This is a genomic window from Brachyspira alvinipulli ATCC 51933, assembly GCF_000518245.1.
Taxonomy (GTDB): domain Bacteria; phylum Spirochaetota; class Brachyspiria; order Brachyspirales; family Brachyspiraceae; genus Brachyspira; species Brachyspira alvinipulli.
The window spans coordinates 489285-546955 of sequence record NZ_KI912403.1; the positions used below are offsets into that span (position 1 = coordinate 489285).

60 protein-coding genes (1 of these 60 only partly in view) are annotated in these 57671 nt (G+C 26.5%); 34 read left to right on the top strand and 26 right to left on the bottom strand.

The genetic code is table 11. The features are described from left to right. The 3 genes from T324_RS0109720 to T324_RS0109730 form a co-directional block, all read left to right on the top strand. Positions 1–51 carry the 3' portion of a FecR domain-containing protein gene (locus T324_RS0109720; protein WP_028330072.1) on the top strand. Its footprint begins 705 nt before the window's first position, so the window shows 51 of its 756 coding nt (coding positions 706–756); the start codon falls outside the window, past its left edge; the stop codon is at positions 49–51. A gap of 101 nt (positions 52–152) precedes the next feature. Then, entirely contained in the window at positions 153–722 is a 570-nt protein-coding gene (locus T324_RS0109725; protein ID WP_028330073.1) for a TetR/AcrR family transcriptional regulator, read from the top strand. A gap of 10 nt (positions 723–732) precedes the next feature. Beyond that, complete coding sequence (locus T324_RS0109730) at positions 733–2340, top strand: ComEC/Rec2 family competence protein (protein WP_028330074.1); 1608 nt, start codon at positions 733–735, stop codon at positions 2338–2340. A gap of 27 nt (positions 2341–2367) precedes the next feature. Here the strand turns inward: T324_RS0109730 and T324_RS0109735 are convergent, their stop codons facing one another. Together T324_RS0109735 and T324_RS0109740 are read right to left on the bottom strand one after the other, a co-directional pair. Beyond that, on the bottom strand, positions 2368–2724 hold the full coding sequence (locus T324_RS0109735) for an FMN-binding protein (RefSeq protein WP_028330075.1): 357 nt from the start codon (positions 2722–2724) through the stop codon (positions 2368–2370). 72 nt (positions 2725–2796) lie between these two features. After that, entirely contained in the window at positions 2797–3216 is a 420-nt protein-coding gene (locus T324_RS0109740; protein WP_028330076.1) for an adenine nucleotide alpha hydrolase family protein, read from the bottom strand. A 141-nt stretch (positions 3217–3357) separates the two neighbouring features. Here T324_RS0109740 and T324_RS0109745 point away from each other — a divergent pair, with 141 nt between their 5' ends. Further along, positions 3358–4983, top strand: coding sequence for a hypothetical protein (locus T324_RS0109745; protein WP_028330077.1), 1626 nt, complete (start codon positions 3358–3360; stop codon positions 4981–4983). 104 nt (positions 4984–5087) lie between these two features. Here T324_RS0109745 and T324_RS0109750 read toward each other — a convergent pair whose 3' ends face one another. The 6 genes from T324_RS0109750 to T324_RS0109775 all read right to left on the bottom strand — a co-directional run bounded on the left by T324_RS0109750 (position 5088) and on the right by T324_RS0109775 (position 10720). Next, positions 5088–5519 (bottom strand): PepSY-like domain-containing protein, encoded by a 432-nt coding sequence (locus tag T324_RS0109750; protein ID WP_038375178.1) that lies wholly within the window; start codon positions 5517–5519, stop codon positions 5088–5090. A gap of 167 nt (positions 5520–5686) precedes the next feature. Further along, complete coding sequence (locus T324_RS0109755; protein WP_028330079.1) at positions 5687–6718, bottom strand: RluA family pseudouridine synthase; 1032 nt, start codon at positions 6716–6718, stop codon at positions 5687–5689. A gap of 100 nt (positions 6719–6818) precedes the next feature. After that, entirely contained in the window at positions 6819–8105 is a 1287-nt protein-coding gene (locus T324_RS0109760; RefSeq protein WP_028330080.1) for a glucose-1-phosphate adenylyltransferase, read from the bottom strand. A 96-nt stretch (positions 8106–8201) separates the two neighbouring features. Next, on the bottom strand, positions 8202–8987 hold the full coding sequence (locus tag T324_RS0109765) for a Cof-type HAD-IIB family hydrolase (RefSeq protein WP_028330081.1): 786 nt from the start codon (positions 8985–8987) through the stop codon (positions 8202–8204). Positions 8988–9005: 18 nt separating this feature from the next. Next, complete coding sequence (locus T324_RS0109770) at positions 9006–9809, bottom strand: Cof-type HAD-IIB family hydrolase (RefSeq protein ID WP_028330082.1); 804 nt, start codon at positions 9807–9809, stop codon at positions 9006–9008. A 152-nt stretch (positions 9810–9961) separates the two neighbouring features. Next, positions 9962–10720 carry an outer membrane beta-barrel protein gene (locus T324_RS0109775; protein WP_028330083.1) on the bottom strand — a complete coding sequence of 253 codons (759 nt, stop codon included), beginning with the start codon at positions 10718–10720 and terminating at the stop codon, positions 9962–9964. A 687-nt stretch (positions 10721–11407) separates the two neighbouring features. Between T324_RS0109775 and T324_RS0109780 the strand changes: the two genes are divergently transcribed. After that, a complete protein-coding gene (locus T324_RS0109780; protein ID WP_028330084.1) occupies positions 11408–12241 on the top strand; it encodes a class I SAM-dependent methyltransferase in 834 nt (277 codons plus the stop codon). 29 nt (positions 12242–12270) lie between these two features. Here T324_RS0109780 and T324_RS0109785 read toward each other — a convergent pair whose 3' ends face one another. From T324_RS0109785 to T324_RS0109795, 3 genes are read right to left on the bottom strand one after another with little or no spacing between them, the layout of a single operon-like run. After that, complete coding sequence (locus T324_RS0109785; protein WP_028330085.1) at positions 12271–13080, bottom strand: metal ABC transporter permease; 810 nt, start codon at positions 13078–13080, stop codon at positions 12271–12273. Positions 13081–13089: 9 nt separating this feature from the next. Continuing rightward, positions 13090–13851 carry a metal ABC transporter ATP-binding protein gene (locus T324_RS0109790; protein WP_028330086.1) on the bottom strand — a complete coding sequence of 254 codons (762 nt, stop codon included), beginning with the start codon at positions 13849–13851 and terminating at the stop codon, positions 13090–13092. 5 nt (positions 13852–13856) lie between these two features. Then, positions 13857–14723, bottom strand: a complete 867-nt coding sequence (locus tag T324_RS0109795; RefSeq protein ID WP_028330087.1) for a metal ABC transporter substrate-binding protein — start codon at positions 14721–14723, stop codon at positions 13857–13859. 171 nt (positions 14724–14894) lie between these two features. Here T324_RS0109795 and T324_RS0109800 point away from each other — a divergent pair, with 171 nt between their 5' ends. The 4 genes from T324_RS0109800 to T324_RS0109815 are packed head-to-tail and all read left to right on the top strand — an operon-like array spanning position 14895 to position 17123. Next, on the top strand, positions 14895–15290 hold the full coding sequence (locus tag T324_RS0109800; protein ID WP_028330088.1) for an META domain-containing protein: 396 nt from the start codon (positions 14895–14897) through the stop codon (positions 15288–15290). 9 nt (positions 15291–15299) lie between these two features. After that, entirely contained in the window at positions 15300–15710 is a 411-nt protein-coding gene (locus T324_RS0109805; RefSeq protein WP_028330089.1) for an META domain-containing protein, read from the top strand. An 8-nt stretch (positions 15711–15718) separates the two neighbouring features. Beyond that, complete coding sequence (locus T324_RS0109810) at positions 15719–16447, top strand: ABC transporter permease (RefSeq protein ID WP_028330090.1); 729 nt, start codon at positions 15719–15721, stop codon at positions 16445–16447. Then, entirely contained in the window at positions 16437–17123 is a 687-nt protein-coding gene (locus T324_RS0109815; RefSeq protein WP_028330091.1) for an ATP-binding cassette domain-containing protein, read from the top strand. Before T324_RS0109810 ends, T324_RS0109815 begins: the two co-directional genes overlap by 11 nt. A gap of 21 nt (positions 17124–17144) precedes the next feature. Here T324_RS0109815 and T324_RS0109820 read toward each other — a convergent pair whose 3' ends face one another. Continuing rightward, complete coding sequence (locus T324_RS0109820) at positions 17145–18539, bottom strand: sodium-dependent transporter (RefSeq protein WP_028330092.1); 1395 nt, start codon at positions 18537–18539, stop codon at positions 17145–17147. A gap of 73 nt (positions 18540–18612) precedes the next feature. Continuing rightward, positions 18613–19260: a hypothetical protein gene (locus tag T324_RS0109825; RefSeq protein ID WP_028330093.1), complete on the bottom strand. Its 648-nt coding sequence runs from the start codon at positions 19258–19260 to the stop codon at positions 18613–18615. 211 nt (positions 19261–19471) lie between these two features. Here T324_RS0109825 and ppdK point away from each other — a divergent pair, with 211 nt between their 5' ends. Both ppdK and T324_RS0109835 read left to right on the top strand, forming a co-directional pair. Continuing rightward, positions 19472–22450 (top strand): pyruvate, phosphate dikinase, encoded by a 2979-nt coding sequence (gene ppdK / locus T324_RS0109830; protein ID WP_028330094.1) that lies wholly within the window; start codon positions 19472–19474, stop codon positions 22448–22450. A 106-nt stretch (positions 22451–22556) separates the two neighbouring features. Then, entirely contained in the window at positions 22557–23384 is an 828-nt protein-coding gene (locus T324_RS0109835) for a histidinol-phosphatase (protein WP_028330095.1), read from the top strand. Positions 23385–23443: 59 nt separating this feature from the next. On the opposite strand, the gene T324_RS0109840 is transcribed toward T324_RS0109835, so the two are convergent. Further along, the gene (locus T324_RS0109840) at positions 23444–24199 is read right to left on the bottom strand and encodes a hypothetical protein (RefSeq protein WP_028330096.1); all 756 of its coding nucleotides are present in this window, start codon (positions 24197–24199) and stop codon (positions 23444–23446) included. Between the two features lie 166 nt (positions 24200–24365). On the opposite strand from T324_RS0109840, the gene T324_RS0109845 reads away from it, so the two are divergent. The 20 genes from T324_RS0109845 (at position 24366) to T324_RS0109940 (ending at position 43114) form a co-directional block, all read left to right on the top strand. Continuing rightward, positions 24366–25403 carry a mechanosensitive ion channel family protein gene (locus tag T324_RS0109845; RefSeq protein ID WP_028330097.1) on the top strand — a complete coding sequence of 346 codons (1038 nt, stop codon included), beginning with the start codon at positions 24366–24368 and terminating at the stop codon, positions 25401–25403. Positions 25404–25433: 30 nt separating this feature from the next. Next, entirely contained in the window at positions 25434–26294 is an 861-nt protein-coding gene (locus T324_RS0109850) for an aldo/keto reductase (protein ID WP_038375179.1), read from the top strand. A gap of 44 nt (positions 26295–26338) precedes the next feature. After that, complete coding sequence (locus tag T324_RS0109855) at positions 26339–27331, top strand: alpha-1,2-fucosyltransferase (protein WP_028330099.1); 993 nt, start codon at positions 26339–26341, stop codon at positions 27329–27331. 80 nt (positions 27332–27411) lie between these two features. Then, complete coding sequence (locus T324_RS0109860; RefSeq protein ID WP_028330100.1) at positions 27412–28461, top strand: hypothetical protein; 1050 nt, start codon at positions 27412–27414, stop codon at positions 28459–28461. Between the two features lie 117 nt (positions 28462–28578). Continuing rightward, complete coding sequence (gene galT / locus T324_RS0109865; protein ID WP_028330101.1) at positions 28579–29553, top strand: galactose-1-phosphate uridylyltransferase; 975 nt, start codon at positions 28579–28581, stop codon at positions 29551–29553. Then, complete coding sequence (locus T324_RS0109870) at positions 29554–30549, top strand: glycosyltransferase (RefSeq protein WP_028330102.1); 996 nt, start codon at positions 29554–29556, stop codon at positions 30547–30549. It begins immediately after the preceding gene. Positions 30550–30650: 101 nt separating this feature from the next. Further along, on the top strand, positions 30651–31139 hold the full coding sequence (locus T324_RS0109875) for a hypothetical protein (RefSeq protein WP_028330103.1): 489 nt from the start codon (positions 30651–30653) through the stop codon (positions 31137–31139). A 133-nt stretch (positions 31140–31272) separates the two neighbouring features. Further along, complete coding sequence (gene cmk, locus T324_RS0109880) at positions 31273–31950, top strand: (d)CMP kinase (protein WP_028330104.1); 678 nt, start codon at positions 31273–31275, stop codon at positions 31948–31950. Positions 31951–31996: 46 nt separating this feature from the next. Continuing rightward, entirely contained in the window at positions 31997–33667 is a 1671-nt protein-coding gene (locus T324_RS0109885) for a S1 RNA-binding domain-containing protein (protein ID WP_028330105.1), read from the top strand. A gap of 121 nt (positions 33668–33788) precedes the next feature. Continuing rightward, on the top strand, positions 33789–34910 hold the full coding sequence (locus T324_RS0109890; RefSeq protein WP_028330106.1) for an MGDG synthase family glycosyltransferase: 1122 nt from the start codon (positions 33789–33791) through the stop codon (positions 34908–34910). Between the two features lie 9 nt (positions 34911–34919). Continuing rightward, positions 34920–35387, top strand: a complete 468-nt coding sequence (locus tag T324_RS0109895; RefSeq protein WP_028330107.1) for a hypothetical protein — start codon at positions 34920–34922, stop codon at positions 35385–35387. Continuing rightward, positions 35380–36399 (top strand): FecCD family ABC transporter permease, encoded by a 1020-nt coding sequence (locus tag T324_RS0109900; protein WP_245580678.1) that lies wholly within the window; start codon positions 35380–35382, stop codon positions 36397–36399. The genes T324_RS0109895 and T324_RS0109900 overlap by 8 nt, the downstream gene beginning before the upstream one ends. Positions 36400–36410: 11 nt before the next feature. Then, positions 36411–37172 (top strand): ABC transporter ATP-binding protein, encoded by a 762-nt coding sequence (locus tag T324_RS0109905; protein WP_028330109.1) that lies wholly within the window; start codon positions 36411–36413, stop codon positions 37170–37172. Between the two features lie 123 nt (positions 37173–37295). Continuing rightward, positions 37296–37475 (top strand): (2Fe-2S)-binding protein, encoded by a 180-nt coding sequence (locus T324_RS0109910; protein WP_028330110.1) that lies wholly within the window; start codon positions 37296–37298, stop codon positions 37473–37475. Between the two features lie 96 nt (positions 37476–37571). Beyond that, complete coding sequence (gene nifU / locus T324_RS0109915; RefSeq protein ID WP_028330111.1) at positions 37572–38405, top strand: Fe-S cluster assembly protein NifU; 834 nt, start codon at positions 37572–37574, stop codon at positions 38403–38405. Position 38406: 1 nt separating this feature from the next. Further along, positions 38407–39576 carry a cysteine desulfurase NifS gene (gene nifS / locus T324_RS0109920; RefSeq protein WP_028330112.1) on the top strand — a complete coding sequence of 390 codons (1170 nt, stop codon included), beginning with the start codon at positions 38407–38409 and terminating at the stop codon, positions 39574–39576. Between the two features lie 168 nt (positions 39577–39744). Then, entirely contained in the window at positions 39745–40896 is a 1152-nt protein-coding gene (locus T324_RS0109925) for a M20 metallopeptidase family protein (RefSeq protein WP_028330113.1), read from the top strand. Further along, positions 40896–41621, top strand: coding sequence for a DUF5058 family protein (locus T324_RS0109930; protein WP_038375183.1), 726 nt, complete (start codon positions 40896–40898; stop codon positions 41619–41621). The genes T324_RS0109925 and T324_RS0109930 overlap by 1 nt, the downstream gene beginning before the upstream one ends. A 2-nt stretch (positions 41622–41623) precedes the next feature. Next, complete coding sequence (locus T324_RS0109935; protein ID WP_028330115.1) at positions 41624–42286, top strand: hypothetical protein; 663 nt, start codon at positions 41624–41626, stop codon at positions 42284–42286. Positions 42287–42517: 231 nt separating this feature from the next. Next, positions 42518–43114: a DNA/RNA non-specific endonuclease gene (locus T324_RS0109940; RefSeq protein ID WP_028330116.1), complete on the top strand. Its 597-nt coding sequence runs from the start codon at positions 42518–42520 to the stop codon at positions 43112–43114. Between the two features lie 37 nt (positions 43115–43151). Here the strand turns inward: T324_RS0109940 and T324_RS0109945 are convergent, their stop codons facing one another. From T324_RS0109945 to T324_RS0109985, 9 genes are all read right to left on the bottom strand, one after another. Further along, the gene (locus tag T324_RS0109945; RefSeq protein ID WP_028330117.1) at positions 43152–45641 is read right to left on the bottom strand and encodes an ATP-dependent Clp protease ATP-binding subunit; all 2490 of its coding nucleotides are present in this window, start codon (positions 45639–45641) and stop codon (positions 43152–43154) included. A gap of 141 nt (positions 45642–45782) precedes the next feature. Beyond that, the gene (locus T324_RS0109950; RefSeq protein WP_028330118.1) at positions 45783–46118 is read right to left on the bottom strand and encodes a hypothetical protein; all 336 of its coding nucleotides are present in this window, start codon (positions 46116–46118) and stop codon (positions 45783–45785) included. Beyond that, positions 46115–46687 (bottom strand): RNA polymerase sigma factor, encoded by a 573-nt coding sequence (locus T324_RS0109955; RefSeq protein WP_028330119.1) that lies wholly within the window; start codon positions 46685–46687, stop codon positions 46115–46117. Before T324_RS0109955 ends, T324_RS0109950 begins: the two co-directional genes overlap by 4 nt. Before the next feature lie 78 nt (positions 46688–46765). Then, a complete protein-coding gene (clpX, locus tag T324_RS0109960) occupies positions 46766–48580 on the bottom strand; it encodes an ATP-dependent Clp protease ATP-binding subunit ClpX (RefSeq protein ID WP_028330120.1) in 1815 nt (604 codons plus the stop codon). Then, entirely contained in the window at positions 48580–49908 is a 1329-nt protein-coding gene (gene rimO, locus T324_RS0109965; RefSeq protein WP_028330121.1) for a 30S ribosomal protein S12 methylthiotransferase RimO, read from the bottom strand. Before rimO ends, clpX begins: the two co-directional genes overlap by 1 nt. Before the next feature lie 177 nt (positions 49909–50085). After that, positions 50086–50391 (bottom strand): hypothetical protein, encoded by a 306-nt coding sequence (locus T324_RS0109970; protein ID WP_028330122.1) that lies wholly within the window; start codon positions 50389–50391, stop codon positions 50086–50088. After that, on the bottom strand, positions 50388–51158 hold the full coding sequence (locus T324_RS0109975; RefSeq protein ID WP_028330123.1) for a PD-(D/E)XK nuclease family protein: 771 nt from the start codon (positions 51156–51158) through the stop codon (positions 50388–50390). The genes T324_RS0109970 and T324_RS0109975 overlap by 4 nt, the downstream gene beginning before the upstream one ends. Before the next feature lie 22 nt (positions 51159–51180). Further along, complete coding sequence (locus T324_RS0109980; protein ID WP_028330124.1) at positions 51181–52497, bottom strand: helix-turn-helix domain-containing protein; 1317 nt, start codon at positions 52495–52497, stop codon at positions 51181–51183. A 22-nt stretch (positions 52498–52519) separates the two neighbouring features. Then, a complete protein-coding gene (locus tag T324_RS0109985) occupies positions 52520–53251 on the bottom strand; it encodes a LolA family protein (RefSeq protein ID WP_028330125.1) in 732 nt (243 codons plus the stop codon). 329 nt (positions 53252–53580) lie between these two features. Here T324_RS0109985 and T324_RS0109990 point away from each other — a divergent pair, with 329 nt between their 5' ends. Together T324_RS0109990 and T324_RS0109995 are read left to right on the top strand one after the other, a co-directional pair. Then, on the top strand, positions 53581–53826 hold the full coding sequence (locus T324_RS0109990) for a hypothetical protein (protein WP_028330126.1): 246 nt from the start codon (positions 53581–53583) through the stop codon (positions 53824–53826). A gap of 30 nt (positions 53827–53856) precedes the next feature. Next, positions 53857–54219 carry an STAS domain-containing protein gene (locus tag T324_RS0109995; protein ID WP_028330127.1) on the top strand — a complete coding sequence of 121 codons (363 nt, stop codon included), beginning with the start codon at positions 53857–53859 and terminating at the stop codon, positions 54217–54219. A gap of 77 nt (positions 54220–54296) precedes the next feature. Here the strand turns inward: T324_RS0109995 and T324_RS0110000 are convergent, their stop codons facing one another. Further along, a complete protein-coding gene (locus tag T324_RS0110000; RefSeq protein ID WP_028330128.1) occupies positions 54297–54692 on the bottom strand; it encodes a rhodanese-like domain-containing protein in 396 nt (131 codons plus the stop codon). Between the two features lie 320 nt (positions 54693–55012). On the opposite strand from T324_RS0110000, the gene T324_RS0110010 reads away from it, so the two are divergent. Then, the gene (locus tag T324_RS0110010; RefSeq protein ID WP_245580679.1) at positions 55013–55909 is read left to right on the top strand and encodes a DMT family transporter; all 897 of its coding nucleotides are present in this window, start codon (positions 55013–55015) and stop codon (positions 55907–55909) included. Here T324_RS0110010 and T324_RS0110015 read toward each other — a convergent pair. Both T324_RS0110015 and T324_RS0110020 read right to left on the bottom strand, forming a co-directional pair. Beyond that, positions 55899–56597 (bottom strand): endonuclease III domain-containing protein, encoded by a 699-nt coding sequence (locus tag T324_RS0110015; protein WP_028330130.1) that lies wholly within the window; start codon positions 56595–56597, stop codon positions 55899–55901. The two genes, T324_RS0110010 and T324_RS0110015, sit on opposite strands and share 11 nt — an antisense overlap. 21 nt (positions 56598–56618) lie before the next feature. Next, positions 56619–57671 carry a DUF3298 domain-containing protein gene (locus tag T324_RS0110020; protein WP_028330131.1) on the bottom strand — a complete coding sequence of 351 codons (1053 nt, stop codon included), beginning with the start codon at positions 57669–57671 and terminating at the stop codon, positions 56619–56621.

Below are 57671 nucleotides of genomic sequence, written 5' to 3' on the forward strand. Positions count from 1 at the left end.
AACACTAATGAAAACAGAACTACTTTTATTATAACTAATCAAACAAAATAATAAAATACCTACATTTAATATGTCATTTATAAAAACTTTGACAAATAAAAAATAGAGTATATAATATAATTAAATATTTCTTTGTTAAAGGTAAATAATAAATGACTGCACGAGAACAAATAGTAAATGCTGGTAAGAAATTGTTTAAGAAATATGGTTTTAAAAAAGCATCAATGAGCGATATTGCTTTAATGGTTCATAAATCTAAAAGCAGCATATATCATTATTTCAAAAGCAAAGAGGAGATATTTTTTGCAATAGCTGAAAATGAGGCAAATGATTTAAAAAGAGAACTATATGAAGCTATCAAAAAAGAAGATACAGCAGAAGCAAAATTAAGAGCATATATATTAACAAGACAAAAAGGATATATAAAACTTGCAAATCTATATGAAGCATTACATAGTGAAATATTTGAAGACTTTACTCTTATAGAACATATGAGAGCACAGTATCATAAAGAAGAATATGACACTATAAAAATGATACTTAGAAACGGAATGAAAAAAGGTTTATTCAATATAGATTTAAGACTGGCTACAGAATCTATTTTAGCTATAATAAAAGGCTTTGAAGTGGAATGGGCTAAAAATAAAAATCCAGAAAATTATGAAAAAGATTTATATACTATGATAAACATTATATTCTATGGTATAGTTAAAAGAGATTAATAATTTTATAATGAAAAAACTTTTTATATACCCTCTTACATATATAGTTTATATAACAATATTATTTGCTATTGGAATATCATTAGCATTTATAATAAAAAACTTCACATTTATTTATATTTCATCAATAATATCATTCATACTTATTATAATTTCTATAATACTAGCACTAAACAATAAAAATAACATATCAATAATAATATTAATATTATCATGCATATTTATAGGCTATAGCTATACTATGATACGATATTATGATATATTAAAAAATCCTCTTAATAAATTTGATAAAGAAATAAAAGCATACAATGCAAAAATATTACAATATGAAGGTGTTATAGGGTTTAGAGATAGATATATTGCTTATGTAGATAAAGTTTATGATGGTACTAATTGGTACAATTATTCTGGTAATATAAGACTTTATAACAGCTCATTAAAGCCATTATACATAAATGATGAAATAACAGTATCTTCAAAATTAAATCTATATAAAAACATATTAACTAATGATGATATTTACGATTCTAAACTAATAACAGAAATTCTTGCTGATAGAATGCTTTACGGAGTTGCAAGTATATACCAATACAATAATTTTGTAATTCAAAAAGAAGGTTTCTCAGTAATTAACTATATAAATAATTATGCTCTAAAAGTTAGAAATACTGCCAAAAAATCATTAGGTGCTAATATAAAAGCTATACCTTATACTGTGGCACAAGGAATAGTTATAGGTGATAAAAATATAATACCATATCATATAAGAAAGTATTTTATAGATTCTGGTATATCTCATATATTATCAATATCAGGACTTCATATTTCTATGGTGCTTTCTATATTATTTTTATTATTATCATTTTTCCCTATAAATTTTTATAATAGAATATTAATATCAACAATAATAACCGTTATAATATATCCACCTATTACACTATTTTCTGTTTCTATAGTAAGGTCAAGCATTATGGCTATATGCTTACTTATATCATATTATTTTGATAGAAATAGAAATTCTATTAATGCATTATTTTTATCAGGACTCATAATTTTAATAATGAATCCAAATTCAATAAAAGATATTAGTTTTCAATTTTCATTTTTAGCTACACTTGGAATCATACTCTATTATCCGATATTTAATTCATGCATTATAAAAAATATAATGAACATAAAAACAAATAATGAAATTACTAATATAATAAAAAATTTAATAATTAAAATACTAGCATTTTTATCTATAAATATATTTGCACTTATAACGGTAATTCCTCTTAGCATACATCACTTTTCAATATTAAATATTACTTCTGTAATAGCAAATATATTCGCCGTGCCGTTATCATTTATAATATTATCATCATCATTGATAACAATAATAACATATCAAATATATACCCCATTATCTGTTTATCCGTCAGCATCAACAGAATTTTTTACCAATATATTAATAGAATTATCACAAAAATTCAGTAATATAAGTTTTCTTAAATATGAATTATCATTAAATTTGCATACTGCAATATTAATTACTTTTGTCTTAATATTAATAGGTATAATTATAAGAATTAAAATAAATAATGATAAAAATAAAAAAGCGTACCTAAAAAATTAGATACGCTCATAACTTACCTAAATCTAATTACTTAGCAGGAGTTAATTTAGTTAATGCATCTTCAACTAATGCAACCCAAGTAGCACCGCTAACACCATCAACATAAATATTGTTAGCTTTAATCATTTTGTCATAAGCAGCTTTTCCTCTAGCAGGTCCAGTGCTATGTGCACATTTTGTTAATACAACTTTTGTTAATTTACCGCCAGCAACAGTAACTTTAGCTTGATAGTCACCTTGTTTTGTTTTGTAAGTAGCTTTGTAATTGCCTAAATATGTGCCATCAGGTACTTTAGCTAAATTAACTTTACCTTGAGCAAATAGGAACATACTAGCTGAGAAAACAACAACAGCAACCAAAACCATGATTTTTTTAAGGCTCATATGATTTCCCCTTTTTTAATATAGTTGTATAATAAAACTTAAATACTATAAAAAAGTAAAATAAGTGTAAAATTAATTGAGAATTTTTTTAATATTACCTTCTCTAAGTAAAGAAAGTAAATTATCATATTCTATAGCTGTTTTAATTTGATAATATCTGTCATCTATAAAATTTGAATATTCTATTTTTATATACTTTTCTACTACATCTTTCAAATCGTTAATATCATTATTTTTATTTGGTAATTCTTTAGCAAAAGCATTTTCTATCTTAACTTTAGATAAAGCTAAAGCTGCATTAAAAGCACTGTCTTTTGCATCTTCTTTATTAATAGAAAAACCATTTGGATATCCTATGGATGTTGTTACAAATTTATCTTCATTAATCCATCCCTCATTAAAATTAATATTTAATGCTGTTTGTGAATTTTTTTCTACAGATTTACAAGACATAATAAAGAAAAGCATCATAACAACATAAAAATATTTCATATTTACTCCTATATGATTATACTGTTAAAATATTCGTCAAATTTTAATTTTTTTTAACTATATAATTTTACATAATTATTAATTTTAGAGTATAATTGTTCCGATTATATAAAAAATATATCAATTTTACCAGGAACTATTATGAAAAGATTATACATTATATCTATTATCTTTCTTTCATTATATGTAAGAGCATTTAGCCAAATATATACATTACAAAATGGAGAGAAGTTAACAAACTCATATATATTATCAGAAACAAACTACGCTATAGTTTTAGAAAAAAATACTGCTAATGAAGGCAGAACATATGATATTTTATATAAAAATACAAGATTAACAGGATATAAAGATGCAGGTATAATAAGAATTCTACCTAATGGTACATTAGTTGCAACAATGCTTAAAAATTCGCTTGCTAAAGATATGTGGGTTATAATATATGGAAATATAGAACAGGAATTCGATTCCATAGAAAGAGAGATATTTTCAAGCAATAATTCAATAATATTTGCAAGATTAATGGATTATGGTGTCGCTGTTATAAATGGAGAAGCAAAGATACAATACTCTGAATTATTTGACAGTGTTATAAATGATAATAATTATGCCTTTTCATATTCAAGAGACGGACAATATTTCGTAAATATTAACGGAGAAGAAAAACAGGTAATTGCTAAAGTAGATAAATTAAAATTTTCTAGTGATGGAAAAAATATAGTATATGTTATAGATGCAGAAGAAAATGCTGTTATATTTAATGGAGTTAATGACAGTGAAAGTTTTAAATTAGTTGATGATTTAGCATCATATAATGACAATAGTATGGCTTATGCTGTAAAAATGATGCCTCAGGCAGATACAAATATGATAGATACTAATAATATGACTAATACTAATATTATTAATACAAATAACACCACTAATACTAATGAAATTCAAACTGATGTTGTAACAAATGTTTCTACAATAACAAATTACAATTTATCAAATGTAAGTATTTATACAAATGAAGAGGGTATCACTGTTAAAGGACAATCAAATACAATAGCATTAATGATGGTAACAAATGTGATAACAAATATAAGATATAATGAGCTTCCATCTTTACCTCCTGCTGCTAATGCAACAAATATAATAATTACTAATGAATTTATAATGACAAGTGTTATTGCAAATGGCAGAAATTATGGAGAATTTAATATGGTTACTAATATGTCTTTTTCTCCAAATGGAAAAACTTTAGTATTTATAAATGTAAATACAAATAATACCATGCAGTTGTATGTAGGCGGAAATATGACTACCAATTATGATGTAATACATAATTATAAATATTCTGATGACAGTAAATTATTAGCATATGGCGCTCAAACTAATGGAGTATCTTTTGTTGTTCTTAATGGAAGAAGACTACCTAGAAATTATGAAAAAATAAATGATTTCTATTTCTCAACAAATAACAGCTTGATTTATAATGCCACTAAAAATAATAGAGAATTTATAATAGGAGATGACTTTGAAAGTCCTTCATACAATAGAATTACATCTTTCAAATTTTTAGGTGAATCATTTGCATTTACTGCTGAGAGACTTGGAAAATATTATTATTTCATATTAAATAAAAATGCCTCATTAAGAAAAGAATTAGGCGGATATGATTATATTTCAGCTATGGATAATAATCAGGAATCAGCAATATCAATAGTATCCGATAGTAAAAATATATATATTATTAAAGACGGCGTAATAATGACTAACCAATAAAACTCCATTCTATATGATGCGTAAATCTTTTGGTTTACGCATTTTTTATATATAAAAAAACGACAGGTTCATAACTGACCTGCCGTTTTTCATAATTCTAAAAATTAATCGTCAAATTTTTGTCCCATTAATTGTCCGCTTCCGGATACAACAAGTTCCATCATATTATTCAATTTTAGTTTATAGTTTCCCCATTCTTTTTCAGCATCTATTATAGCTGCTTGAGGATGTGCACTTTTTACTGCTCTAATTACAGCAGCTGGAAAAGCACTTTCAGGTATAGGTGTATATTCACTGTCTATATTAACCCACTCTCCATTAGGTAAAAAGTCTACTGATACACCATTAGACAATTTAACATCAAATTTTCTTCCGTCTCTTTCAACTTTCCATATATCAACACCTGGAAATGTTTTTTGTATGAAACTTTTAGCATTTGCTGGTAATGATGATACTGGAACTACAAAATCATCAGCAAATAAATTTGAAATGGATAATACCATTAATGATATAAATAAAACAAATAATTTTCTCATGATTACTCTCCTTAATTTTTATTATTTGTTATATGTAAATTATCTTTACAATAATAAGTATAATATATTTTTTATAAATGTCAAGTTTTTTTACAAAAAATTTACTATTTATTTACAAATTAATATATACACTTAGATATTATACAAATAAGTATATAAAAATAACATTAATTATCAAGATTTGATTGTATTATTTTTGCAATAAGTTTTTTTAAGTCTTTAGAAATAGGAGCTTTTACTTTAACATATTCATTTGTAATAGGATGAGGAAATTCCAGCTTGTATGCATGCAAAGCCTGTCTATTAAAAAAACCCTCTGGAATAATATTCTTTTCTATAAAATCATCAAAAACTTTAGGCCCATATTTTCCATATATTTTATCACCGACCATAAAAAGTCCTTTAGAATACAGATGAACTCTAATCTGATGCATTCTTCCTGTATAAAGCCTAGCCATAACAATAGCATAATCCCCTATTCTTTTTACTGTTTTAAATGCTGTTTTTGAATATTTAGCACCTTCTAATTTTTCTTTGTGTAATGTTTGAAATCTCCTATAATATTTATGTCCGCTTTCAAGCATATATCCTTCTACAGTAAATTTATCTTCAATATTTTCTGCATTTTCTACTATGGCAATATAAGTTTTTTTAATATGTCTTTTTTTATTATCATTAAATATTTTTCTTCCAGCAATCATAGCACAAAATTTAGAAGCTACATTAGAACTTCTTGAAAGCACAACACATCCGCTAGTTTCCCTATCAATTCTATTAAGCATATTTATATCGCATCCAAGCATTTGCTTTACAATAGTGTGCAATGTATTATGATAATATTTTCCAGAAGGTATAACAGGTAAATTGGCAGGTTTATTAGCTATTATCAAATCTCCATCATCGTATATTATAGTTACATCTCTATCAACTTCAGGCTCTTTCATCCCTATAATGTGATAGGTTATTTCATCACCCTTTTTAACGGTTCTAGTATACTTTATTCTTTGTCCATTAAGTAATACGAGACCTTGTCCTATTAAATCCTGCCACTTGTTTCTAGAATAATAAGAAAATCTATCTCCCATATATTTATCAAGTCTAATATTATCAATATCTTCTTCTATACGGCATTTCCTTATAACAGATTTTTGATACATCTCTTCAATATTTGAATGCAATTTATTCTTAGCTTTTTTCATAGATGATTATTATACTAATATAATAAAAATTGTCAAAAAATAATCATGGGCAGAAGAATTAATCCCCTGCCCACAACAAACAAACTTACCAACAAACTAATTAGATTACAGTCCCACTTTTAATTACTGTATTTTTAGGAAGTATTACTATACCATCCCTAATACAATAAAATTCACTATCCTGATGTTGTATTTTTTTCTTATTTGTGATAATAACATCATTACCTATTCTTACATTCTTATCTATTATAACGTTTTTTAGTGTACATTTCTTACCGATTCCTATTTTAGGAAGATGCTTAACATTTAGTCTTTCAATATCATCACTGTCTTCATAATAGTCGCTACCCATCATAATAACCCTTTCTAAAGTAGATCCGGTTTGAACAACAGAACGTACACCTATAACACATTCTTTTATAGTAGCATTTTCAATCCTACATCCGTCAGCTATTATACTTGAAGTTACTGTAGCTTTTTCAACTTTAGAAGGAGACAAATAACGTACATGTGTATATATAGGAGCATTTTCATCATAAAAATCAAAAGGAGGATTCTTACTTCCAAAAGATATATTAGCTTCAAAATATGCTTTAATAGTTCCTACATCTTCCCAATATCCCTGAAAAGCATAACTGAACACTTTATATTTCTTTATTGCTTCTGGTATAATATCTTTACCAAAATCTATCATAGAACCATCAGATAAAATTTCTTTAAGTACATTACGTCTAAATACATATATACCCATAGAAGCAAGATATTCTTTTTTTGGATCTTCTATGTTGAACATTTTCTTTTGATCCTCTGTTAATTTCAAAGAATTAAGTACTTCATCTTCCTTAGGCTTTTCATGGAAGTTAGTAATTTGTCCTCTTTTATTAACAAGCATTACTCCGAAACCCTTAGCATCTTCTCTAACAACAGGAACAGTTCCAACAATTATATCTGCTCCCGTCTCAAGCATATGCTGAAGCATTACATTATAATTCATACGGTAAACTTGGTCTCCTGAAAGTATCACAACATTGTTAACAAATTCACTATCAAAATGTTCCCAATTTTTTCTAACCGCATCAGCAGTACCTTGATACCAATCTATATTAGTATCTGTCTGTTCTGCAGCAAGTATACTTACATGCCCGCCTGAAAAGTTATCAAATCTATAAGCATTATATATATGATTATTTAAAGAAGCACTATTAAATTGTGTAATAACATATATGTTTCTGAACCCACTATTAATACAATTAGATACTGGTATATCTATCATTCTATATTGACCACCTAAAGATACAGCAGGTTTGGAACGTGCTTTTACTAATGGATAAAGCCTTGTTCCTCTTCCTCCTCCGAGTATCAAAGCAACAGTATTAAATGATCTCATAAAAAACTCCAATAAATTTTTCTAAAAACTAAATGATTATATTATTAAGTATAGTAAAAAAATAAGGGTTTTTCAAGAATCAATAATTATAGTATTTTATATTATATTGAAATGTTTTAAAGCCTTGTATACGCCATCATTATCAACATCATCTGTTACATAATCAGATATATTCTTCACACTTTCATTAGCATTACCCATAGCAACACCTATAGCAGCATGCTTAATCATACTTATATCATTACCGCCATCTCCAAAAGCCATTGTTTCTGATATATTTATATTATAATATTCTATAATCTTATCTATACCTATATGTTTGCCGCCGCCTTTTGTATTAACATCTGTAAATAATGGGTGCCATCTATTTGATTCACAATTTTTAAATATTTTTGCCATTAATTCTTTTTCTTTTTCTTCGCATACAAATAAATTGATTTGAAGAATATTATCAATATTCTCTTCCAAAAAGTTATAATAATTATCTACAACCGGTATTGGAAGATTTATAGATTTAGAAACTTTTTCAACTTCATCCGTCTTATAATTTATAAATATACCGCTGTTCATCATAACAGAACATGGAAACTGCTCTTCATTTTTAAGATAATTAATTAATGAATATATTTCTTCTCTTTGTATTCCATTTTTATATATTTCTTTATCTCCTATAAAGCAGTTGCATCCATTAGCTGTTATATATCCATCAAACTCCAAATTATCCAAATTATTTATATGTGTCTTTATTCTACCTGTAGCTATAAAAAGTTTAATTCCTTTTTCTCTTAATAATTTCATAGCTTCTTTTGAAGAATCTGAAACTTTATGTGTATTAAAACTAACTAAAGTACCGTCTATATCAAAAAATACTGCCTTTATCATACTAAATATCCTAAAAAATTAATCTATTAAATTAAAATGTTTCAATGCTTTATAAATACCGTCCTCATCAACACTATCTGTTACATAGTCTGCAACTTCTTTTACATCATCATTAGAATTATCCATAGCAACACCTATAGCAGCATGCTTAATCATACTTATGTCATTACCGCCATCTCCAAAAGCTATTGTTTCTGATATATCTATATTATAATACTCTATAATCTTATCTATACCTACATTTTTACCGCTGCATTTAGGATTTACATCAGCAAATGAAAAATGCCATCTGCTTGCTACAGAATTTTTTAAAACATTATTCATTATATCCTTTTCTCTTTTATCATCTACAAAAATATTTAACTGTAATATATCCTTATAATTATTAGTTATATAAGAATCAAAATCTACAGCTTTAGGAGGTTTTACATTTGCCATACCATAAAGCATATTAATTATATCATCTATGTAATTAATATATACAGAATTGCTTGTTACTACAGAGCATGGAAATTTATTTTTCTCATCTTTAACATAATTCATTAGAGAAAATAAGTCTTCTTTATCGAAAGATACCCTAAAAATTTCTTTTAAATCTTCACCCTCTTTAACAAAACAGCATCCGCCATTAACTGTTATGTATCCATCTAATTCAATATCTTCTAAATTATCTATTTGAAATAATGCCCTTCCGCTTGCAACAAATACTTTTACACCTTTTTCACGAAGCTTCTTTATAGCCTCTTTAGAAAATTCAGAAATTTTATGGGTATTAAAGCTTACTAAAGTGCCATCTATATCAAAAAATGCTGCTTTTATCATTATTTAACTCTCAATATATTTTTTTATTTTTATAATGTATAGATTATATATCTAAAAATATTATTTTCAATTATTCTAATTATGAATAAAAAAAAGATACCCTAAATTAATTAAGGTATCTTTTCTATTTACATCATTTTATACTTTTATATTTACTTTGTACTAGGTCCGAATTTAAATCCTAACTGCAAACCTATATCAAAACTTGAATAAGAAACTTCATCAACTATTAATCTAGTACCAGTCATTACTGCATTATTAATAGTATATAAATTAGGTTCTACACCAAAATCATATCCTAAATATAGACCTATATTAAATGCCAATTTTTCAGTAAAGAAAATAGAATAATCAAAAGTAAATTTCAAATATGGTATTATTGTAGATCTAAAATTTCTTTTCATATAATCAGAATCCATCTTTGTATCAGTTGTAATAGAACCTGCTTTGTAATGTAAATTTCCAGATACAGGAATTTTAACACCTCCGCCAATACCTACAGCAAAATTATAAAAATTAAATTTAGGAAGCAATCCTAGCTGTATACTGTCAAAGGAATATGTTTCAGATATATTTTTACTAAGTTTATTAATATAAGAATAAGTATCATGGCTGTAACCTATTTCACCGAGAACACTCAATCCAAGATTACCTGTAAACTTAAACATATAACCAAGTTGTGCAGTTACTCCTATATCAAAACCTATTCCGCTATTTCTTCCAACTACATTACGTATACCACCATTCAAAATTATATCCTGATTCTCACCATAATCAGTTAAATCATAATCATAAATACCAACACTCATTCCAATAGGAACATTTAATATAAATTCAAATCCTCCGTCAATAGCAAAAGATGTTGCACTTATAGCTACAAAGGCAAAAATATAAAGTATTATTTTTCTCATAATATTTTCAACTCCAATATGATATTTTTTATATAATAATACTTTAACACTAAAAATATAATTAACAATAGTAAAATTATAATTATTGTAAAATAATACTTAAAAAAACCAAAAAAATTTACAAAAAATGCAATAAAAATGAACCTTGTTCAATTTTAGCGTTAAAAAATAAATATTTCAGTTTTAAATTTAATAGAGTTTTCAAATTTAAATAATCCCAATTTACTAAAAGATTATAAACTAATTATGTATTTAATAATGTCTTTCATAATATTATTTTTTAATAAATTGCATGTTAAGTAGTAATTAAAATTAAAGCGTGCTGCAAATATAAAAAACAATACCCGCAGCACAAAAAGAAACACTGATTTTATCAAAAGACATAGTAAGGTTCTATATTTAATTAATAATATAGATATAGAAAAATTATAGACTGATAAATAATTAACAGCATAACTCCTATACTATTATAACTATAATTATGATTACTATATAATAAATTTTAAAAATGTCAATAAAATATATTATAAAAAATAAATTTATATAATTATATTTGTACTTATTTATATAGATTAATTAAATTATGTAAAAAATATATTATAAATATGATACTTGACAATTTATTATTTTATAGTATAAAGATTTCCATAATACAAAATCCATATAATATGTCCTAAAGGAAGCTGAATGAAAAAAGGTAAAAAATCAGAAATAAAAAAACTGAGAGTCAAAACACATAAAAACCTTTTATTAGTTAAAGGAAACACTGAAGAAGATAACAAAAAATTAGAAATAATAAGAGATATATTAATAAATGATGAAAATAAAGATAAAGCAGATTTACATAATTATTTTTTAGAAAATAAAGGAGAAGCTATTTTTAAACATCTGCCATTCTTTGATATATATGAAAGGCATTTTTCTAAATATAGAGGAAAAGATATTAATATGATGGAAATTGGTGTAGGAAGCGGCGGTGCTGTAAAGATGTGGCGAGAATATTTTAGAAACAACAACAGCAAAGCTAATGTCAATATATATGCTATAGATAAGAATCCTAAATGTAAGCAATTTGAACAAGATAATATAAAAATATTTATAGGCTCTCAAGATGACAGAGATTTTTTAAAAGAAGTAAAAAACCAAATTCCAAAATTAGATATATTAATAGATGACGGCGGACATAGAATGAATCAGCAGATAATTACATTTGAAGAGATGTATGAGCATATAAAAGATGACGGTATTTATTTATGCGAAGATGTTTATACTTCATATTGGCCTAATTTCGGAGGAGGATATAAAAATCCTAATTCATATATAGAATACACAAAAAATTTAATAGATTATCTTAATGCATATTGGTCTACAGTAGAAGATGATCTGTATCCTAATAGTTTTACTGACAGCACCTACTCTATTCACTATTATGACGGAATTGTAGTTATAGAAAAAAGAAAAAGAGATACAAGGTACAATGATATATGTCAGCAGGCTATTATAGGTAAAACTAAAGAATAAAAATAATTCTTTTAACAAAGCAAATATATTTACTTTTTAAAATGTAAGAATAAAGACTTAAATAATATTATTATTACAAAAGCTATTATACTTATTAAAACTATAGTTGCACCTGGTTTAAGTCCTTCATAATAAGAAATAAATATTCCAAGTATAGTAAAAAATAAATTAAACAACACAGCATATATAATAGTCTTTTTATAACTTCCTGCTATCTGCATAGAACAAGCAACAGGAACAACCATCATTGAAGATACAATTAAAGCACCTACAGCCCTTGCTGATATTGATACTGTAACAGCTGTAAGTATAGTAAAAATAAAGTTTATTCTATTGACAGGAACTCCAGAAAGTTTTGCAAGTCTTTCATTAAATATGATATAAAAAATCTCTTTATATAAAAATATAAAAACAAGTATAGATATCAAACTTATAAGTATAACTAATCTAAGTTCAAAATCGCTTACAGCAACTATGCTTCCAAATAAAAAACTATTAAAATTTGAATTATTTGACACAAAACCAGAAAGTATACCAGCTAAACCAATGGACAATGACATTATAATAGATATAGACATCTCTCCATATTTAGCAATTTTTTTTCTTATAAACTCAATAGAAAGAGCAGCCAATATACAAAATATAATAGAAGCTAATATTGGATTTATATTAAATACAAGACCGAATGTAACTCCTGCAAGAGAAGTATGCGATATAGCATCCCCTATCATAGAAAGCCTTTTTAATACAACGACAACTCCAATGCAAGGTATAATTACAGCAAGCATAATACCTACTATAAAAGCCTTACGCATAAAATCATATTGAAATATTTCCATTTATAAATATTACTCCATATTATTAAAAAAACAGCAAGAACAGACATCATTATTATGAGGATGTTTATGCTTATGAGAAAGTTCTATATCTATTTGTTTTTTGGCAAGCTCAACTAAAGTTCCATCTTCAAAACAAAATATTCTATTTGATATTTTTGATACTCTTTCCACATCATGCGTAACCATTACTATAGATACTTTTTCATTTTTATTTAAGTCCTGCAGTATATTATATATTAAATCTATAGTTTCCGCATCCACTCCGTTTGTAGGCTCATCAAGAACAAGTAAATTAGGATTAGATATTAAAGTTCTGGCTAAAAAAACTCTCTGTATTTGTCCGCCGGAAAGTTTAGATATCATTCTGTCTTTATATTTATCCATACCCAAAAGCTGTAATACATTCATAACTTTATCTTTATGCTTCTTATTTGGAAATTTAAATAAACCAATATCAGCAAAATTATTCGACATTACTATTTCATAAACTGTAGCTGGAAAATTTGCAATTTTAGAATATGCATTCTGCTCTAAATATCCTACCTTTCTCCAATCTTTAAATTTACTTATATCCTCTTCATATAGTTTTATACTTCCTCTATATTGATGAAGCTCTCCTAAAATAAGTTTTAATATAGTACTTTTTCCAGCTCCGTTTGAACCTATTATGGATACAAAATCTCCGCTGTTAATATCAAAACTTACACATCTTAGTATATCAACTGATGTATATCCAAAATGCACATTTTTAAATTCTACAACTTTACTCATATATTTTAATTAAGTCCATTAGTTAAAGATAAAAAGTTTTTTTCCATTATAGAAAAATAATCCTCTCCCGCATTAATATATTCTTCACTTAAAGACTCTATAGGATTTAATGTATATATTTTAGCTCCTGACTCTTTAGCTATAGAATCTACTAATCTGGAACTTGAAAAATCTTCATAGAATATAGCTTTTATATTATTATTTTTTATGAAAGATATTGTTTCAGACATGGCTTTAGGATCTGCCTCATCTCTTGCAATGGCAACCTGATTTAAAGAATATTCTTTGCAAAAATGACCGAATGCAGGATGAGTTACAACCAAATTAGTATTTTTAACATTGGATAAATAATTTCTAAAAGTATTATCCAATTCATCTAAACGTATTGCATATATATTGTAATTAGAATTATAATAATCAGCATTGGCAGAATCTGCTTCTATAAAGGCATTTTTTATATTTTCCATTTGTTTTTTTGCTTTAATTGGAGAAAGCCAAAAATGAGGGTCAGATTCTTCATTAATAATTCCAGAAGAAGCTTCAACATATTTGATATCTTTTATACTATTTTTAACAGTATCAACCCAATGCTCCATACCTCCGCCATTATATATAAAAAGATTAGCCTTAGTTAAATTCGCCATATCTTTAGAAGTTATTTCAAAATCATGAGGCTCTGCACCAGCAGAAGTCATATTATAAATATCTGCTTTTTCTCCGCCTATCTTTTTAGCAAAATCATAAATAGGATATATACTTGCATATACTTGAATTTTATTATCTGCTTTATTAGCTATATTATTATTTGTAGTATTACTATTACAACTAATAATTAAAAATGCACTAATTATGATTGTTAGAATTTTTTTCATATTGTATAAAATCCTTTATTAAAGTATTATAATTTTAATATTATAATACTTTAATAATCAAATTTCAATCTGTTTTATTATACTAACATTTTAATAATATATGAAAATACATTATTAAATATAAGAACTTTTTACCGAAAATATTAATAGTATTATATTATTAGGATAATTATGAAATATATTGTAGGATTTTTAGCTGCTGCGGTATTCATAGTTTCATGTGCTACAGCACCAATAGCTCAATCACATGAAAATAATCTTCATGGCAAGAAATACAAACTTGTAAGCATGTACCCAGAGATGAATATTACTATAGAATTCACATCAGATACAATTTCTGGATTTTCTGCTGTAAATAATTATTCATCTTCATATATGATTGACGGAGATATTTTCAATGTACTGTCTATAGTAACAACAAGAAAGTTAGGCTCTGACGAAGAAAATAGTGCTGAAAAAAAATACCTTGAAATGCTTAAATCAGCCACTTCATATAAGATTAGCGGTAAAAATCTAATAATATATACATTGTTATCAAGTGAAAATTTAATTTTTGAAGAGATTTAGAGTATTGTAATGATAAGAAAAGTTATAGCATCAGCATTATTTATTATTATATTCCTTATAATTTCATGTACTTCAACCAGCAAATCAATAGCTATATCTACAAGTACGCTTAATGGAAAAACATTCCAGCTTACTAATATGTTTGAAGGAAGAGGCATAACAATATCCTTTTATAATGAAGAGTTTTATGGATACAGCGGATTCAATACGTATCTAGGCGAATATGAAATGAGAAGAGGAAACATAATAATATTAAAAAATATGGCTGTAACAAAAATGGGTGGAACATCTGAAGCAGTTGAAATAGAAAAGCAATATATAGAATTATTAAGCAAAGCCTCATCAATAGAACTTACAAGCAATACCCTAACAATAATAACATTAGATGATGAAAGACTAGAGTTTAAAAGAATAAAATAATATAAAAAATGAAAAATAAAAAAATCATATATTTTATAATAGGTATAATTATATTTATTGCATTATGGTCTTTTATTTCTATAAAAATTAATTCAGAAATAATATTCCCAAATATACAAAGCATATTAAAAAAATTATTAGAAATAGTATCAGAAAAATCATTTTATAAAGATTTAATCTCCAGTATGGCAAGAGTATTAATAACATTTGCATTGTCATTTTTATTAGCATTAGTTTTTGGAATAATATCAGGCATATTCAAAAATATTAGATATATATTAATGCCTATAATAAATTTTATACGTACAATACCAACTATACCATTAATATTAGTTGCTGTAATATGGTTTGATAATAATACAGTTCCTATATTTGTATCTATGCTTGTAATATTTCCAATAATGTATGATTCGGTATGCAATGGAATAATCAATGTCGATAAAAATTTAATAGATATGTCTTTATCTTACAATGTATCTTTAAAAACTCAAATAATCAATCTATATATACCATTTATAAAACCATACATATTAACTGGGATATCTCAATCTATGGGTATAACTTGGAAAAGCATATTAGCTGCAGAAATACTTGCAATTCCAACTCTAGGTATAGGAACAAAATTATATGAATCTCATTTATATTTAGATACTATTTCATTGTTTGCATATTGTCTTATAGCTGTTATATTTAATGGAATATTTGAAATTGTTATAAGGATTAACAATGACAGATAATAATATATTTAAATTAGAAAATATAAATCTATCATATAATGATTTAATAATATTTCAAAATTTCAGTATAGAATTTCATTTAAATAAAATAAATATAATATTAGGTTCATCAGGATGCGGTAAAACTTCTCTTTTAAATATAATATCATCAAAAATAGACAAAAAAGATCAGGCATTCGTATATCAGGAACCTAGATTATTAAATTTTTTCAATTCCTATAAAAATATAGAATACATTTTAAAAGATAAAATAAAAGATAAAAAAGAAAGAGAGAAAAAAATAATATCATCATTAGAGATAGTCGGACTTGAAAAAAATATATACTCGAAACCAGAAGAACTCAGCGGCGGAATGAAGCAAAGATTATCATTGGCAAGAGCTTTAGCTTATGATTCAAGTTTTATACTAATGGATGAGCCACTTCAAGGACAAGATATAAAAAGAAAAAAAGAACTTCTTGATATAATCAAGCAAATACAATTAAAAACAAATAAAACATTTTTTTATGTTACGCATGATGTATCAGAAGCTGTTATACTAGGAGATTATATATACATATTATCAAACCAAAATAACAGCACTAAATTAATATTTAATACCCATATAGAAGAGAATGAGTTAAATAATAAATTGGAATTACAATCATCACTTACAAATATATTAATTAATAATTAAATATATTAAGCAATATTATTACTATTTATTAATAAAAAATCTATTAATATAGTCTATAACAAATATAGCCAACACTATAAAAGGCAAAATATAAGTTACATAAAATCTAGCCCATTTAGGAAACTTGATACCCTTTCCTATATCTGCTTCTTTAATAAAATTATCCCATCCCCAGCCGAATTCTCTTGTACAGAATATAAGTATAATTATACCTCCGATTGGAAGAAAATTATTACTTACTAAAAAATCAAGTCCGTCAGCTATTGTGCTGCCCTCTCCAAGAGGTTTTATAAATGATAGTATATTGAATCCTAAAGCTGTAGGCAAACTTAATATAAATATGCTTACAGCAACTATTATAGTAGTTTTTTTACGGGGCATTTTAGTTTCAGACATAGTAAATGCAATAATATTTTCAAATACTGCTATTATAGTTGTTAATGCCGCCATTGATAAGAATAAAAAGAATAATGCTCCCCATAATCTTCCTAAAACCATAGAATTAAATATATTAGGTAAAGTCAAAAATACTAATCCTGCTCCTTCACCTGGATTAATCCCAAAAGAAAATGTTGTAGGAAATATAACAAGACCTGATAAAAATGCTATTAAAGTATCAAGCCCCATAACCATTACAGATTCTCCCGTAAGAGAATATGTTTTATCTATATAGCTTCCAAATATGGTCATAGCTCCTATTCCAAGACTCAAAGTAAAGAATGACTGTCCTATAGCAGCATAGGCAACGGAGAAAAACCCTTTAATACCTCCGCTGAACATTTTATCCAAATCAGGAAGCAAATAAAATTTAAGACCTTCTTTGGCATTAGGCAATGTTACAGCTCTTATTATAAGAACAAAAAGAACTAATAAAAGAAGCGTCATCATAACTTTAGTAACCTTTTCAACTCCATTTTCAAGACCCATCATACATACAAATGTTGCTATTACAACAGTTATAGTCATCCATAATATTAAAGTAGAAGGAGAAGCTAAAACAGAATTAAAAAACTCCCCTACCTGCTGAGGATTAAGACCTTGAAGTTTTCCCATAGCCATAAAATAACAATATGATAAACACCATCCTGCTATAGTAGTATAAAACATCATAAGAAGTACGCATCCAAATAATTGTATATATCCTACTATATGCCATTTATATCCTTTTTTCTGCAAAGCTCTATAAGAACCTGCTAAATCTCTTTTACCTGCTCTTCCTACAGAAAATTCCATTACAAGTATAGGAAGCCCCAATATTACAAGGGATATCAAATAAAGAAGCACAAAAAGAGCACCGCCGTACTTTCCTGTAATATAAGGAAATCTCCATACATTACCTAAGCCTATAGCACATCCTGCTGAAACTAATAAAAATCCTAATCTGCTTGAAAGTTTTTCTCTATCGTTATTATGCATATCACATACCTATAATTTATTTTAAATAATAATTAATAATAATTAAAAAATATAAAAATAATATTTAGAATATTTAATTATTAGAAATTTTCAAATTGTTTATATAATTAGTATATATATTTATATCATTAGTGTTTTCTATTAAAATAAAATTAACTCTTCTGTTTTCTTCATTATTTGTATATATATTTAATGAATCCTTTAGAGCATAATTTGTAAATTTAGATAAATTAGATGATTTCATATTAAAATATACTGTTTCGCATCTCTTATATGATAAATCTTCTATAGTTTTTCTATTATAAAGAAACAATATATCATCCTTTTTATTTTCTAAAAACTGATTTTCATTATAAGATATATGTCCCTCTATAATTATATTCATAATGTTAGTATCTTGAGATAAACTGCTCACATAATTTATAGTATCATCATATTTATTTAAATCTAAATAACTGCTATTTGATGTAAACAAAATAGCATGAGGTACTACCAATAATTTTCCTCTATCTGTTACAATATATTGATATTTTGTTTTATTGGTTTCAGGAGTAGGAATTCCTTTAGGAACTTCAGGTTCAGGTTTAGATTCTACCTCTACTTCAACTTTTGGAGGTTCTGTTTTTTTGGCAGTTGATATAACTATTGCCCCATAAGAATTCAAAACTATTAATAATAATATAGCTAATATAGTAATAAATGATTTTCTTTTTTTAAACATATAAAAAACCTTTCAAATCATATTATACAATATATTAAAAAAATTTAAATATTGTATTTATGTTATAAATTAATTAGACTCAAAAGCAAAAAAAATTATGTATTTTCATGTTAGAAAATTGACAATAACAAAAATAGCATTATACTATATAAAGTAGTATATTTTTTATTTTATGTAAATATTTTATTATAATCAATGAGGAGAATTTATTATGGCATCAAAAAAGATGGTTTACTTCTTTGGTAACGGTAAATCTGAAGGTGCAAAAGAAACTAAAGCACTTTTAGGGGGTAAAGGCTTGGGACTTGCCCAAATGACAGAAAGTAAAGTTCCTGTACCTGCTGGTTTTACAATTACTACAGAAGTGTGTGATTATTACTCAAAAAACAAATCATATCCTAAAGGATTAGACAAACTAGTTGATGAAAATATTAAAAAACTAGAAAAAGCAATGAATATGCAGTTTGGAAATGCTGAAAAACCATTGCTTGTATCTGTACGTTCCGGAGCTGCTATATCTATGCCTGGTATGATGGATACAATACTTAATTTAGGTATTAATGAAAATGTTGTAGAAGGTATAATAAAGAAAACTAATAATCCTAGATTTGCTTGGGATGCTTATAGAAGATTTATACAAATGTTCGGCGATGTTGCTATGGGTGTAGATCATGATAAATTTGAAGAAATTTTGGAAGAGAAAAAACATTCTATAGCTTCAAGAGTAGGAAAAACAGAAAAAGAAGTAAAAGATACTGATTTAGATGTAGAAGATTTAAAAGAAGTTGTAGCAAAATATAAAGACATGTATAAAAGAGAAATGGGAGAAGATTTCCCAGATGATCCTAAAGTACAGTTATGGCATGCTATTAATGCTGTATTTAGAAGTTGGAACAACCCTAGAGCTGAAGCATACAGAAAATTAAATGATATAAGAAACTTATTAGGTACTGCTGTTAACGTTCAGGCTATGGTATTTGGTAATATGGGAGATACTTCTGCTACAGGAGTATGTTTCTCACGTAACCCAGCTACTGGTGAAAACAAATTCTACGGAGAGTTCCTAATCAATGCTCAAGGAGAAGACGTAGTTGCTGGTATTAGAACTCCTCAGGAAATTACACTTGAAGGAAGTATAGAATGGGCTAAAAATAATGGCATAAGCGAAGAAGAAAGAAAATCTAAATACCCTTCTCTTGAAGAAGTTATGCCTAATGTATACAAACAATTAGTAAGCTATAAAAACCAATTAGAAAAACATTACAGCGATATGCAGGATATGGAATTTACTATACAAGAAGGCAAACTTTATATGCTTCAAACACGTAATGGTAAAAGAACTGCTGCTGCTGCTGTAAGAATAGCTGTTGAACTTGCTGAAGCTAAAATAATTTCTAAAGAAGAAGCTATAATGAGAGTAAATCCTTCTGATTTAGATCAATTACTTCACCCAATGTTCGATCCTAGTGCTAAAAAAGGTGCTAAAGTTCTTGCTAAAGGATTAAATGCTTCTCCTGGAGCTGCTGTTGGTAAAGTAGTATTTGCTGCTGACAGAGCTGAAGCTATGAAAGAAGCTGGAGAACAGGTTGTACTTGTTCGTATAGAAACTAGCCCTGAAGATATCAAAGGTATGAATGCTGCTGAGGGTATATTAACTGCTAGAGGCGGTTCTACTTCACATGCTGCAGTTGTTGCTCGCGGTATGGGTAAATGCTGTGTTGCTGGATGTAGCGCTTTAGAAATTGACTATTCTAACAAATGTATGAAAGTTGGAGAAGAAACAGTTAATGAAGGTGATTATATCTCTATAGATGGTTCTACTGGAGAAGTTATGCTTGGTAAAGTAGCAACTAAAGAAGCTGAGATGTCTGAAGACTTCAAAAAACTTATGGAATGGGCTGATTCTATTAGAAAATTAGAAGTACATACTAATGCTGATACTCCTCATGATGCAAGCATTGCTAGAAGTTTCGGTGCTGAAGGTATAGGTTTATGCCGTACTGAACACATGTTCTTCAATGCTGACAGAATTAAGAGTGTAAGACAGCTTATACTTGTTGCTGAAGAAGTTAAGCAATTAAAAGAAAAAATAGAGGCTGCTGAAAAAATCGGCGATAAAAAAACTATAGAAGAACTAGAACCTTTATATAGAGAACCTAGAAAACTTTATGATGATGCTTTAGATAATATACTTCCTATGCAAAGAGAAGACTTTATCGGAATATTTACTGCTATGAATGGATATCCTGTAACAGTAAGACTTTTAGATCCACCTTTGCATGAGTTTATTCCTCATGAAGATTCTCAATTACAAGAGCTTTCAAGTGAAATGAATGTTTCTTTCGATAAATTAAAAGCCATTAGAGATTCTTTACATGAATTTAACCCAATGCTTGGTCACAGAGGATGTCGTCTTGGTATTACTTATCCTGAAATATATGATATGCAAGCTAGAGCTATTATTGAAGCTGCTGTTAAAGTTAAGAAAAGCGGTGTTGATGTTCACCCTGAAATAATGATTCCTCTTGTTGGTACTTTAAAAGAGTTAAAAATGATAAAAGAAAGAATTATCAAAATAGCTGATGAAGTATTTGAAAAAGAAGGTTCTAAAGTTGCTTATAAAGTAGGTACTATGATAGAAGTTCCTAGAGCTGCATTAGTTGCTGATAAGATTGCCACAGAAGCTGAATTCTTCTCATTTGGTACTAATGACTTAACTCAAATGGGAGGCGGTTTCTCAAGAGATGATGCAGGTAAATTCTTAAAAGACTATGTTGATAAAGAAATATACGAAAAAGATCCTTTCCAATCATTAGATCAGGAAGGTATAGGAGAGCTTTTAAGAATAGCTGTTACTAAAGGAAGAGCTGCTAACAAAAAACTTACTATTGGTATTTGTGGTGAGCATGGAGGAGATCCTTCTACAGTTATGTTCTGCCATGATATAGGATTAGATTATGTAAGCTGTTCTTCTTATAGAGTACCTATAGCAAGACTTGCTGCTGCTCAAGGTGCTATAAAATCTAAACCAGCTAAAAAAGCATCAGCTGCCAAAAAACCAGCTGCTAAATCAGCTCCAGCTAAAAAAACTGCTGCTAAAGTAGAACCTAAATCTTCTGCTAAAAAAGCAACTGTTAAAAAAGCCCCTGCTAAAAAGACAGCTTCTAAAACTACAGGCAAGAAAAAGTAATAAAATATTTATATAAAAAATAACATAGGGTTTACATATTTATGTAAGCCCTATTTTTTTATTTTAAATCATAATATAATATTAAAAAAATTAAAAAGAGGATTAAATGAAATATATATCTAATTTACATACTCATACTATATATTGTGATGGAAAAAGTACCATAGAAGAAAATATAATACAAGCTATAGATAAAAAGTTCATAAGTTTAGGTTTTTCAGGACATTCTCATTTCAATAAAGATACCTGCTCAATGTCGGAAGAAAATACCATAAAATATTTAGAAGATTTAAAAAAATATAAAAACATATATAAAGATAAAATACAAATTTATATTGGTATAGAAGGAGATTACTATTCTAATTTAAATAAAAAAACTGATAAAGAAATGGGACTTGATTATAGAATAGGATCTGTGCATTATATTAATGATGATAATAATTATTTTCCTATAGATATGTCCAGAGAAACTTTTAATGAAGCAATAAACCATTTTGGTAATTTAAAAGAAGTTATTTATAGATACTATGATAATGTAATAAAAATGATAGAAACTCAAAAACCTGATATCATAGGACATTTGGATTTGGTAAGAAAATATAATTTAAATAAAGAATATTTTACGGAAGAAGAAGATTGGTATACAAAAAAAGTTGATGAAGTAATAGAAGTTATTGCTAAAAATGGAAATATTGTTGAAGTAAATACTAAAATTATGAACAAAAACTATTTAGATGCTCATTACCCTAATAAAAATACCATAAAAAAACTATTAAATAAAAACATACCATTAACCATAAACTCAGATGCTCATAATGCATGCAATATAGATCATTGTTATATTGAAGCTATAGAAGAGTTGAAAAAATTAGGAGTAAAATCTATAAAAATGTTAATAGACAATAAATTTCAAGACATAAATATAAACAGTTAAAAAATAAAAAGCATAGGAATATTTTTATATCCTATGCTTATATTATTATTTAATAAAAATTATTTAGTCTCTGTTAAAGTACCAGTAATTTTTATTATATTATTTTCATAAGTAGCTTGTAAATCTCCTTGCCAATAAGGAACACCATCTTTAGCTTTATCAACTATCAAAGAAGCAGCATCTGTATTGAAATCAAAATCATTTGTAGCAACAGCTTCACTTCTTTTAAAGTTCTCTGTACCGCCGCCAATTTTGAAAATTCCACTGCTATCTGATTTCATTTCAAAAATATATGGTTCAACTGTTTTTCCTCCTGCATGAACAAATCTAATAGTTATTACACCATCATCGCCTTTTGTTATTCCAGTTCCTGTTACTTTAGGACCAGTAGTACCATCAACTGTTCTTTGAGCAATACCTGAATCAGACAAACCATCATCTATATATCTAGCAGCATTGGCAGTACCAAATAATAAAAATTGTCCCATACTAACTTCCATTCTATTATTCAATACATTGTTATCTGTTGATCTGTATTTATTTAATAGATCTGGAGTTCTTGTAGGCATAGAAGTACCTGTAGCAGTATCTATTTTACCATCTATATCACCATAAGAACCTGTAATTTTCAAATATGAATTAGTGCTTATTGAAGCATTGTTAGTATCTCCAACTATAGCTTGAAAATCTATGGTTATAGTTCCTAATGCATTAGTATCAGCAGCTGAAGTAGTTCCTGTAGATGTTTCTGTTTTTTGTCCACCGCATGCAGATGCTAAAACAGCAATAGCTAAAATAATAAATATTTTTTTCACGTCTTTCCCTTTTGTTTTTAATTTGGTATATATTAATATATTATTAATTTTATGTCAAAATAATTTTTATAAACATATATATTCATTGTATTTAAATAATAATTATATATTTAAAAAAATTATAATTAGTATATAATTAATTAAACAAATCATACTTGGAGAATATATGCAATATTTAAAAGAAACAATGTTTTGGAATAATAGTTTATTTCAATATATAGTATTTGCAATCATATTTGCCATAGCAATGATTGCAATGAATTTAATTTTACTATTTTTACTTAAAATATTAGTTAAAGTAAATACTAAACTTCAAAATATTTTTATTACAGATTTAATAAAAAGTATAAAAAAAAGAACAAGACCTATTATATTACTAATATCATTAGCAATGGCAAGATTAAGCTTGAATTTACCTGAAAATTTAAGTAAATATTTTGGAAAAATAATCATAGTATTTATTATTATATTTATAATAATGTTTATATGTGACTTTATTACAAATTTCACAAACAATTATCTATCACAAAAAAAAGATGTTGTAATATCTGATGGAATTATAACTATATTAAAAGTAGTAGTATGGATTATAGGATTTTTAACTATACTATCAAATTTAGGTGTTAATGTTAATACTTTTATTACAGGACTTGGTGTAGGAGGTGTTGCAGTAGCATTTGCGGCACAAAGTATAATAGCTGACTTATTCAACTACTTTGTAATAGTATTTGATAAGCCATTTTTAAAAGGTGATTATATTCAAATAGATCAGGATTTAGGAACTGTAGAATATATAGGGGTAAAATCAACACGTATTAGAAGAAACACTGGAGAGCAGCTTTTAATATCAAATACTAATTTGCTTGCTTCCAGAATACAGAATTATAGAGTTTTAGAAAAAAGAAGAAAATATATGATGATAGGAGTTGAATATTCAACACCATTAGAAAAACTAAAAATAATACCTGATGTAGTAAAAAAAATTATAGAAAGTACAGAAAATACTGAATTTTATAGTGCCAGATTTATAGAATTTGCTGATTCTTCTCTTAATTTTGAGGTTATATATCATGTTACAATATCAGATTATGCAGAATATGTAAGAATAGTAGAAGATGTAAATTATAAATTAGTAGATGAGTTTAATAAATTAGGAATAAACTTTGCCTTCCCTTCAAGAACAATTTATATGAGCAAAGAATGATACTAAAAAATTATTAAAGGAAATAATTATATGGAAAATTATTATCGATTAAAGTCATCAAATATTATGCCTAAATTTGGAATTGGTACTTGGGGTATGGGAGAAAAAGAAGAAACCAGAGAAAAAGAAATAGATACAATAGTTTTTGCTTTACAAAATGGCATAAGATTAATTGATACTGCAGAAATGTATGGAAATGGAGAAACTGAAAGATTAGTTGGAGATACTTTAAAAAAAATTGAATATAAAAGAGAAGAGCTCTATATAATATCAAAAGTTTATCCGCATAATGCAGGAAAAGATAATATATTTAACAGTTTAGAATCTTCTTTAAAACGTTTAAATCTAAATTATTTAGATATGTATTTGCTTCATTGGAGAGGCAGAGTACCTCTAAGCGAGACAGTTGAATGTATGGAAAAAGCTAAAAAAGACGGACTTATAAAAGATTGGGGAGTTTCAAATTTTGATAAAGATGATATGAAAGAATTGAAAGCTGTAAAAGACGGTGATAAATGCACTGCTAATCAAGTATTATATCATTTAGGATCAAGAGGTGTAGACTTTGATTTAGCTCCTTATATGCAAAAAAATAATATTGCTTTGATCGCATATTGTCCTTTAGCTCAAGCAGGAAGATTAGGAAAAGATATACTCAAAAATAATGTTCTTATAAGTGTAGCAAAAAAATATAATGCCTCCCCTGCTCAGATAGCACTTGCTTTTATTTCAACTTTTGAAAACAGAATACCAATACCTAAAAGTTCTAATAAAAAACATACATTAGAAAATATAGAGTCGCAGAATATTATACTTAGTGATGAAGATATAGATATTTTAAATAAAGAATTTCCAGCACCTAATAAAAAAACGCCTTTGGATATAGTATAAAATCATATACCTTAGCAATTTGAGATTATATTTGGAGCATTTTTGTGAATTATTATGATTATAACAACTTAATAGATAAATTAGTTTGTATTATACCTTCAAAACAATATAGAAATACAATAAGAGATATTTTACAAAAAAGTGTGAAAAGTTACTATAGAACTGAATATCTTATTAATATACATAATTTAAACAACCATACAGAAAATGATTTAATAATTTTATGGGTTGGAGGAGGATTATGTGGTCAAATAAGAAAATATATATTAGGAAAATACATAGAAATAAAATATAATAAAAAAGTAAAATATGATTTAAATTGGTATAAGTATGATGGCTTAGATGATTCTAAAAAATTAAATAGAAACTTTGATCTTTTAAATATTTTTCCAGATTTAGATTTTGAAATAGCTACAGATGATGAAATAAATATATATAAAAGCTGCTTTGAAATTGATTTACCCCCACTTTATGATTTTTCTAATCTAATAGAAAATAATAAAAAATTGTATTTATCTGGAACACCAGATGACAGAAATTGTTTTTTTGAAATAAAAAACACCATTTTAGAAAGGCTAAATTTTGACAAATATTTATATAATAAACTAAATGAAAAAAATAAACTTATATTGGAGGATATAAAAAATAATAATTCTGTATCAATACATATTAGAAGAGGAGATTTTAAAGTATACGGCTTTTTAGATGATCATTATTATATTGATTCAGTTAAAAATATAATAGAAAAATTATCTCCTAATATACCTAAATTTTTCTTCTTTTCAGATGATTCAAAATATGTTAAAAAAAATATATTGAATAATTTACCAACAAAATATGAATATATAGTTGTGGAAGAAAATGATAATGATGCTGGATATATTGATTTATATTTAATGATGAATGCTAAACATCAAATAGCTTCTAATGGTTCATTTGGATATTTTGCTTATTGTTTTAATAAAAATAAAAATAAGATTTTAATATCTCCTGAGAATATGAGATACTATTATATAAAAAATATTGATAATATTTAAAAATTATTTTCAAAATATAATTGAAAAATAAATTTATATATAGTAGAATAATTGATTATAAAAAACTATATGGTTTTTACATGTATAAAAACAAAAAAATATATTTACTTTCTTTTTTTAGTTTCAACCTTTATCCTACATCTTTAAGATTTTTAAAACAAGCAAATGAATTTAATATTTTTGATAACATATTTCTATACAATGAATATACACTGCCTAAAGACCAGCAATTTGATAATATATTGAAAAGTAAGTTAAATGCTAATATTAGAGGTTTTGGGTATTGGTGTTGGAAACCTTTTATTGTATCAAAAACTTTAGAAAATATTGAATATGGGGATATATTAGTATATGCTGATATAGGATGTCATTTAAGTAAAAACGGTATAAATAGATTCTATGAATATTTAGACACTGTTATTGAAAATAATAATATGTGTGCCATTTTAGGTGCAAAAGAAAAAACATTCACAAAATCTGATTTATTTAATTATTTTAATAAATTAGATGATAAAAATATAACAGATACTTGTCAAAGACCTGCTACTTTTTTTATTTTAGAAAAAACAGAGAAAAATATCGATTTTGTAAAAAAGTGGCTTCAAGTTTTTTATGATGATTTCTCATTAGTGGACGATAGCCCATCAAAAATACCTAATTTTGAAGGTTTTATAGAAAACAGACATGATCAAAGTGTATTTTCTATACTTTCTAAGATATATGAATTAAAAGTCATAACATCTTATGAATTTGATTCCAAAGATTATAAGTATCCAATATTATTTATGCGTGATAAAAAAGATATATACGACTTTATTATAGATATAACATGTGGAAAATCGATAAAAAAAATTTCTTGGCTTATTTCATCATCTGAAAAAAGAGAAATTTTTAGGAAATATATTAAAATAAACTTAAAACAGTTAATAATAATATATTTTACTGAAAATAAAGACTTTAATAAATTTAATTATATAGTATGTAACAATTTATTATTGGATCTTTTAATAAAATTATCTATGATAAAACTTAAAAGAGAGTTAATATCAGGAATAAAAAAGAATAAAGATACTATAGAATTCACTATAAATCAAATGAGTAAATATATAAATCCTTTCCAAAATATTTAATTCTACTTACTCATATTATATTTTTTATATTACATATATATTTTTGTATTGTTTATTATAAAAAAAAGTATATAATTAGAGACAGATAAAATACAGCTATGATAAGGAGAATTTAGTATGGCAGAATTGCGTTACAATCCATTATTAGGAGATTATGTTATGATAGCAAGTCATAGACAATCTCGACCACAGATGCCTCAAAACTATTGTCCGTTTTGTCCAGGCAGCGGTAAAGTTCCAGATAATTATGATGTTCATAAATATGACAATGATTTTCCGGCTTTATCTTTTGAGCCTCCTTATCCTGATTCAGTAGATAATGGTAAATTATTTAAAACAGCTCCTGCCATTGGTAAATGCGAGGTTATATTATATTCTCCAGACCATACAAAAACATTACCTGAACTTCCTGTTGATCATATTGCTAAACTTGTTGCTTTATGGCAGGAAAGAATGAAAGCTATAGCAGAAAATAAAAAAATAAAATATATAATGCCTTTTGAAAATAAAGGAGAAGTTGTAGGTGTTACAATGCCGCATCCTCATGGACAGATATATGGTTATAGTTGGATACCTTTAAGAATAAAAAGAAAAATAGAAATGGCGGCAAGCTACTATAATGTTAATTGCAGAAATTTATTTATGGATATGATAAAGCAGGAATTAGATGACAGCAGAAGAATAGTATTTGAAAATGATCATTTTATATGTTTCTTACCTTTTGCTACAGAATATCCTTATGGTATAATGATAATGCCTAAAAAACAAACAATTTCTATTACAGATTTTAATAAAGAGGAATGCGTATCTCTTGCAGATGCTTTAAAAAAGGCTACTTCAACATTAGATTTATTATTTGATATGAAATTTCCTTATATGATGTGTATGTATAGTGCTCCTGTAAATGATGGTTTTAATTACAATGATATATGGAATTATCATATAGAATTTTTTCCGCCTATGAGAAGTAAAGAAAAACAGAAATTTAACGCTTCTTCTGAAACAGGTGCTTGGGCTCCTTGCAACCCTACTAGCCCGGAAGAAATGGCTGCTCAATTAAGAACTGCCTACATTAGGCTTATGGGAATGTAAGTGTCGCTAAAAATTACAATCATTATTCCTCATAGAATTGGTGAAAATATACAACATACATTAGAAGGGGTATATCTATCTAATTACCCTATAGAAAATATAGAAATTTTCCAAGCTGAAGGTACTCATCCTACAGTTCAAAGAAATGAATGTATCAAACAATCTTCCGGTGATGTAATCTATTTTATAGACAATGACTCTATTGTAAACTCTGACAACATAAAGAAAGCAGTAGAAATATTTGAAAAAGATAAAAATGTTGCAATAGTAGGAGGACCTGCAATTCATAAGGTAAACTCAACTACAGAAATGTACATAGATAATTGTATGCGTTCTTATTACGCTGTAGGTCCCATAGCAAATAGATATAGTATTGATAAATCAGACTCAAAAGAAGGTACAGATAAAGATGTTATACTTTGCAATCTCTTTATAAGACGAGATGTGCTAATTGAAGCAGGGCTCTTTAATGAAAGTTTATACCCTAATGAAGAAAATGCATTAATAGATAAAATACTTTCTTTAGGATATAAATTAATATATGATCCTAGTATAATAGTTCAAAGACCTCCAAGAGAAAATTTAAAATCATATATAAAAATGCTTCTTAACTATGGAAGAGGTAGATTTGAGCAGTTATTTAGGGATTTTAATAAAAAAAATTTGATATTCACATTACCTTCTTTTTTTTCTACATATATAATATCAATCCCATTTGTATTATTTTTGTATTTACATACAAATAATTTGATGATAGCTTTATATTTTATACCATTTATTATTTATTTTATTATAACATTATTAGCAGGAATAATAACATCATTAAAAGACTCCGGAATAAAAAATAAAATAAGAGGAATATTTATTTACCCATTTATGTTTTTTATTACGCATTTCTTTTATGGACTAGGATTTTTCTATTGTTTAATTAGAATTATCAGCGGATTTCAAAGAATAGCAAAATTTTCTATAAAAAAGCATAAATCTTTTGAATAATATAAATTAAATAAAAAATTCTTACAATTTCATATTGAAAATAAAAATAAATTATATACTATTTATTACACTGATTTTTAAAGGACTATAATTTATAAAAAATGAAACACTATATTAAATATATTTCATGTATTTTAGGTATTTTTACATGCAGTTTATACTCTATGTACAATTTTAATGTTAATGAAGCTTTTTATGGAAAAAAGAATTCTAATCCTTCTGTTGTAGATATAGATGATATAAAATTTGAAGATTATTCAATGAATTTAAGTATAATAGATTTTCCTATGCTTAGTACCTTTTTAATAGTAGAAAATAAACTTCCAATTTTATCTATATTTTTAGATCTATATAAATTTATGGGCTATGATGAAAATGTAAGAACTTACATAAGTTATTGGAATTTTTTTAGAACATTAAAAACTATAGAATGGTATTTTGTAGAAGATAATGATAACATTTCAGCTTCATTTACTTATTCAAGCAGCATGAATGTTAACTATAATTCAATGATAAGAGACTTGTCGGCCTCTTACAGCAGATTTAGATTAGATACAAATATTTTATTTGGAATACACTTTTATTTATAGAATATATTATTTATTAAGAAAAATATTTAATTTTTTTTAATAAAGTTTGTTTTTTATTAAAATAAAAATTTGCAAATTATAATTATTTATGATATAGTGTATAGAAAATTATATTAACTAAAAAAGGTTATAGGTGTCTGATTCTAGTAAATACGAAATAATAACGCTTGATGGTCCTTCTGGAGCTGGTAAAAGCACAATAGCTAAATTAGTAGCTAAAAAGCTATCTTTCAAATATTTAGACACAGGGGCTATGTATAGAGCTGTAACCTTATATATGATTAAAAATAATATAGATATAGATGATAAAACAGAAGTCATATCTGCTCTTAATAATTTAGATATAAATTTTGATAGTGATGGAAAAATATACTTAAATGGTGAAGATGTATCCGAAGCTATAAGAAGCATTGAAGTTGTAAATTTAGTATCCAAAGTATCTTCTATTAGTGTAGTTAGACAAAATATGGTTTCATTACAAAGAAAAATAGCTAAAGATGGAATGTATGTTATAGACGGCAGAGATATAGGAAGTGTTGTTTTTCCAAATGCCAAATATAAATTTTATATAGATGCTTCTTTAGATGAAAGAGCTAAACGAAGACATACTGAGGAAATATCTAAAGGCAAAAATATCACTTATGATGAAGTGAAAGAAAGCATTAGAAAAAGAGATGAATTTGACTCAAATAGAGAAGACAGTCCGCTTGTAGTACCGGAAAATGCCTGCATTATAGATACTACCAGCATGACTATAAATGAAGTTGTTGAAAAAATCACAAATGTGGTTTTAAATATAAAATCTAATTAATAAATTAGATATTTTAACCTGTGAAACTACAGGAGGGAGAAGGACGATGGAAGATAATAAAAATTTACCAAATAATGATGATCAAGAGTTATTTCTTAAAGCTGTTGAAGGCTTAAAAGATAATAGTTCTATAGGTCATAAAAAAACAGTAAAAGGTAAAGTAGTACAAGTTGATGAATCTGATGTTTTTATAGATTTTGATTTCAAATCTGAAGGTAAAATTAAAAGAAGCGAATTTGATAAAGAGCCTGCTATTGGAGAAGAAGTTGAAGCTGTTATTACAGGAGAGGATGATAATAATATATTATTATCTAAAATTGAAGTAGATAAAAGAAAAGCACAGGACATAATAGATAATGCTGTTAGAAACAACACTACAGTTAAAGGTGTTGTTAAAGATATTACTAAAGGAGGATTCACTGTTTCTATAAGCGGACATCCGGCTTTTTGTCCTTTTTCCTTAATAGATATAGCAAAAGGAATTAAAGATACTGATCATATTGGTAAAGAATACGAGTTTAAAATTATTAAAAAAGATAAAAAAGATGTTGTAGTATCAAGAAAAGCATTATTAGAAGAAACTCAGAATAGAAATATAGAATCTTTCCTAGATAATTTAAAAGAAAATGGGATAATAAGCGGTAAAGTTAAAAATATAGAAAAATTTGGTGCTTTTATTGAAATAACTCCAGGATTTGACGGTTTTCTTGCAATACCTAATATGTCTTGGGATAAAGTTATAAATCCTAAATCTATCATATCTAAAGACGATGAAAGAATGTTTAAAGTTCTTTCTGTTGATAAAGAAAAACGTAAAGTTGATTTGGGACTTAAGCAGTTAGATGAAGATCCATGGAGCAAATTTGTTGAACAATATCATGTAAATGATGTTATTAACGGTGAAGTTACAAATGTTAAAAAATTTGGTGCTTTTGTTAAAGTAGCTAATGGTATAGAAGGACTTGTTCATATATCTGATTTAAGTTGGAATTCATATGTTAATAGCCCTAATGATTTCGTTAAAAAAGGCGATTTCTTAGAGTGTAAAATATTAGATATGAATGTTCCAGAAAGAAAATTAACTTTAGGATTAAAGCAAGTTAAAGAAAATCCTTGGGATACTGTAGAAAAAGATTTCCCAGCAAAATCTAGCGTAAAATGTAAAGTTAAAAGAATTATTAAAGGCTTTACAGTATTTGAACTTCCTAATGGTTTGGAAGGAACATGTGATATGAGCGATTTTGATTGGAAAAACAATGTTGTAAATATGAAAGACTATGTTAAAGAAGGTGAAGAAGTTAATATGGTTATCATGTCTATAGACAGAGATAAACAAAAAATAAAATTAAGCTATAAACATACTAAAGAAAGTCCTTGGAGATTATTTGAAAAAGCTCATCCTCAAGGTTCTATAGTAGACGGTGTAGTAAAAGCTATTGTTGATTCAGGTGCTATCGTTTCTTTAGAAAATGATTTAGAAGGATATATGCATGTTTCTCAAGTTGAAATACCTAAAGGAAGCACTTTAGAAGAAACTGTAAAAGTAGGAGAAACTTATCCTTTCGTTGTAAGAGAAGTTAATCAAAGTAAGAGAAGAATATCTCTTTCAAGAAGAGAATATTTAGAAGTTCAAAACAAAAAAGAAACACAAAATTATATTTCAAAAGCTGAACCTACATCTTTAACTTATAACCCATTTGATAATATTAAAAACTAATATTTCATAATATTAAAATAAAAAATCCTAATGTTTATTACAACATTAGGATTTTTTATTTACTTGACAACTATGTTTTTTTATATATAATTTTTGTATCTTTTTTAGAGGTAATATAATAATGAAAAAAATATTAATAATATATTCTGAATATACTGGTCATGGACATAAAAGTGCTAATGAAGCTTTAGCAAATGCTTTTCATAAGATTTATGGAGACGAAATTGTATGCAAATCTATAAACGGATTTAAATTGGGCGATTTTGAGATGATTTCAGCTGAAAGACTTTATAATATATGTGTTAAATATTTCCCTAATATATGGGGAAAAATTTTTAATTTTTCTAACAATGGCAGTATTACTGTAAATAAACAAATTTCTAGAAAAATAAAACGCAGATTTTTGAAAATAATAGATAGTTATAAACCTGATTTAATATTAAGCGTACATCCGTTATTTAATGGAAGTATATTAAATGTTTTAGAAAAAAATAAATTAGATACCAAGATGTACATATTATTAACAGATTTAGTAAGCGTAACAAATATATGGCTTGATAACAGAGCAGACAGAATAATAAGCCCTTCTAAAGAAGCCACTGATTTTATTATAAACAACAACATTGATAAAGATAAAGTTGTAACTTTTGGAATACCTGTAAGAGATCATTTTAAAGCACCATTTGATAGTTTAGAAGAGCTTAAAAAAAATACAAACATAAACGGAAAATTAAGAGTTTTAATATTAAATAACACAGAAAGATCCAAAAGAATATTTTATATGATAAGAAATCTGCATGAAAAATATGACTGCGATGTCACAGTTGTATGCGGAAGAAATAAGAATAATTATAAAAAATTGAAATACAGATTAAGAAACTATCAAAGAGAAGTTAATGTTATAGGATATACTAAGGAATTATTCAAATTATTCTATGATAATGATATTTTAATAACTAGATGCGGTTCTCTATCTATAGTTGAAGCTATTAATTGTATCATACCTATAATTTCTATGGGAGCATTGCCTGGGCAGGAAGAAGGCACACCTATGTATTTGGAACAAAATGGATTAGGATATAGTACTTCTTCTACTGATGATATTTTCAATAAAATAGATTTATTGATAGCAAATAATAGGGAAGGTTTAGTTAAAATGAGAGAAGCACAATTTAACTATTATGGTAGAAATGTTACAGATAAAATAGTAAAATATATAGCTGATGATTTACTTGGTTCATGAGGTAAAAAATTGATTAGCAATATAAAAATGAATGAACTTATATCCGATATAGATTTTTCATTAATAGAACCTAAAAATTATTATTCTATATCTCAAAAAGAAAATCAGAATAATGAAAAATATTGGACTGTAAATAAAGAAATTGACTGTACTTTATGTAGTACTTCGGCAAGCGGATTAGAATTAACACATTATGAATATGAGGAAAATGAAATATATATATCAAACAGCAAAAATCTAAAAGATGTTTTAAATCTTTCATTAAAAATTTTTGTATCTATAAAAAAAATACTTCAAGAAAATTATAATGATACTGTATTTGATATTATATTTTCTATAAATTCAGGAGAAAAAGACATAGCTCCTCATGCTATAATTAGATTTTATGCTATTAGAGATAATTTCAGAATAATAGATTTAAAAAATATTGAAAACTTTAAATCAGAAGCTGTTTTAATAGATACTGTTAATGATTAAAAATGATTCTATGAAAAATATAAGAAAAATAATTATACTTTTAATATTAGCATTTGTATCTATGATAATTTCAATAAGTGTAGGAAGTATATTCATATCTCCTAAAGAAATAGCTGCTGCATTTTTATATAAAATATTTAATATAGAATTAATAAAAGATTTAAACAAAATAAATACTGATATAATATTTAATATAAGATTTTCTCATACTATATTAGCTTTTTTTACAGGTGCTTCTTTATCAATAACAGGTACTATAATACAATCAATTTTAAGAAACCCATTAGCATCAACATATAATTTAGGAGTATCATCCGGAGCAGGTCTTGGAGTATCAATATTAATGGTTTTAGGTATAAATTATTCTCAGATTTTGTATATATTTTCTGCTATTGCATTTGCATTTATAACAATTATCATTATTTTAACTATATCAAAAACTATAGACAAATATATGAATAATAATTCTATAATACTTGCAGGAATAATTATATCTTTATTTGTAAATTCAATAATGAGTTTTTTGACATACTTATTTCCAAAATACTCTAATAGAATAATTATGTGGCAGCTTGGAAGTTTATCATTAAAGAATTGGAATTTAATATTTATAATTATTTTTATAACTATAATATTTTTAATTATATCGATGCATTATTCTAATATTTTGGATATTATGACATTCGGAGATAATACAGCCTATTCATTGGGAATAAATACTAAATATATGAAAATATTTTTTATAATAATATCATCTTTTGTTACTTCAATTATAGTATCATTTGTAGGTATAATAGGATTTATTGATTTAGCATCGCCTCATATTGCAAGAAAATTATTCTCTGCTAAGCATATAATGGTAATACCAATGTCTGCATTAATAGGAGGAATATTATTGGTTATATCAGATATTCTATCAAGGGTAATAATACAAGGTTCAAATATACCAATAGGAATTATAACCGCTGTAATAGGAGCACCTTTTTTCTTTTATATATTTATGAAAAAATAGGAATAAAATAAATGTTGGAAGTAAATAAATTATCATTTTCTTATAACAAACAGGATAAAATACTGCATGATATATCTTTCAATGTTGAAGAAGGTGAAATTTTATGTATATTAGGTCCTAACGGATGCGGAAAAACTACTTTATTAAAATCATTATGTAAAATAACAGATTTTGAAGGAAATATATATATAGACGGAGAGAATATAAAAAATAAAGATAGAATATACATCTCAAAAAAAATAGCATTTATGAGTCAAATGTCTGATATATATTTTGATTATAATGTTTATGATACTGTGATGTTGGGAAGATACTCAAATTTTGCTGATAAATTATTTTTAATGCCTAAAGAAGAGGATAAAAAAATTGTACTAAATTATATTGATAAATTAAATTTGAATCATTTAAAAAATAAATCAATAAAAGAAATTTCAGGGGGAGAACTCCAGAGAGTATTTCTGGCTATGATTTTCAGTCAAAATCCAAATATTATATTATTAGATGAGCCTACTAATCATTTAGATATAAACAGTCAGATAGAACTTATTAATAATTTAAAAGAATGGGTTCATAATAATAAAAAAAAGTCTTTAATAGCTGTTTTGCATGATATAAGTACTGCATTAAATTTTGCTGATAAAATATTGATTTTAAAAGAAGGAAGAAAAGAATATTTTGGGGAAGTAAAAAACTTTGACATTAATATACTTAATGAAATTTATAATATAAATTTAAAAAAATATATGAAATCATTATTAGAAATATGGAAGTAATAAATTTGTACTTGATATTTATTTATTGAATGTTATAATATTCTAACAATGAAGGTTATAAAGTAGATTAATTAATTTTTCTATTTTATATAAATCACAAAATATAAAAAAGGAGAATTTAGAATGGCTGGTGATAAAACATTATGTTTTTGTATGGCTGTAACAGAGAAGCAAGTTAGGGACGCTATTATTTCAAAAAAATTAAAAACTGTAGAAGAAGTCTCTAAAGCTACTAAAGCAGGAACTGGATGCGGTGGATGTAAAGACGCTATTCAAAAAATTTTAAACGAAATCAATAAATAAATTTTATCAAAAATTTAATATTATTTTTATATTCCAATAATTAATATACATAGTAATTATAGTATATTAATAATTAACTTAGATGGAGGTAGGAACATGTGGGAATATACAGATAAGGTAAAGGATCATTTTATAAATCCTAGAAATGTGGGAGAAATAAAGAATCCTGATGCTGAGGCTATGACCGGAAGTATTGTATGCGGTGATGCACTAAAATTAACATTAAAAATAAATAAAGATACTGAAGTTATAGAGGATGCAAAATTCCAAACATTCGGATGTGCTTCTGCAATAGCAAGCAGCAGTATACTTACAGAAATGATTAAAGGAAAAACTCTTGATGAGGCTAAAAAAATAACAAATAAAGATATAGCTATGGAATTAGGAGGACTTCCTGAAGAGAAAATGCATTGTTCTGTTATGGGAATGGAAACTTTGGAAAAAGCTATTAATAATTACAGAGGTATAGCTACTAATGAAGATGAACATGATGAAGGAGCTATAATTTGTAAATGTTTCGGCATAACAGATACTAAAATAAAAAGAGCTATAAGGGAAAATAAATTAAAAACTGTAGAAGAGGTAACATTCTATACTAAAGCAGGAGGAGGATGCGGAGCTTGTAAAGTTAAAATAGAAGATATTTTAAATGAAGAATTGGCAGATATGGAAAGAGAAGCCAAAAATGCTCCTATGACTACTGTTCAAAAAATAAAAAAAATAGAAGAGGCTTTAGAAAGAGTTATTAACCCTATGCTCAAAATGGATGGAGGAAGCTGCAGACTTGTGGATGTTGATGGAAATAAGGTTATGATAGAATTTAAAGGAGCATGTTCTTCTTGTGCTTCTTCAAAAAATACTTTGAAAGGCTTTGTTGAACCAAAAATAAAAGAGTTAGTTCATAAAGACTTAGAAGTAGTTGGAGTGTAATATGTCAGAAAATAAAAAAATAATATATTTAGACAATAATGCTACTACAAGAGTATATGAAGAAGTATTGGAGGCCATGCTTCCATATTTTAAAGACCAATATTTTAACCCTTCAAGTATGTATACTTCAGCAGGAAATGTACATAAACAAATGGAAAAAGGAAGGGAGCAAGTAGCTGATTTTTTAGGATGTGATCCTATTGAGGTATGTTTTATATCATGCGGAAGTGAAGGTGATAATATGGCAATAAGGGGAACTATAGACGCCTACCCTACTAAAAATCATATTATTACAACTAAAGTTGAACATCCTGCTGTAATAGAGACTTGTAAAGATTTAGAAAGACATGGATACAGAGTAACATATCTCCCTGTTGATAATGATGGCAATATAGATTTAGATGAATTAAAAAGTGCAGTAAATGAAAATACTGCTATAGTTTCTATAATGTATGCCAATAATGAAACAGGTGTAATTTTCCCTATTAAAGAAATAGGAGAGATAGTAAAAAATGCTGGTTCTGTATTCCATGTTGATGCTGTTCAGGCTGCAGGAAAATTACCTTTAAACATGAAAAATGAACCTTATATTGATATGCTTACAATTGCAGGTCATAAAATACATGCCCCTAAAGGTATAGGTGCTTTATATATCAAAAATGGTACAAAGTTAAGAACTGTACAAACAGGCGGACATCAGGAAAGAGGCCGTAGAGCAGGTACCGAAAATGTGCCTTATATCATTGGTTTAGGAAAGGCAGCCTCTATGGTAAAAACAGAGCTTCCTAAATTTAATGAACATACAGCAAAATTAAGAGACACTTTAGAAGCAGAAGTATCTAAAAGAATAACAGATATTAAAATAAATGGAAAAGGTGCTAATAGAGTAAGCAATACTACAAATATAAGCTTTAAAAATATAGAAGGAGAAGCTGTACTTTTATTGTTAGATGGATATGGTATATGCTGTTCAAGCGGAAGTGCCTGTTCTTCTGGTACATTAGAGCCTTCTCCTGTACTTCAAGCTATGGGAGTGCCTTTTGAATATGCTCATAGTTCTACAAGATTTTCTATGTCATTAGATAACACTATGGAAGATATAATGTACACAGCTGATGCAGTAGAAAAAATCGTAGCTAGACTTAGAGATATTTCACCTTACAGAAATTAAAAATTAAATCTAAATATTATAACCCATCTTATATGATGGGTTTTTCTTTTTTTATAAAAATACAAAAAAATATACTTTTTGAATATAAATGTTCAATTTGTATTGACTTCATAACCATAATTCCATATAATATTTATCAATTAAAAAATTTTTTTAAGGGGTATTATTATGGGGTATCAAGAATTAAATGATATCATAGTTTCCATGAGAAGAGATTTGCACCAAATACCAGAAGTTGGTACAGATCTTCCTCAAACAAAAAGTTATGTTATGAACAAATTAAAAGAACTTGGACTTTCACCTGTTGAATGTTCATTAGATTCTGGTATAGTATGCGATATAGGAGACTCTAGTTCAGGCAATATAGTTGGAATAAGAGCTGATATGGATGCTTTACCTATAGTAGAAGAAACAGGATGCGATTATGCCTCTAAAAACGGTAATATGCATGCTTGCGGACATGATGCTCATACTGCTTGTCTTTTAGGTGCTGCTAATTATTTATTGGAAAACAAATCAAGATTAAAAGGTGCTGTAAGATTAGTTTTCCAAACAGCTGAAGAGATTACTAAAGGTGCTAACAATTTAATAAATGATGGTTTATTAAATGGTGTTAAAGCTATAGTTGGAACTCATGTAGGTACTATAGCTACAGATGTACCTAATGGAGAATTCGTGCTTCAAGGCGGACCTTTAATGGCATCAAACGATAGATTTGCAATAAAAGTTATAGGAAAAGGATCTCACGGAGCATATCCTCATTCAGGAGTTGATCCTATTTTAACATCAAGTCAAATAATACAAGGACTTTATAATATAAAAAGCAGAGAAATATTGGCTACAGATGCTACTGTAATTTCTGTATGTATAATTCATGCCGGAAGTCAATATAATATAATACCTGCTGAGGTAACTATAGAAGGTACTTTCAGAACATTCAGTGAAGAAAATAGAAGATTTATAGGAAGCAGAATAAAAGAGATAGCAGAATCTATAGCTATTGCAAACAGAGCTAAAGCAGAAGTTGAAATAGTATGGGGATGTCCTCCTGTTATCAATGATAATCAAATAGCTGAACAATTAAGTCAGGTTTGTAAAGAACTTGGATTTAAAAAAGCTGCTCCTTTTGTACCATCTATGGGAGGAGAAGATTTTTCAGAATATCAGCATAAAATGCCTGGAGTATTCATATTCTTCTCAACAATGACAGAAAAGAATATACCTCACCATAACAGCAAATTTGAAATAGATGAATCAAAATTATATCAGCCGTCTGTTTTAATGAGCGAATGGGCTATAAAATATTTAGGAGATAAATAATGAATGAAGAGATTTTAAGGATAGCCAATCAGGCGATATTATGGCCTTTATGTGCTGTAGTAGTTATTATTTCTTTAGTACAGGCTATTCTATATACAAGATTAGCTAATAAAACAGCAAAAACTTTAGGAATATCAAGCGATACTTGTAAAAAGGCTTTCAGAGCCGGTTTGCTTACTGCAATAGGTCCTGCCATATCTGGTTTTATAGTTATGGTTGGTATGATATCTGTAATAGGTGCTCCAATGAGTTGGATGCGTCTTTCTATAATAGGTGCTGCTACAACAGAAATGGCTGGTGCTCAATTTGGTGCTGAAGCTATGGGAGTTAAATTCGGTGGACCTGATTATACAGAAGTAGCATTAATTGTATCTTGGATAACTATGGCTGCAAATGGATGCGGATGGTTAATATCTGCTTCTATATTAGGAAGTAAATTAGAAGGTTTAAGACAAAAGATATCTGGAGGAAACCAAGCAGGATTAGCTTTATTATCTGCTGCATCAATGGTTGCTGTATTTGGTAATTTAGCTTCCGGATATTTACCAAAAATGGATACTGCAGCTTCTGTATTAGCCGCTGCTGCTGCTATGTTTGTACTTCTTAAATATGTATCAAAAACTAAAATTGGTCAAAAAATAAAAGAATATAATCTAGGAATTGCGATGATTTTCGGAATGATAGTTGCATTAATTGTTAAAATGACTGTAATGGGAGGAGCTTAATTATGGATGATAAAGAATTTGCCAAGATATGGAATGGTCCTGTTAATTTAATAGGACGTGTTACATTGCTATCTGCTGTTGTAGCATCATTCTTTCCTGTTACTTATTTAATGATAAGCCACCATATATTTCCTCCTATAGATGTTGTTTTAAAGGCTTGGATTTTAGTTGCTTCTTCTTATGGAGTAATGTATATACTTGAACCTATAAGTTATTATCCTGTTTTAGGTTTATCCGGAACTTACATGAATTTCTTATCAGGAAACGGAGGAAACATGAGAGTACCTGCTGCTGCATGTGCTTTGGATGTAACAGAAACACCTCCTGGAACAAGAAATGTAGAAATAATATCAGCATTAGGTATAGCAGGTTCTATAATAACAAATTTATTTTTTGTTACTTTAGCTGCTGTATTAGGAGCTGCAATATTAAATGCTGTTCCTGCAATTATTGCTGATGCTTTCAAATCTTATGCTGTACCTGCTGTATTTGGTGCTGTATTAATGCAGTTTGGAATTAAATATCCTAAATTATTAATATTTGGATTAGGTGTTCCTTTAGCATGTAAATTATTATTACCTTCAATGCCAGCATTTGCTGTTACCTTGTCTGGTTTAATAATAACTATAGTAGCATCAAAATTTATGTATAAAGTACAAAGCTAAAATAAAGTTTTGAAGATTATTAAAGCCTGTCATAAAACTTGTTATGATGGGCTTTTCTTTTTATAATTAATAGTCAAATCATATAAAACCTCTTATAGTTCTTATTTTATATTAATTATTTTTTTTAGTCATCTTTTAAAATGTTGTATATAAAAAACAATCAAATATAATTTTAGTTTACCAAAATATACATTTAAAAAATTAAAATCAGGTAAATAAAATTAATCATATATGAAAAAACTTTTTTATTTATTATATTTCATTGTATTAATATCATGCACAACAACTAATAAAGTTTATATAATAGAAAATGAAAATGATAAAAAACATTTTGTTAAAATAAACCGAGTAGAATATTTAAAGCCTAATATAATCTACAATATAAACGGTACACAATATAGTACAGATTATCTTTCAAGAATATATAAAGTAACAAGAAAAGAAACTTTAATTTTATCAAATGCAAGCAGAAATAATTATGCACAGAGAAAAATTGTAGAATTATACGGCATAAAAGGAAATGATCATGGAGGACATATAATAGGCAGGCAATTTGGTGGCTCTCCTAATATTGATAATCTAATTCCAATAAGCAAAGAATTAAATATAGGTGAAATGAAAGAAATGGAAACTCAATGGAGAGAAATTATAGAAAATGGGGATGAAGTTAAAGATATAATTATAAAAATAGATTATATATCTACTAATATAAGACCTAATATAATCAATATTAGTTATACAGTACAAAAAGAATATACCAATTATAAATTAATAAAAATATTCACAAATACATCAGAAAAACGCCCCAAAATTAACGAATCAAATTAATTCTGAAGCGTTTAAAATATTTATAGGAGTATGTTAACTAACTTTTAGATAATTCCTTATCCTCAGCTTTTAATGCCTTGGTATAAGAAAATATCAAAGAGCCATCATTAGCATCAACATCAATAATATCACCATCTTCAATATTACCAAACAATATTTCTGTACTTATATAATCCTCTATTTCTTTTTGTATAGCTCTTCTTAAACTTCTAGCACCATACTTCTTATCGAATCCTTTATCTATTATATAAAGTTTAGCATCTTCTGTTAAGTTAATAACTATATTTCTATCTTTAATAGCTTCATTAAGTTCTTTAAGCATTATATTTATAATGTCTTTAAGATTATCTTTAGTAAGTGTATGGAATACTATAATATCATCTATTCTATTTAAAAATTCAGGATTAAAGTTTTGTTTTAATTCTTCTAAAGCAAAATTCTTTATATCATTAATATCCTTTTCGCTTCCAATAGCATTAAATCCTAAAGAACTGCCTTTAACTATATCTCTTGCACCTAAATTACTTGTTATAATTATTATAGTATTTGAGAAATCAACTTTTCTTCCAAAATTGTCAGTAAGCTGTCCTTCTTCAAGTACTTGTAAAAGTATATTAGTAACATCAGGATGTGCTTTCTCTATTTCATCAAATAAAATAAGCGAATAAGGTTTTCTTCTCACTTTCTCAGTAAGTCCACCTCCCTCTTCATAACCAACATATCCTGGAGGAGCTCCTATAAGTCTGCTTACGGCAAACTTTTCCATAAACTCACTCATATCTATTCTAATTAATGCATCACTGTCACCAAACATAAACTCAGCCAATACCTTAGCTAAAGCAGTTTTTCCAACACCAGTAGGTCCTAAGAATATAAAGCTGCCTAAAGGTTTTTTAGAAGTTTTAAGACCTGCCCTACTCCTTCTTATAGCCTTAGATATTGAAGCTATAGCCTCTTCCTGACCTATAACTTTTTGATGAAGCTCTTCTTCCATACCTATAAGTCTTTTACTTTCAGAGTTCAATAATCTCTTTATAGGTATATTAGTTATTTCAGATATAACATGTCTTATATCATCTTCTTCAATAAAAGTTTCTATTTTTTCACGTTCTTCACGCCATTTTTCCTCACGTTTAGCAAGCTCTTCCTGCAAAGCAGTGATTTCATCTCTTACTTTTGCAGCCTCTTCAAAATTCTGGTTATCAACCATATCTTTCTTTTGATTATTAAGCTCTTCTATTCTTTTTTCTATATCTTTAAACTCTTTAGGTCTAGTCATATTTATAAGTCTAGCCCTTGAACCTGCCTCATCTATTAAATCTATAGCTTTATCAGGTAAATATCTCTCGAATATATATCTCTTACTTAAAACAGCAGCAGCAGTTATAGCTTCATCAGTATATTTTACTTTATGATGTTCTTCATATTTAGGTTTTATTCCATTTAAAATTTCTATAGTATCATCTATACTAGGCTCTTCAACATTTATAGGCTGGAATCTCCTAACTAATGCACCGTCTTTTTCTATATATTTTTTATATTCATTAATAGTAGTAGCACCTATACATTGAATTTCACCTCTTGAAAGAGCTGGTTTTAACATATTGGCAGCATCTAAAGCACCCTCAGCACCGCCTGCTCCTATTAAAGTATGAAGCTCATCTATAAATATAATGATATTATTAGCCTTCTTAATCTCTAAAACAATATTTTTTATTCTCTCTTCAAATTCACCTCTGTATTTAGTACCTGCAACAACAGATGATAAATCTAAAGTTAAAACACGCTTTTTAAGAAGTATATCTGGAACATCAGCCGCTACTATCTTTTCAGCTAATCCTTCAACTATAGCAGTTTTACCAACTCCGGGCTCTCCTAATAATATAGGATTATTTTTCTTTCTTCTTGAAAGTATCTGTACAACTCTCATAACTTCATTTTCTCTGCCTATAACTCTGTCTAAAGTTTTATCTCTAGCCATTTTAGTTAAATCTCTGGCAAATTGATCCAAAGTAGGAGTTTTTACTTTTTTTCCTGTATCTTCCTGATGCTGCACCTGTTCTGATGATGACATATTGCTATCAACAACACCAAGCATTTTTAATATTTCTTGTCTTAAAATAGTTAATTCAAGACCTAAGCTAGTAAGTACATTATAAGCTGTACCGCTTTCTTCTCTTAATAATCCAAGAAGTAAATGTTCTGTACCTATGTAATTATGTCCAAAAGCTCTAGCCTCTTCAGCTGATTTGCTTATAAGCTTTTGAACTCTTGGTGCAGTAGGTATTTTTCCAAATAACTTTGTAGGAGAAGATTTTACCATTGAGGATTCTAACTCTATCTTTATTTTATCTAAATCTATTTTTAATCTTGTTAATACACGAGTTGCTAAAGCCTCTGGTTCACGCAATAAACCTAATAAAACGTGCTCTGGGGTTATCATATCATGATTCAGTCTTTTTGCTTCTTCTTCAGCGTATAATTCTACAACTCTTTTAGCTTTACTTGTCAAATGAAATTGAAACATACTATAATCCTACAAATTATTTTTATATTTTCTCAAAATAAATAAAAATCTAATTTTTATGATATTATCGGATATTATAAAAATATAATAATATTCAAGATATAATTATACTAATGTATAATACCGTCAAACAAAAATAGATTAAATAAAGTTACTATTAGCAACATTAACAATATCTACATTACCCCTAGTAGTTGATGCATTATTAGCTCTAGAATTATTTACCTCATTATTATTAGGATTACTATACAATAATGAAATTACTAATGCTAAAACTATTGCCGTAGATAAAGCAAAAGAAAGCCTAGCAGAAGTCATAAAGGCATAGAATGGATTTATATCATTTTTCCTCATACTTTCCATTTTTGCCCTTTGAAGCATATACTGCCATTCTCTATCCGGCAAATTTGGCAAATTGAAACTATCTCTCTTCTTTTCAATTTTGCTCTTAAATTGCATCATCTCATGTAGTTTCATAAAAGAGTCCTTTCTTTTTCTAGTAGCGACTTCATTTTTTTAAGGGCATAAGAATAATTGCTCTTAGCTGAATCGCTTGATATGTTTAATATATCTGCTATTTCTTTATATGAGTAATTCTCATAATACCTCAATATAAAGACATCTCTCTGTTTTCCCTTTAACTTTTTAGAAGCATTATAAATTTTTTCTTGAAGGTATATTCTTTCATATTCTCTTTCTGTATTATACCTCTTATCATCAACTACTTCTAATTTTTCTAAATAAGGAGACTCTCTCCTATATGCTTTAGAATACATATTGATAGCTGTATTACTTATTATACGATACAACCAACCTTTGAAATAATTTCTTTCTTCATATCTATCTATGGCTTTATAAACACGTATTAAAACGTCCTGAGTTAAATCCATAGCATCTTCATAATTATGCATAAAACGATATGAAAGATTAAATATATAATTTTTATATCTTGTTAATAATATATCTAATGCTTCACTATCACCTTTTTTATGTGCTTCTATTAATTCATAATCTTTTAATAATTCTTTCTCTTTACTTACTACCATTCCACAAACTCCAATTTATCTCTTCTTAAATAATATACATACATTAATTATAACAAATGTAATGTATTCTAAGTAAAATCAAGCCATATAGCTTTGCTCATCTTTGGAGAAATTTTTATTAGAATTGTCTAACTTTTTCTCCTCTATGCTTGAATTTACTGACTCTTTCTCACTAAACACCTTTTCTAAATCATATTTAGTAAGTGTTAAAGTGTTGCCTTTTATCCTGTCCAAATTAAAAAGTATATTAACCATTGCTGTTTCAACTATACTCTTTAATGATCTAGCTCCCATATTCATGCTGGAAGCCTTATCAACTATATAGTTTACAGCATCAGCGGTAATTGTCAACTTCTTTCCTATACTTTTAAAAAAATTTGTATATTTTATGATAGGAGATTCCGAAGTTTTTGCCAATATATCTCTTAAATTATCCTTAGTAAGTTCATTTAATGTTACAATTATCGGAATTCTGCCTATAAATTCAGGTATCATACCATATTTTTCTATATCTTTTACATCAACCTGACTTAATATCCTATTTTTCTGAAGTTTATTAATTACAGCATTGGATCCAAAACCTAAACTACTCTCTCCTTTTAAACGCATTTTTATAATATCATCAAGACCTACAAAAGCTCCTCCAAATATAAACAATATATTTTTAGTATTCATAATTATTCCATCACTGGAATGCATCATACGTCTATCTCCAAACTCAGGAACCCTTATATCCTCTCCATTCATCATAGAAAGTAATGCCTCTTGAACAGCTTTATCTGATGGATTTCCTGTAGTAGACTGATGGGCATCTGCTTTGGCTATCTTATCAACCTCATCTAAAAATACTATACCATGCTGTGCTTTATCCAAATCCCCATTAGCTTTTCTGTATAAATTATATAAAACAACCTCAACATCATCTCCTACATATCCAGTTTCTGTAAGGGTTGTTACATCAGCACGAGCAAACGGTAATCCTAAAATATCCGCCAAAGTTTTTACCAAATAAGTCTTACCTACTCCTGTGGGACCTATCATTAATATATTAGATCTAAAAGGTATTTCTTTATTTCCATTTATTCTTAAACAATGCAAATAAGCATGAACAGCTAACACTTTTTTAGCATCATCCTGACCTATAACTGTTTTATCAAGTTCTGATACTATCTCTTTAGGAGTTAAAATATCTGATTTTGAAGATTTCTTCTTATTACCTGATGTACTTGTATCTGATGAAAATTTCATTATAATCTCTTCACTATTTATAACATTTTCTATTATACTGTAATCATCTTTTTCTAAAAAAGCAAATATAACTTTAGAGTTTACAAATGTTACCAATGTATTTGTTACCTCAAGTATACCGCCGCTTGGGTACGGTTCATGAGATAATGAAAATATACCGCTAGACATTAATTTGCTATTAGAATCAAAATAATGATATTTATTTATATAAATATCTGAGTTTAAAGTAATAAGCTCCAATATCCTCCTAATAGATATTGCAGACATAGAATCACCATAAATTGTATATGTTAAAAGGGAATACAATATAAATCTTTCATCTAAATTCAAATCTCTTTCTGAGATAAATCTTTCTATATTAAAATTATATTTTTTAAAATTAGATATTTTCTTTACATCGCTTTTTAAAGAATTAATAAGTAATTCTACTTCATTAGCACTATTAACAGTTTTTTCATTATTGGATATCATTTCATCATCATAACCTAAAGCTCTATCAATGTTACTTGATAGTCTTCTAGTCATATCATTTCTATCTGAAATTAAATTCAATGTATAAACTATTTTTGTAACTATTTCAAAATAATTTTTAAACGCCTCTTCCCTATCATCATTGTTTATATTTTTATTAGTTCTTTTTTTCATTAATTTTCTCCTAGCTCCAAATTACCTATTAAATCATATTCTGTATTATGAGTTATATTAACTTTAACTATATCTCCAACCTTAATATCATAGTTCTTTTCATTATATATCTCAACATACCCGTCAACTTCCGGAGCATCATAAATACTTCTTCCTATAAACTTATTATCCTCTTCTCTTTCCACCAAAACATCTATTGTACTGCCTACTAATCTTTCTAATCTTTTTTCAGATACTTCTATAGCAACTCTCATAAGTTTTTCTCTAAGAAGCATTTTTTTTCTTTTGCTTATTTTTGGTTTATCTATATTTAATGCTTTGGTATTTTCTTCCTCAGAATATGTAAATACTCCAACTCTGTCTAATTCCGCATTTCTAACAAACTTTATTAATTTATTAAAAGACTCTTTTGTTTCTCCAGGAAAACCTACTATTAACGAAGTTCTTATAACAGCATTATTATCATAACTTCTAATCTTTTTAATCATCTCTCTATAAAATTTATAGCCTCTTGAACCTCTGTTCATATCTTTTAATATTGATTTATCAACATGCTGCAAAGGTATATCAAAATAAGGCAAAACTTTATCTATATTAAAAAACGCCTCTATTATTTCATCATTTAAAACTACAGGATTTTGATATAAAACTCTTATCCATTCTATGCCTTCAACTTTTGAAAGTGCTTTAAGTAAATCCGGCAAGGCTAATTTTTTATATATATCATATCCGTAAAATGTTGTCTCCTGTGCTATTAAATTAATCTCTTTAGCACCATTTTTAGCATAATTTTCAGCTTCTTTTACTATATCTTCAATCTTTCTGCTTCTATGCTCACCTCTAATACTAGGTATAGCACAAAAACTACAATTAGCATGGCATCCGTCACTTATTCTTATATAAACACTATACTTAGTACCAGTATTTACTCTATCACCATACTCTTTATATTCAGTATTTTCTTTTGCATCATGAAAACCATCTTCTTCTATAGCTTTTAATATATTCTCTAAATCATATATACCTATAGCAGAATCAACTTCCTTAAACATATCAAGAAAATTATCTTTATATCTTTCACTCATGCATCCGGATACTATCAACCTTTTGCATTTTCCATATTTCTTATATATAGAATGATCAAATATAGCGTCAATAGACTCTTTTTTTGAATCCTCTATAAAAGCACATGTATTTATAATAATAATATCAGCTTCTTCAGGATTATTAGTTATATTAAAGCCTTTTTTTTCTAATATGGCTAGTATGTGTTCTCCATCAACCGTATTTTTTTCACATCCTAAACTATGTAAATATATATTTTGCAATCAATTATCCTCTTTATAAACATTCTTATATATTAAGTAAAATAATTAAAATGTCAATTATTATATTAAATAAAAAGTAATAATTTTTAATTTATGGGGGCTAGCCCCCATACCCCCACTTCTTTTGTTGTTACAAAGAAGCAAAAAAACTGCATATTTATACAATAGGTATATTTACTATTTATACTGTTGGCATTTCATTTCTATATTTTTAACTAAATTAATTAAATCATCTTTTTTAAAAACTAAATTTAACTCATCATAATCATTATGATAATTTTTATCAAAATCATTATAATTATATAATATTTTTTGTAAAAAAATATTTAATTTATCACTAATTTTTATAACATTTCCTTTTTTTCTAAAATATATAAAAACATTATATTCATCATCTGTATTATTAATATAAATTTCAATAACTAACTCATTTTCATTATCATAAAAATATCTTTCTAAACTCAAACATATAGCTATTGTCATTCAGGTTTTTTAATATAAGATTTAAAAATATTTAAATTCAAATCACTTTTTAATTCATTAGCCTTATACTCAAACAATTTCCTAACTTCACAAATATTAGAAAAAATATTTTCAATCTTACTATATTTATTTTCATCTTTTAAAAGTTCCAAAAAATCTTTATTCATATTTCCTCCTCTGCTAATAAATAAAATATTATCCAAAAAATCATATAGAAAATAATAATATTTATTATGGATTAAAGATTTTTTATATTTTTTCAAATTAAATAAAATTTTATCCGCTAATTCTTTGTGAGAAATATTAATAACATTATTATTATATTTATTAGTTTTAGAAAGAACTATCAATATACCTTTTTTATTTTCTTGTGTAGACAATGATTTTATATGATTATGATATTCTTCTAAATCATTATTTAAAATTGCCTCTATTTTTGTCTCAATTCCAATTATATAATGTTCGCTTTTTATAAGTATATCTATTAGCTTACCATTTATTGTCGATTCTTCTCTAATAATATATTGTGTATAATCATCAATAATATTAATAATATTTTTTTCTTTTTCTTTTAAAATTTCTAATAATGATGTAAAAACTAAATTGCCAAAATTATGACATTCATCACTATTCATAAAAAAAGCAAGTACATTATTAAAAACTATTTCATAGTGAGGAAATCCAGAAATCTCAAAAAAATTTTTTTTAGACTTCGTAATTTCTATTATTTCATATTTATTTAAAAAATTTTCTAAATTATCTTCCATAGAATAATAATCTCATAATAATTTATTTTGTATCAGACATAATCAAGTTATATCTAGTAGAATCATTCAAATTCTTAACCCATTTTACAGTCTTATTAACTGTCTCTCCAGAGGCTCCAACATTTATAATCTTACCATTAACTTTAACAACAACCTCTCCCGCATTACCAATAGTAAGCATAACAACATCTTTAGCTTCTAAATATAAAGTCTTGCCGCTTAACAGGTTTGTAGTAGCAGGTCTATTGGAGTCTATAAAATATCTTACATATACAAAATGTTTAGCAGTTATCTCTATTCTAATATCGATTTTTTCTGTATCCTGTTCTATATATGTTTCTCCATTAATAACTAACAAATTAGTTGAAACTGTATCATCATACATTTCATTAGTTATATCCGGAGTTTGAATCTCATTACTATATCCCGTATTAACCATTTGATTTTCTTCTAATTTTTCCATTTCAACTGTAGCTAAATCATCATAAACTTCAATAACACTAATTCTAAAATCATTAATTCCATTTCCATTTAAATCTAATATTATAGGGCTGCTCTTAGAAAAAGATAAATCCTGACCATTAATATTTATATGAACCACGTTTCCTATAGTATTAAATTTGATAGTAGCAGATATACCAAGAGGTTTAAAGTATATAACATCTCCAACTTTAACATTCTGCTTAGCCTTACTATCAACTATATTTCTTGCTATTTCGACATCATTTCTATTCTGCTTTTTATTTCTTGAGAATAAACCTAATATATTATCTCTATTTACAACTATAACAGCTATAACGACAATAATAGCTAATACAATAATAATATTAGGCATTATAGATCTATTATTATTTCTCAATTTATTCAAGTCTCTTTTAGCCATGAATAATAAATCAGTTTCAGCATTGCTATTTAAATTTATATTTTTATTTTTTTTGTTAGTTTCTTTTATAGTTTTTTCTTCATTTTTTGTATTATCTTTTATTACAGTTTCTTTATTCGTTGTATCATTTTCTTTTTGTGTTTCATCTTTATTAACTATTGCAGGTTCTTTTATTTTTTTTATATTTTTTTGATTCTTAATTAAAGTTTGTTCAGAATTTGCTCCATTTCTTTGAAGATTATATCTTTCTAGCACCATTTCAGCATCTAATGAAAGTTTATCACTTAAGTTTTTAATAAAACCTTTAACATATATTTCACCAGGCAAAGCATCAAATTCCTCATTTTCAAGTGCTTTTATAAATCTAGCAACTATATGCGTACTAGCCTCAAGCTCTTCTATACTAAGACCTTTTTTCTCTCTGGCATTCTTTAATATTTGACCTATAGTTTCCATATAAATCCTTAACAAAAATAAATTAATTAGAAGGTGCTAAACCATCTTTTAATACCTGCATCTCTTCTGGTATTTCAGGCTCAAAATCCTTATTTGCATTATCATATTTTGGATTATAGCTTATATCAGTAAATAAATACTCAACAGGAACATTAGTTGGAGTTATTCCCAAAATTCTTATTATCATTCCGTCTTTATCTACCCATAAATGTATCTTTGTAAAACCCGTTCTATCTACACTTGTTTGTTTTGATGTTAAAAGCATATGATAAGCAGATCTAGTATCATTTCCTGCATAAGATGAACTATCATATTTTGCAATACCTAATTCAGAATCTTTAAAACTATTAACAGATATTAAATCTCTCTCATTATAAAAATCTATATTAAATTTAGAAGTTAATCTAGATATTCCTGCAGCAGTATAAATAGCTCCTACATCACCATAATTTAATTTCTGCTCAGCCACTACATTATTTCTTGGAAATATTATCCATAATGTTTGCCCATTACAGTATATAGATTGTCCATTACCGCCTTTAGTATAAAGCATTCTAAAAAGATTAGGGTTCTTAGTTAAAACATTTCCATAAGATATTGAACTGCCATTACGCTCAACAAAATTTGCGGCAAACCCTTGAATATTTGAGAATCTATTAGATATCATGCTAACAACTTTTTCAGGAGTCATTATTTGAGAGTATGCTTGTGTTGATAAAAATATAAAACTTATAAATAATATAACTTTCTTCATAATAATTAATTTCTCTTCCCTAATATAAAATATACTAAAATAATTTTCTACTAATTTTATATAATATAATAAAAAATTATAAAAAACAAGTATTTTATTTTTTATTTAATAACTATATACCAAAAATTAGCAAAAAATAGTTCATAATCATTTTTTGTAAAAAACGATTATAAAATTGAATTTTTTATACTTTATATATACTATTACAACATTATAGGAACTATATATTACTTCACATTAATGAAAAATTTAAAATATAAGTTATATTTTAAATACAAAAATTATTATCAATTATTGAACCATAATTGTAATATTTAAGGAGGAATAAAATGAAAATGAAAAAAATAAACAATACATATTATGATTTATCAAAATCAAGAACTTTATACAGTAATAGGAGTGCTATTATACAAAATGATGAAGAAATAGTACTATTATTGGGCAATGAAATGCGAAAAGAAAATGTTGTGGATGTAGAGACATCTGTATATTTATCTTTACCTAGCTTCCTTCGTTTGTATGATACATTAAAAGAAAAACTTGATAAATTTAGAAATGAAGGAAATTTATTATAGCCTAATTTAAAAATTGGAGGTTTGAAATTTATGAATAATAAAGATTATAAATATATAAAGGAATATAAAATTAATTCAAATAAAGACGCTATACTAGTTATATACAAAGATGTTAATATAACAATGTATAATAGTTTATTTAATATATTAAATAGATTACTTGAGAATAATGTTAAAAATATAATAATATACTTTAAAAATATAAAGTATATTATTTCAAATGCTATATATTTAATATTAGAGGTTCAAAAAGTACTTGAATTCAGAAATGGAAAAATCATAATAACTGGATTAAATGAGTATGCAAAATGGTCTATAAAATCATGTGAAGCTCATAAAAAAATATATATATCAGATAATATATATGCTGCTATAAAAGAACTTACAGCATAATATAAATAAGAAAAGCAAGAAGGAATTATAAATCCCTCTTGCTTTTGTAAAAAAACTTTTTCTATCATATAAATATACTATCGCTCATTCGTTAATACGGCATTTACAAAATCCGAATAATTTATATTAGCTAAATTATATACACGTAAAAAACCATTTGTAGCCATTATACTTGAAGCTATTGTAGATCTATTTCCGCTTCTGCAGTAAACAATATATTCTTTATTTTTGTCTAAAATATCTATTTTTGTTTTAAAATCTGTGTCCATAACATCGATATTAATTGAATTAGGAACACTTCCAGACATATATTCCTTAGGAGTTCTTACATCTAATAAAACTAGATTTGTTGACTTACTCATAATATCTAATGCTTTTTTAATATTAATATTATTATAAGCCTTCTTAGAACATGAAAGAATTATGAATAAAAATATCATAATAATACTAAAATACAATAAATACTTTTTCATACTTAAATATTCCTTAAATATATTATGTTAATTAATAATATTATATTTCTATATTTTGTCAAATAATTTTAATAATAAAATTACAATTTTATATTTTTAATCTTATTATGTTTTATATAGTATAGAGAATAATTATATAATTGCAGGATTGTACTAATGTTAAAAAAGTGTGTTGTTTATTAATTCTAATTATGATATTATTATCTTGTTCCGATAAAGATACCGAAAAAACTGATGACAAAAATAATGTTAATGTTATGAAAGATGATGAATATATACAAAATATAGTAAAAGACTCTTCAAAATAAATGGATACAAAAATGAATATAAAGGCATACTTTGCTACATTTTTCAGCATATTTATATGGGGTATAACATTCATATCAACAAAAATATTACTTAATGATTTTACACCTATAGAAATACTTTTTACTAGATTTTTGCTAGGGTTCATATTATTAATGATAATATACCCTAAAAACAACAAAATATATCCCAAAAAAGATGAATTTTTATTTGCTTTAACTGGATTAAGTGGTGTAACTTTATATTATCTCTTTGAAAATATAGCATTAAATTATTCTTTGGCATCAAATGTCGGCATATTAGTAGCAATAGGACCATTATTTACAGGAATTTTTGCATCAATATTTTTGAAAGAAAAATTAAAATTTAATTTTTTTATAGGATTTATATTTTCAATTATTGGAATTGCTGTTATAACATTTAATGGAAAATTTATTTTAAAATTAAATCCAATAGGAGATATGTTCGCTTTACTTGCCGCTGTTATGTGGGGTGTATATTCTGTATTAGTTAAAGCTGTAGGAGATTTAGGATATGACTCTGTATGTATAACTAAAAAAACTTTTATATACGGCTTAATATTTATGCTGCCTATATTATTTTTTATGAAATTTGATGTTAATATTAATGATTATATCAAACCTGTTAACATAATTAATATTTTATTCTTATCATTTGTAGCATGTACTTTATGCTTCATAACATGGGCATACTCTACTAGAATATTAGGGGCTGTAAAAAATAATACATATATATATCTTATCCCTATAGTAACTGCAGCAACTTCAAAAATAGTTTTAAATGAAAATATAACACCACTAGCAATTTTAGGTATTTTATTGATATTATCTGGAGTAATTATTTCAGAAAAGGATATCTTTAATAAGAAAAAAGAAGTTACTAATCATTAGATTTTTTTCTACTTTTTTTAGATACTTTATTTTCTTTATATTCATTTTTAAAATAATCGCAATATTGTGATACAGTACATTTATTGCATAATGGAGATATAGGTTTGCATAGATTCTGTCCATATACAACTAAAGTATCATTATAAACTCTCCAATATTCTTTAGGCAATTTATCTCTCAAAGCAAATTCTGTTTCTTCAGGTGTTTTTGTATTAACATATCCAAATCTGTTTGATATTCTATGCACATGAGTATCAACACATATACCATCTTTATCAAATGCTTCTGTAACAACTAAATTTGCAACCTTTCTGCCTACCCCTTTAAGTTTTAAAAGCTCATCAATCTCATCGGGAACATTGCCTTTAAAATCATCTATAATCATTTGAGAAACTTCTAATATATTTTTTGCCTTTACTTTATAAAAACCAACAGGATATATTAATTTAGCTATTTCCTCTTCTGATAATTTAAGCATATCTTTTGGATTTCCTGCTTTTTCAAATAATCTCATAGAGGCGTCTCTAGTTGTAGGATCTTTAGTTCTAAGAGAAAGCATTGTAGATATTAAAATTTTATATGCATCCCTATTAGTTAAAATCTTTATTTCAGTAACCACAGGCATAGGCATTTCTTTTGTAACCTTAGTAAGTTCTTTCATTATAGGGTGTATATCATTGTCATTCATAAAAAATATCAATCCTCAATATTACTTTTCAAATAAATACCAAAATACAGAATCCCTTTTTATAAAAGGCTTTAATTCAGAATATGTTAAATCAACTTCAATAATACCTTGAGCATATCCTGCTATTTTATAAACAGGCCATATAAACTTAATACCTGTAGGCGTTATATCAAAAGTATCACTCAATTCTATTGAATAAAAATCAAAAAAATCTTTCTCTGTAAAATTTCTAAGAAGTTTGCTTCTCATTAAGTTAATTAAATCTCTGTCATTCTTATTTTCTATCAATTCTGATATATTATTGCCTATCCTAGCTCCTGTAGAAATTAAATATATAGCTGGTACAGAATTATATATTCCGTGCATCCCACCAGCATAGGAATAATTATATATAGAAAAAGATATTATTTTATTATCTAAAAAAGAAACATTTATTTCTCTTTTTATATAAAAATCCATGTTATCATTTAAGCCTTCTTTCCAGCTTCCATATTCATCTATAATAGCACTATTAAGCAAAAAATGTATTCTATTTTCATTCAATGATTTTATTCCATCAACATCTAAAGAAATTTTATCTATTGCATTTAAATTTTTAGTATTTTTGATAATAATTGCATCTTTACTAGATTCAAAGTAATTAGCTTCCTTTGTATCTGTTTTTAATATAGAAGTTATAATCTCTATATTATTTATAGGGAAAGATGTTTTTCTTGAAAATTTAAAATCATATTTATTATTACCGTCATTAGATGACCATTCTCCTACAAACACCAAATCATCAGAGATAGTTCCTTCAAAATATCCTGTTACACGATTATTTACTGACTCTTTAATATTAAAGCTATTTCCTGAAATTTTACCTTCTATGTTAATGAATTGCCTTATTGTATCATAATAATATTTTCCTGATATATTTTTCTCGTCCAAATACAAATAAACATATATCTTAACATCTCCTATATTACCCTCACAGAAAAAGAAATTCTTTTTTAATATCTCAGGAGTTTGAGCAGATAAAATACTTGTAAAGAATATAAATATTAATATAATTTTTGTAAATAATATTTTCAA

Coding starts and splice junctions, on each gene's coding strand:
- T324_RS0109725 (WP_028330073.1), top strand. CDS start 153: ATGACTGCACGAGAACAAATAGTAAATGCTGGTAAGAAATTGTTTAAG.
- T324_RS0109730 (WP_028330074.1), top strand. CDS start 733: ATGAAAAAACTTTTTATATACCCTCTTACATATATAGTTTATATAACA.
- T324_RS0109735 (WP_028330075.1), bottom strand. CDS start 2,724: ATGAGCCTTAAAAAAATCATGGTTTTGGTTGCTGTTGTTGTTTTCTCA.
- T324_RS0109740 (WP_028330076.1), bottom strand. CDS start 3,216: ATGAAATATTTTTATGTTGTTATGATGCTTTTCTTTATTATGTCTTGT.
- T324_RS0109745 (WP_028330077.1), top strand. CDS start 3,358: ATGAAAAGATTATACATTATATCTATTATCTTTCTTTCATTATATGTA.
- T324_RS0109750 (WP_038375178.1), bottom strand. CDS start 5,519: ATGAGAAAATTATTTGTTTTATTTATATCATTAATGGTATTATCCATT.
- T324_RS0109755 (WP_028330079.1), bottom strand. CDS start 6,718: ATGAAAAAAGCTAAGAATAAATTGCATTCAAATATTGAAGAGATGTAT.
- T324_RS0109760 (WP_028330080.1), bottom strand. CDS start 8,105: ATGAGATCATTTAATACTGTTGCTTTGATACTCGGAGGAGGAAGAGGA.
- T324_RS0109765 (WP_028330081.1), bottom strand. CDS start 8,987: ATGATAAAGGCAGTATTTTTTGATATAGACGGTACTTTAGTTAGTTTT.
- T324_RS0109770 (WP_028330082.1), bottom strand. CDS start 9,809: ATGATAAAAGCAGCATTTTTTGATATAGATGGCACTTTAGTAAGCTTT.
- T324_RS0109775 (WP_028330083.1), bottom strand. CDS start 10,720: ATGAGAAAAATAATACTTTATATTTTTGCCTTTGTAGCTATAAGTGCA.
- T324_RS0109780 (WP_028330084.1), top strand. CDS start 11,408: ATGAAAAAAGGTAAAAAATCAGAAATAAAAAAACTGAGAGTCAAAACA.
- T324_RS0109785 (WP_028330085.1), bottom strand. CDS start 13,080: ATGGAAATATTTCAATATGATTTTATGCGTAAGGCTTTTATAGTAGGT.
- T324_RS0109790 (WP_028330086.1), bottom strand. CDS start 13,851: ATGAGTAAAGTTGTAGAATTTAAAAATGTGCATTTTGGATATACATCA.
- T324_RS0109795 (WP_028330087.1), bottom strand. CDS start 14,723: ATGAAAAAAATTCTAACAATCATAATTAGTGCATTTTTAATTATTAGT.
- T324_RS0109800 (WP_028330088.1), top strand. CDS start 14,895: ATGAAATATATTGTAGGATTTTTAGCTGCTGCGGTATTCATAGTTTCA.
- T324_RS0109805 (WP_028330089.1), top strand. CDS start 15,300: ATGATAAGAAAAGTTATAGCATCAGCATTATTTATTATTATATTCCTT.
- T324_RS0109810 (WP_028330090.1), top strand. CDS start 15,719: ATGAAAAATAAAAAAATCATATATTTTATAATAGGTATAATTATATTT.
- T324_RS0109815 (WP_028330091.1), top strand. CDS start 16,437: ATGACAGATAATAATATATTTAAATTAGAAAATATAAATCTATCATAT.
- T324_RS0109820 (WP_028330092.1), bottom strand. CDS start 18,539: ATGCATAATAACGATAGAGAAAAACTTTCAAGCAGATTAGGATTTTTA.
- T324_RS0109825 (WP_028330093.1), bottom strand. CDS start 19,260: ATGTTTAAAAAAAGAAAATCATTTATTACTATATTAGCTATATTATTA.
- ppdK (WP_028330094.1), top strand. CDS start 19,472: ATGGCATCAAAAAAGATGGTTTACTTCTTTGGTAACGGTAAATCTGAA.
- T324_RS0109835 (WP_028330095.1), top strand. CDS start 22,557: ATGAAATATATATCTAATTTACATACTCATACTATATATTGTGATGGA.
- T324_RS0109845 (WP_028330097.1), top strand. CDS start 24,366: ATGCAATATTTAAAAGAAACAATGTTTTGGAATAATAGTTTATTTCAA.
- T324_RS0109850 (WP_038375179.1), top strand. CDS start 25,434: ATGGAAAATTATTATCGATTAAAGTCATCAAATATTATGCCTAAATTT.
- T324_RS0109860 (WP_028330100.1), top strand. CDS start 27,412: ATGTATAAAAACAAAAAAATATATTTACTTTCTTTTTTTAGTTTCAAC.
- galT (WP_028330101.1), top strand. CDS start 28,579: ATGGCAGAATTGCGTTACAATCCATTATTAGGAGATTATGTTATGATA.
- T324_RS0109875 (WP_028330103.1), top strand. CDS start 30,651: ATGAAACACTATATTAAATATATTTCATGTATTTTAGGTATTTTTACA.
- T324_RS0109885 (WP_028330105.1), top strand. CDS start 31,997: ATGGAAGATAATAAAAATTTACCAAATAATGATGATCAAGAGTTATTT.
- T324_RS0109890 (WP_028330106.1), top strand. CDS start 33,789: ATGAAAAAAATATTAATAATATATTCTGAATATACTGGTCATGGACAT.
- T324_RS0109900 (WP_245580678.1), top strand. CDS start 35,380: ATGATTAAAAATGATTCTATGAAAAATATAAGAAAAATAATTATACTT.
- T324_RS0109905 (WP_028330109.1), top strand. CDS start 36,411: ATGTTGGAAGTAAATAAATTATCATTTTCTTATAACAAACAGGATAAA.
- T324_RS0109910 (WP_028330110.1), top strand. CDS start 37,296: ATGGCTGGTGATAAAACATTATGTTTTTGTATGGCTGTAACAGAGAAG.
- nifU (WP_028330111.1), top strand. CDS start 37,572: ATGTGGGAATATACAGATAAGGTAAAGGATCATTTTATAAATCCTAGA.
- nifS (WP_028330112.1), top strand. CDS start 38,407: ATGTCAGAAAATAAAAAAATAATATATTTAGACAATAATGCTACTACA.
- T324_RS0109925 (WP_028330113.1), top strand. CDS start 39,745: ATGGGGTATCAAGAATTAAATGATATCATAGTTTCCATGAGAAGAGAT.
- T324_RS0109930 (WP_038375183.1), top strand. CDS start 40,896: ATGAATGAAGAGATTTTAAGGATAGCCAATCAGGCGATATTATGGCCT.
- T324_RS0109935 (WP_028330115.1), top strand. CDS start 41,624: ATGGATGATAAAGAATTTGCCAAGATATGGAATGGTCCTGTTAATTTA.
- T324_RS0109940 (WP_028330116.1), top strand. CDS start 42,518: ATGAAAAAACTTTTTTATTTATTATATTTCATTGTATTAATATCATGC.
- T324_RS0109945 (WP_028330117.1), bottom strand. CDS start 45,641: ATGTTTCAATTTCATTTGACAAGTAAAGCTAAAAGAGTTGTAGAATTA.
- T324_RS0109950 (WP_028330118.1), bottom strand. CDS start 46,118: ATGAAACTACATGAGATGATGCAATTTAAGAGCAAAATTGAAAAGAAG.
- T324_RS0109955 (WP_028330119.1), bottom strand. CDS start 46,687: ATGGTAGTAAGTAAAGAGAAAGAATTATTAAAAGATTATGAATTAATA.
- clpX (WP_028330120.1), bottom strand. CDS start 48,580: ATGAAAAAAAGAACTAATAAAAATATAAACAATGATGATAGGGAAGAG.
- T324_RS0109970 (WP_028330122.1), bottom strand. CDS start 50,391: ATGACAATAGCTATATGTTTGAGTTTAGAAAGATATTTTTATGATAAT.
- T324_RS0109975 (WP_028330123.1), bottom strand. CDS start 51,158: ATGGAAGATAATTTAGAAAATTTTTTAAATAAATATGAAATAATAGAA.
- T324_RS0109980 (WP_028330124.1), bottom strand. CDS start 52,497: ATGGAAACTATAGGTCAAATATTAAAGAATGCCAGAGAGAAAAAAGGT.
- T324_RS0109985 (WP_028330125.1), bottom strand. CDS start 53,251: ATGAAGAAAGTTATATTATTTATAAGTTTTATATTTTTATCAACACAA.
- T324_RS0109990 (WP_028330126.1), top strand. CDS start 53,581: ATGAAAATGAAAAAAATAAACAATACATATTATGATTTATCAAAATCA.
- T324_RS0109995 (WP_028330127.1), top strand. CDS start 53,857: ATGAATAATAAAGATTATAAATATATAAAGGAATATAAAATTAATTCA.
- T324_RS0110000 (WP_028330128.1), bottom strand. CDS start 54,692: ATGAAAAAGTATTTATTGTATTTTAGTATTATTATGATATTTTTATTC.
- T324_RS0110010 (WP_245580679.1), top strand. CDS start 55,013: ATGAATATAAAGGCATACTTTGCTACATTTTTCAGCATATTTATATGG.
- T324_RS0110015 (WP_028330130.1), bottom strand. CDS start 56,597: ATGAATGACAATGATATACACCCTATAATGAAAGAACTTACTAAGGTT.